The organism is Aliiroseovarius sp. PrR006, assembly GCF_010500215.1.
Lineage (GTDB): Bacteria > Pseudomonadota > Alphaproteobacteria > Rhodobacterales > Rhodobacteraceae > Aliiroseovarius.
Window position 1 is genome coordinate 221,216 of record NZ_JAAGOY010000004.1, and the last position, 57,671, is coordinate 278,886.

General features: G+C 60.6%; 50 protein-coding genes and 1 tRNA gene (2 of these 51 running past the window's edge). 27 read left to right on the top strand and 24 right to left on the bottom strand.

The features are described 5' to 3' along the window. Positions 1-325, top strand: partial view of a DsbA family protein gene (locus G0Q00_RS01170; RefSeq protein WP_239058291.1) — the 3' end only. Its footprint begins 398 nt before the window's first position; 325 of the gene's 723 nt are visible here — the last part of the coding sequence; its start codon lies beyond the left edge, outside the window; the stop codon is at positions 323-325. Positions 326-415: 90 nt separating this feature from the next. After that, a complete protein-coding gene (locus G0Q00_RS01175) occupies positions 416-1,756 on the top strand; it encodes an N-acetylmuramoyl-L-alanine amidase (protein ID WP_239058292.1) in 1,341 nt (446 codons plus the stop codon). A 70-nt stretch (positions 1,757-1,826) separates the two neighbouring features. Here G0Q00_RS01175 and G0Q00_RS01180 read toward each other — a convergent pair whose 3' ends face one another. Then, a complete protein-coding gene (locus G0Q00_RS01180) occupies positions 1,827-3,257 on the bottom strand; it encodes a Glu/Leu/Phe/Val dehydrogenase (RefSeq protein ID WP_163035606.1) in 1,431 nt (476 codons plus the stop codon). Positions 3,258-3,678: 421 nt separating this feature from the next. Between G0Q00_RS01180 and G0Q00_RS01185 the strand changes: the two genes are divergently transcribed. From G0Q00_RS01185 to G0Q00_RS01200, 4 genes are all read left to right on the top strand, one after another. Beyond that, positions 3,679-4,590, top strand: a complete 912-nt coding sequence (locus G0Q00_RS01185; RefSeq protein ID WP_163035608.1) for a pirin family protein — start codon at positions 3,679-3,681, stop codon at positions 4,588-4,590. 208 nt (positions 4,591-4,798) lie between these two features. Next, positions 4,799-5,257, top strand: a complete 459-nt coding sequence (locus tag G0Q00_RS01190) for an isoprenylcysteine carboxylmethyltransferase family protein (protein ID WP_163035609.1) — start codon at positions 4,799-4,801, stop codon at positions 5,255-5,257. A 176-nt stretch (positions 5,258-5,433) separates the two neighbouring features. Then, on the top strand, positions 5,434-7,005 hold the full coding sequence (locus tag G0Q00_RS01195) for a Re/Si-specific NAD(P)(+) transhydrogenase subunit alpha (RefSeq protein ID WP_163035611.1): 1,572 nt from the start codon (positions 5,434-5,436) through the stop codon (positions 7,003-7,005). 13 nt (positions 7,006-7,018) lie between these two features. Beyond that, positions 7,019-8,464, top strand: a complete 1,446-nt coding sequence (locus tag G0Q00_RS01200) for an NAD(P)(+) transhydrogenase (Re/Si-specific) subunit beta (RefSeq protein WP_163035613.1) — start codon at positions 7,019-7,021, stop codon at positions 8,462-8,464. A 55-nt stretch (positions 8,465-8,519) separates the two neighbouring features. On the opposite strand, the gene G0Q00_RS01205 is transcribed toward G0Q00_RS01200, so the two are convergent. Together G0Q00_RS01205 and G0Q00_RS01210 are read right to left on the bottom strand one after the other, a co-directional pair. Then, positions 8,520-9,839: an MFS transporter gene (locus G0Q00_RS01205; RefSeq protein ID WP_163035615.1), complete on the bottom strand. Its 1,320-nt coding sequence runs from the start codon at positions 9,837-9,839 to the stop codon at positions 8,520-8,522. 7 nt (positions 9,840-9,846) lie between these two features. Next, positions 9,847-10,104 carry a metal-sensing transcriptional repressor gene (locus G0Q00_RS01210; RefSeq protein WP_163035622.1) on the bottom strand — a complete coding sequence of 86 codons (258 nt, stop codon included), beginning with the start codon at positions 10,102-10,104 and terminating at the stop codon, positions 9,847-9,849. A 112-nt stretch (positions 10,105-10,216) separates the two neighbouring features. Between G0Q00_RS01210 and G0Q00_RS01215 the strand changes: the two genes are divergently transcribed. The 15 genes from G0Q00_RS01215 to recN all read left to right on the top strand — a co-directional run bounded on the left by G0Q00_RS01215 (position 10,217) and on the right by recN (position 27,186). Beyond that, positions 10,217-11,134, top strand: coding sequence for a DMT family transporter (locus G0Q00_RS01215; protein WP_163035624.1), 918 nt, complete (start codon positions 10,217-10,219; stop codon positions 11,132-11,134). Between the two features lie 171 nt (positions 11,135-11,305). Beyond that, positions 11,306-12,475, top strand: coding sequence for a putative lipid II flippase FtsW (gene ftsW, locus G0Q00_RS01220; protein ID WP_163035626.1), 1,170 nt, complete (start codon positions 11,306-11,308; stop codon positions 12,473-12,475). Continuing rightward, on the top strand, positions 12,472-13,569 hold the full coding sequence (gene murG / locus G0Q00_RS01225; RefSeq protein WP_163035628.1) for an undecaprenyldiphospho-muramoylpentapeptide beta-N-acetylglucosaminyltransferase: 1,098 nt from the start codon (positions 12,472-12,474) through the stop codon (positions 13,567-13,569). Before ftsW ends, murG begins: the two co-directional genes overlap by 4 nt. Before the next feature lie 24 nt (positions 13,570-13,593). Next, positions 13,594-14,991, top strand: a complete 1,398-nt coding sequence (murC, locus tag G0Q00_RS01230) for a UDP-N-acetylmuramate--L-alanine ligase (protein ID WP_163035630.1) — start codon at positions 13,594-13,596, stop codon at positions 14,989-14,991. A 101-nt stretch (positions 14,992-15,092) separates the two neighbouring features. Then, positions 15,093-16,289 (top strand): APC family permease, encoded by a 1,197-nt coding sequence (locus tag G0Q00_RS01235; RefSeq protein WP_163035632.1) that lies wholly within the window; start codon positions 15,093-15,095, stop codon positions 16,287-16,289. Further along, the gene (locus G0Q00_RS01240) at positions 16,286-16,525 is read left to right on the top strand and encodes a DUF2484 family protein (protein ID WP_163035634.1); all 240 of its coding nucleotides are present in this window, start codon (positions 16,286-16,288) and stop codon (positions 16,523-16,525) included. The genes G0Q00_RS01235 and G0Q00_RS01240 overlap by 4 nt, the downstream gene beginning before the upstream one ends. Next, positions 16,522-16,761: a DUF2484 family protein gene (locus tag G0Q00_RS01245; RefSeq protein WP_163035636.1), complete on the top strand. Its 240-nt coding sequence runs from the start codon at positions 16,522-16,524 to the stop codon at positions 16,759-16,761. Before G0Q00_RS01240 ends, G0Q00_RS01245 begins: the two co-directional genes overlap by 4 nt. Before the next feature lie 3 nt (positions 16,762-16,764). Further along, positions 16,765-17,697 carry a UDP-N-acetylmuramate dehydrogenase gene (gene murB, locus G0Q00_RS01250; RefSeq protein WP_163035638.1) on the top strand — a complete coding sequence of 311 codons (933 nt, stop codon included), beginning with the start codon at positions 16,765-16,767 and terminating at the stop codon, positions 17,695-17,697. Positions 17,698-17,909: 212 nt separating this feature from the next. Then, entirely contained in the window at positions 17,910-18,824 is a 915-nt protein-coding gene (locus G0Q00_RS01255; protein WP_163035640.1) for a D-alanine--D-alanine ligase, read from the top strand. Continuing rightward, positions 18,821-19,711, top strand: coding sequence for a cell division protein FtsQ/DivIB (locus tag G0Q00_RS01260; protein WP_203564918.1), 891 nt, complete (start codon positions 18,821-18,823; stop codon positions 19,709-19,711). Before G0Q00_RS01255 ends, G0Q00_RS01260 begins: the two co-directional genes overlap by 4 nt. Then, positions 19,708-21,042 (top strand): cell division protein FtsA, encoded by a 1,335-nt coding sequence (gene ftsA / locus G0Q00_RS01265; RefSeq protein WP_163035644.1) that lies wholly within the window; start codon positions 19,708-19,710, stop codon positions 21,040-21,042. Before G0Q00_RS01260 ends, ftsA begins: the two co-directional genes overlap by 4 nt. A gap of 230 nt (positions 21,043-21,272) precedes the next feature. Beyond that, on the top strand, positions 21,273-22,946 hold the full coding sequence (gene ftsZ / locus G0Q00_RS01270) for a cell division protein FtsZ (protein WP_163035646.1): 1,674 nt from the start codon (positions 21,273-21,275) through the stop codon (positions 22,944-22,946). Between the two features lie 476 nt (positions 22,947-23,422). After that, positions 23,423-24,343: a UDP-3-O-acyl-N-acetylglucosamine deacetylase gene (gene lpxC / locus G0Q00_RS01275; RefSeq protein ID WP_163035648.1), complete on the top strand. Its 921-nt coding sequence runs from the start codon at positions 23,423-23,425 to the stop codon at positions 24,341-24,343. A 209-nt stretch (positions 24,344-24,552) separates the two neighbouring features. Then, the gene (locus tag G0Q00_RS01280) at positions 24,553-25,473 is read left to right on the top strand and encodes an outer membrane protein assembly factor BamD (protein WP_163035649.1); all 921 of its coding nucleotides are present in this window, start codon (positions 24,553-24,555) and stop codon (positions 25,471-25,473) included. Positions 25,474-25,533: 60 nt separating this feature from the next. Beyond that, a complete protein-coding gene (recN, locus tag G0Q00_RS01285; RefSeq protein ID WP_163035651.1) occupies positions 25,534-27,186 on the top strand; it encodes a DNA repair protein RecN in 1,653 nt (550 codons plus the stop codon). Positions 27,187-27,188: 2 nt separating this feature from the next. Here recN and G0Q00_RS01290 read toward each other — a convergent pair whose 3' ends face one another. Next, on the bottom strand, positions 27,189-28,565 hold the full coding sequence (locus G0Q00_RS01290) for an FAD-binding oxidoreductase (protein ID WP_163035653.1): 1,377 nt from the start codon (positions 28,563-28,565) through the stop codon (positions 27,189-27,191). A 133-nt stretch (positions 28,566-28,698) separates the two neighbouring features. Between G0Q00_RS01290 and G0Q00_RS01295 the strand changes: the two genes are divergently transcribed. Continuing rightward, on the top strand, positions 28,699-30,330 hold the full coding sequence (locus G0Q00_RS01295) for a chloride channel protein (protein ID WP_239058293.1): 1,632 nt from the start codon (positions 28,699-28,701) through the stop codon (positions 30,328-30,330). Between the two features lie 103 nt (positions 30,331-30,433). Here G0Q00_RS01295 and rsmA read toward each other — a convergent pair whose 3' ends face one another. From rsmA to lptF, 6 genes are all read right to left on the bottom strand, one after another. Further along, entirely contained in the window at positions 30,434-31,270 is an 837-nt protein-coding gene (gene rsmA / locus G0Q00_RS01300; RefSeq protein WP_163035657.1) for a 16S rRNA (adenine(1518)-N(6)/adenine(1519)-N(6))-dimethyltransferase RsmA, read from the bottom strand. Continuing rightward, positions 31,267-32,271, bottom strand: a complete 1,005-nt coding sequence (pdxA, locus tag G0Q00_RS01305; protein WP_163035659.1) for a 4-hydroxythreonine-4-phosphate dehydrogenase PdxA — start codon at positions 32,269-32,271, stop codon at positions 31,267-31,269. The genes rsmA and pdxA overlap by 4 nt, the downstream gene beginning before the upstream one ends. Beyond that, complete coding sequence (locus G0Q00_RS01310; protein ID WP_163035661.1) at positions 32,268-33,560, bottom strand: peptidylprolyl isomerase; 1,293 nt, start codon at positions 33,558-33,560, stop codon at positions 32,268-32,270. Before G0Q00_RS01310 ends, pdxA begins: the two co-directional genes overlap by 4 nt. A 71-nt stretch (positions 33,561-33,631) precedes the next feature. After that, positions 33,632-35,782, bottom strand: a complete 2,151-nt coding sequence (locus G0Q00_RS01315; protein WP_163035662.1) for an LPS-assembly protein LptD — start codon at positions 35,780-35,782, stop codon at positions 33,632-33,634. Further along, complete coding sequence (gene lptG, locus G0Q00_RS01320; RefSeq protein ID WP_163035664.1) at positions 35,782-36,879, bottom strand: LPS export ABC transporter permease LptG; 1,098 nt, start codon at positions 36,877-36,879, stop codon at positions 35,782-35,784. The genes G0Q00_RS01315 and lptG overlap by 1 nt, the downstream gene beginning before the upstream one ends. Next, on the bottom strand, positions 36,876-38,039 hold the full coding sequence (gene lptF / locus G0Q00_RS01325; RefSeq protein WP_163035666.1) for an LPS export ABC transporter permease LptF: 1,164 nt from the start codon (positions 38,037-38,039) through the stop codon (positions 36,876-36,878). The genes lptG and lptF overlap by 4 nt, the downstream gene beginning before the upstream one ends. A 132-nt stretch (positions 38,040-38,171) precedes the next feature. On the opposite strand from lptF, the gene G0Q00_RS01330 reads away from it, so the two are divergent. Both G0Q00_RS01330 and G0Q00_RS01335 read left to right on the top strand, forming a co-directional pair. Then, positions 38,172-39,644 carry a leucyl aminopeptidase gene (locus tag G0Q00_RS01330; protein WP_163035668.1) on the top strand — a complete coding sequence of 491 codons (1,473 nt, stop codon included), beginning with the start codon at positions 38,172-38,174 and terminating at the stop codon, positions 39,642-39,644. Positions 39,645-39,648: 4 nt separating this feature from the next. Beyond that, positions 39,649-40,170, top strand: coding sequence for a DNA polymerase III subunit chi (locus G0Q00_RS01335; RefSeq protein ID WP_163035669.1), 522 nt, complete (start codon positions 39,649-39,651; stop codon positions 40,168-40,170). 3 nt (positions 40,171-40,173) lie between these two features. On the opposite strand, the gene G0Q00_RS01340 is transcribed toward G0Q00_RS01335, so the two are convergent. From G0Q00_RS01340 to G0Q00_RS01350, 3 genes are read right to left on the bottom strand one after another with little or no spacing between them, the layout of a single operon-like run. Then, on the bottom strand, positions 40,174-40,755 hold the full coding sequence (locus tag G0Q00_RS01340) for a TIGR02281 family clan AA aspartic protease (RefSeq protein ID WP_163035671.1): 582 nt from the start codon (positions 40,753-40,755) through the stop codon (positions 40,174-40,176). 54 nt (positions 40,756-40,809) lie between these two features. After that, positions 40,810-41,430, bottom strand: coding sequence for a MarC family protein (locus G0Q00_RS01345; protein ID WP_163035673.1), 621 nt, complete (start codon positions 41,428-41,430; stop codon positions 40,810-40,812). Positions 41,431-41,432: 2 nt separating this feature from the next. Continuing rightward, positions 41,433-43,289 carry an ABC-F family ATP-binding cassette domain-containing protein gene (locus tag G0Q00_RS01350; RefSeq protein WP_163035675.1) on the bottom strand — a complete coding sequence of 619 codons (1,857 nt, stop codon included), beginning with the start codon at positions 43,287-43,289 and terminating at the stop codon, positions 41,433-41,435. A 132-nt stretch (positions 43,290-43,421) separates the two neighbouring features. Between G0Q00_RS01350 and ndk the strand changes: the two genes are divergently transcribed. After that, entirely contained in the window at positions 43,422-43,844 is a 423-nt protein-coding gene (gene ndk / locus G0Q00_RS01355) for a nucleoside-diphosphate kinase (RefSeq protein WP_108856499.1), read from the top strand. A 58-nt stretch (positions 43,845-43,902) separates the two neighbouring features. Here ndk and G0Q00_RS01360 read toward each other — a convergent pair whose 3' ends face one another. From G0Q00_RS01360 to G0Q00_RS01400, 9 genes are all read right to left on the bottom strand, one after another. Further along, positions 43,903-44,097 (bottom strand): hypothetical protein, encoded by a 195-nt coding sequence (locus G0Q00_RS01360; protein WP_163035677.1) that lies wholly within the window; start codon positions 44,095-44,097, stop codon positions 43,903-43,905. 423 nt (positions 44,098-44,520) lie between these two features. Next, on the bottom strand, positions 44,521-44,856 hold the full coding sequence (locus G0Q00_RS01365; protein ID WP_163035679.1) for a TfoX/Sxy family DNA transformation protein: 336 nt from the start codon (positions 44,854-44,856) through the stop codon (positions 44,521-44,523). A gap of 72 nt (positions 44,857-44,928) precedes the next feature. Beyond that, entirely contained in the window at positions 44,929-45,078 is a 150-nt protein-coding gene (locus tag G0Q00_RS01370) for a hypothetical protein (RefSeq protein ID WP_163035681.1), read from the bottom strand. Positions 45,079-45,327: 249 nt separating this feature from the next. Next, complete coding sequence (locus G0Q00_RS01375; protein ID WP_163035683.1) at positions 45,328-49,119, bottom strand: translocation/assembly module TamB domain-containing protein; 3,792 nt, start codon at positions 49,117-49,119, stop codon at positions 45,328-45,330. Then, positions 49,119-50,927: an autotransporter assembly complex family protein gene (locus G0Q00_RS01380; RefSeq protein WP_239058294.1), complete on the bottom strand. Its 1,809-nt coding sequence runs from the start codon at positions 50,925-50,927 to the stop codon at positions 49,119-49,121. The genes G0Q00_RS01375 and G0Q00_RS01380 overlap by 1 nt, the downstream gene beginning before the upstream one ends. A 119-nt stretch (positions 50,928-51,046) precedes the next feature. Next, positions 51,047-51,817 carry an Asp/Glu racemase gene (locus tag G0Q00_RS01385; RefSeq protein WP_239058295.1) on the bottom strand — a complete coding sequence of 257 codons (771 nt, stop codon included), beginning with the start codon at positions 51,815-51,817 and terminating at the stop codon, positions 51,047-51,049. A 7-nt stretch (positions 51,818-51,824) separates the two neighbouring features. Next, positions 51,825-53,000: a Xaa-Pro peptidase family protein gene (locus G0Q00_RS01390; protein ID WP_163035685.1), complete on the bottom strand. Its 1,176-nt coding sequence runs from the start codon at positions 52,998-53,000 to the stop codon at positions 51,825-51,827. Next, positions 52,993-54,186 carry a diaminopropionate ammonia-lyase gene (locus tag G0Q00_RS01395; RefSeq protein WP_163035687.1) on the bottom strand — a complete coding sequence of 398 codons (1,194 nt, stop codon included), beginning with the start codon at positions 54,184-54,186 and terminating at the stop codon, positions 52,993-52,995. The genes G0Q00_RS01390 and G0Q00_RS01395 overlap by 8 nt, the downstream gene beginning before the upstream one ends. 2 nt (positions 54,187-54,188) lie before the next feature. Beyond that, positions 54,189-55,304: an amidohydrolase gene (locus tag G0Q00_RS01400; RefSeq protein WP_163038223.1), complete on the bottom strand. Its 1,116-nt coding sequence runs from the start codon at positions 55,302-55,304 to the stop codon at positions 54,189-54,191. 140 nt (positions 55,305-55,444) lie between these two features. On the opposite strand from G0Q00_RS01400, the gene G0Q00_RS01405 reads away from it, so the two are divergent. Further along, a complete protein-coding gene (locus G0Q00_RS01405) occupies positions 55,445-55,894 on the top strand; it encodes an Lrp/AsnC family transcriptional regulator (protein WP_163035689.1) in 450 nt (149 codons plus the stop codon). Between the two features lie 123 nt (positions 55,895-56,017). Here the strand turns inward: G0Q00_RS01405 and G0Q00_RS01410 are convergent. Both G0Q00_RS01410 and G0Q00_RS01415 read right to left on the bottom strand, forming a co-directional pair. Next, positions 56,018-56,092 (bottom strand) — tRNA-Asn (locus G0Q00_RS01410). Between the two features lie 48 nt (positions 56,093-56,140). Beyond that, positions 56,141-57,067, bottom strand: coding sequence for an MBL fold metallo-hydrolase (locus tag G0Q00_RS01415; protein ID WP_163035691.1), 927 nt, complete (start codon positions 57,065-57,067; stop codon positions 56,141-56,143). An 84-nt stretch (positions 57,068-57,151) separates the two neighbouring features. Here G0Q00_RS01415 and G0Q00_RS01420 point away from each other — a divergent pair, with 84 nt between their 5' ends. Next, positions 57,152-57,671, top strand: the 5' portion of a protein-coding gene (locus G0Q00_RS01420) for an ATP-binding protein (RefSeq protein ID WP_239058296.1). 833 nt of this gene lie beyond the right edge of the window; the window shows 520 of its 1,353 coding nt (coding positions 1-520); it begins with the start codon at positions 57,152-57,154; its stop codon lies beyond the right edge, outside the window.

Here is a 57,671-nt window from a genome sequence, read left to right on the forward strand (position 1 = left end):
GGCGCAATTCGCCATTTCCGCCCAGCAACAATTCGGTGCCGAGGCCTATGAGGCGCTGCACAACGAACTGATTACCCTGCGCGGCAATGTGACCGAGGAACGCCTGGTCGATCTGGCCGACGATCTGGGACTGGATGGCGCGGCCATCGCGGCGGGTATGTCCTCGGACGAGGTGCAGCGCGTTCTGACCGAGAACCGCGAGCTGGGCAAACGCCTGCAAGTGACCGGCACGCCGGCCTTTGTGATGCAGGACACTATGGCGCGTGGCTTCATGGAACTAGACCAGATGCAACATATCATCTCTGCGGGCCGCGCTGCGCAGTAAGCTGCGTCTAAGGGGCAGGGCAGTAAGAAGTCAGGACAGATGACCGTTCAAACGCTTGGAAGCAAATGTAAGACTTGGCTGGCATGCGCCATGCTGGCTGTGCTCTGCCCTGTGATGGCCGCAGCCAGCGATCTTGCGCCTGAAACCTCGCTACACCCCAAGGCGCGTCCCGGCGCCGCGTCCGTTCAGGAGACAACCGAGGCACGGAGAAGTGACGCACCTGTTCTGACCATTCCCACGCAATCCCCGGCGACGCTGAGCGGCTTGGCCTTCCTAGCAGGCGATGGCGTCACGCTCGAGGACCGGTGGCGCGGTGTTGCCATCGAAGTGCCGATGACGCAGGCGGTGCCGTGGCGCGTGTTCACCTTGGACGCCCCCCGACGTCTGGTGCTGGACTTCTCCGAGCTGAACTGGCAGGGCATTGATATCCCTCTGCTTCTGGCGCAAGGCGACTGGTTTACTGACATTCATGCAGGGCTCTACCGACCCGGCTGGACGCGGATCGTTTTTGGGTTGGCTGCGCCGGTTGAAGTGGTGTCGGCCGGCCTGTCCACGCAGGAACAACCGGTGAGCGTGTCCCAGCGTGTCGAAGGCGCACGCCTGCGCGTTGAATTGGCGGCGGTCTCGGGCGCGGATTTTGCCGCGAAGGCGGGGGCACCCAAGGATGCCTTGTTTGACCGCCCCGCACGTCCCATGCCGTCCCCCAAAACACGCCAGCGCGGAGTGGGTGATGTGACCGTGGTGCTGGACCCCGGGCATGGCGGCATCGACCCGGGTGCCGAGCGGGATGGTGTGGTCGAGGCCCATCTGATGATGCGCTTTGCGCGTGAGTTGAAGGAAGAACTGGTGCGCGCCGGAGGCTTCAACGTGGTCCTGACCCGTGATCGCGACGAGTTTGTGCCACTGGAAGAGCGCGTGTCCATTGCCCGCCGGGCAGGCGCCGATGTCTTCCTGTCGCTGCACGCTGACGCTCTGGCGCAGGGGCGGGCGACCGGCGCAAGCGTGTACACGCTGTCGCAAGAGGCTTCCGACGAGGCATCGCGCAAGCTGGCCGAGCGTCATGATCGCAGCGATATTCTGGCGGGTGTAGACCTGTCGCAGCAGGATGATGCGGTGGCATTGGTGCTAATGGATTTGGCGCGGGCTGACACGGCACCGCGCGCTGAGGATTTGGCAGACAGCCTTGTCGAGGGGATCCACAGCGCCACCGGATCGACCTATAAGACGCCGCGCATGCAGGCCGGGTTCTCGGTCCTGAAAGCGGCGGATATTCCGTCGGTTTTGATCGAGCTGGGCTTCCTGTCCTCTGAACGGGACCGAAAGCTTCTGACCTCGCGTGAGTGGCGCGCCGATGCCGCACGTGGCATTCGCGAAGCGCTGCAATACTGGGTGTTGCAAGACGCCGGGAAAGCTGAGCTTCTACGTCAATAGCGCTTCATATGATATTGTAATTAAAAGAATGCGGCCACCCTTGGGGTGGCCGCTTCTGTATTTATCCAGTCTATAGACCTTTGGCACGATAGCTGGCCGCGATACGGTCGATCGCCACGATAAAGGCCGCCATTCGCAGGTCATCGACGTCCTCGCGTGAATGCCATACCTCGCGCATGGACTGATAGGCCACGCGCATGGTGTCATCCAAACCCGAGCGCACCAGCTCCAGCTCGTCCGCGCCGCGCAGATACTTGTCCTTGAACGCGGGCGACATTGACCAGGCATCGCCCAGATAGCGGTCCAGACGCTCCAGCTCGTCTACGACCAGCTGGTGGCGCGCCTCTTCCTGGCGGCGCTGCATGCGGCCAAAGCGGATGTGGCTTAGGTTCTTGACCCACTCGAAATAGGACACGGTCACACCGCCCGCGTTGGCATAGAGGTCAGGAATGATCACTGTCCCCTTGTCGCGCAACACCTTGTCAGCACCCGAGGTGATCGGGCCGTTTGCGGCCTCGATGATCAGGGGGGCCTGAACACGCTCGGCGTTGGTCAGGTTGATCACGCCCTCAAGCGCGGCCGGGATCAGGATGTCGCACTCGATTTCCAGCAGCTCGGCACCGTTTTCAACGTATTGTGCATCCGCAAAGCCCTTTACGCCACCATGGCCCGCAATCCACTGGTGGACAGCCTCAACATCCAAGCCGTTGGCATCGTACAAGGCGCCATCACGCTCGATGACCCCGATGATCCGCGCGCCGTCTTCGTGCGCCAGAAACTTGGCGGCGTGATAGCCCACATTGCCCAGCCCCTGTACGACGATGCGTTTGTCTTTCAGTTTGCCATCCAGTTTGGCCAGCTTGACGTCTTCGGGATGGCGGAAAAACTCGCGCAGGGCATATTGCACGCCGCGGCCGGTCGCTTCGACCCGGCCCGCGATGCCGCCAGCGTGGGGCGGTTTGCCGGTCACACAAGCGCGCGCGTTGATGTCGGTGGTGTTCATGCGGGCATATTGGTCCGCGATCCATGCCATCTCGCGTTCGCCGGTGCCCATGTCGGGGGCAGGGACGTTTTGCGACGGGTTGATCAGGTCACGCTTGGCCAGCTCATAGGCGAAACGACGGGTGATCAGCTCGAGTTCATGCTCTTCATACTCGCGCGGATCGATGCGTAGCCCGCCTTTCGAGCCGCCAAACGGGGTTTCCACCAACGCGCATTTGAAGGTCATCAGAGAGGCCAACGCCTCGACCTCGTCCTGATCCACAGAAATGGCATAGCGAATACCACCTTTCACAGGTTCCATATGCTCTGAATGGACAGAGCGATAGCCGGTAAAGGTCTTGATCTCGCCCCGCAGACGCACGCCAAAACGGACCGTGTAGGTCGCGTTACAGACCCGGATCTTTTCTTCCAGGCCAGAGGGCAGATTCATCAGGGACGCCGCCCGATTGAACATCAGTTCAACGGACTCTCGAAAACTCGGCTCATTCGTAAGGGACATTTTGTACCTCTGTACAGGTTTTGCATTGCTTTGCTGCGATGCCGCAGAATCGTTTTCTACTGCGACACTACGACACAGAGGTTATGAAGAACTGACCAAAGTACCAGCCCCAACATACCCGACCGAATGGTCGTGAAATGCTGGGTGCTGTTTTCCATTTGCCAAAAACAACCTATAAACGAATGAGTGGAATTAATGCTGCGGGCGAATGTGTGTGCTGCGCGTGTCAATGGGCTGATTTCCCGTGCCGGAAAGTCACGTCGACAGATTGCCCGACCTCGTGGTCGCAAGAGGCGGTCGGGCAGGGCGTGGGTGTGTCTGTGCATTTCTGAACGCATTGCTGTTCAGTCGTGCGTGTTGTGCGATTGGGCGCGGATCACTAGCTTCTAGGCAGACACAATGCCAAGGAAGCGAGGTTCCCATGTCCATTCGTCCAGTCCTCTCTGCGGATCAGTCAAAGCCTACGCTGGAAGGGGCCGGGGTGCATCTGCACCGCGCCTTTGGGTTCCATGATCCCAAGGCCTATGACCCGTTCCTGCTGTTTGACGATTTCCGCAACGACGATCCCCGCCTGTCCGAAAAGGGGTTCCCGTGGCATCCCCATCGCGGCATTGAAACCATCACCTATGTTCTGGCTGGCGAGGTCGAACACGAGGACAGCCTTGGCAACAAGGGTCGGTTGGGGGCGGGCGACATTCAATGGATGACCGCCGGGTCTGGCATCATGCATCAGGAAATGCCTCACGCGAACACGAAGGGGCAGATGCACGGGTTCCAATTGTGGGCCAACCTGCCGCGCGATTTGAAAATGACCGCGCCCAACTATCAGGACGTCCCCTCGGTCGAGATCCCAGTGATCGAAGAAGACGACGGCAGCAAAGTGCGCGTGATCGTCGGCAACTTCTGGGGCCGGTCTGGTCCGGTCGACGGGATCGCGGCCGATCCGCTCTATCTGGATGTCAGCGTGCCTGCGGGCGTCACCAAGACCCTGCCGGTTGATACACGGCGACAGGCTTTTGCCTATGTCTTTGAAGGGGCAGGGGCGTTTGCCGACGCGGCGGCACCTCAGGGTGTTCTGCTGGAAAAAGAGGTGATGGGGCAGGAGGTCAACATTCGTGATCTGTCAGGCAATCGTACCGTGATCCGCTTTGGCGCAGGGGATGACGTGCGGGTGCAGGCTGGTCCCGAGGGCGTGCGCTTCCTTCTTGTCGCTGGCGCGCCGATCCGCGAGCCTGTCGCGTGGCATGGACCTATTGTCATGAACACGAAAGACGAGCTGCGCCAAGCCATGAGTGATCTGCGGAACGGTACATTTATCAGGCCCGCGCATTAAAGTGTTTCGAGATTAAGTTGGGCCGCAACGTGATCTCGAAACACCCGCAAGATCGCAAGCTCTCGGGTGTTTCGCCTCATTGGCGAGGGGCAGTGACGAGGCGAAACGCATTAGACCAATGTCGCAATCAGTTTTGATTGCGTCGGTCATTGCATAAATCTGACGAATTGTTACAAGGGCAGGAACGCTGCCCTTTTTAACTGATATCATGTCCCGACTGCTCCGCCTTGTTGATCTCCCCCCGATCTGGTTGATCGCGATGGCCGCCGCGGCCTTCGGGCTGGATCGCATGGTGCCCGGGCTTGGGTTCGGGCTGGAGTGGACACGCTGGCTGGGCAATGGGCTGGTCGGATTGGGCATTGGCGTGATGGGTTTGGCCATGTGGGAGTTCCTGCGCGCACGCACCACCATTATTCCCCGCCAGACCCCGACGGCGTTCCTGCAGTCCGGCATCTACCGCCTGACCCGCAACCCGATCTATCTGGGCGATGCGCTGGTCTTGGGCGGGCTGGTTCTGCGCTGGGATGTGCTGCCCGCATTGATCCTTGTGCCCATCTTCACAAGAATCATCACAACACGCTTCATCATAGGAGAAGAGGCTGGACTGACCGCTTTATTTGGTGATGAGTTCAAAAACTGGGCCGCGACCGTGCGTCGCTGGCTATAAATTGCTGCAAAGCGGCATTGCGCCGCGACGCGCTGTCGCGTATTGAAATAATATTGTCGCAATGACTGCCGAAACGATAGCTTCTTGCGCAGCGGATGCGTATAGAATGCGCCATGAAACCGCCGGGGCCGAGGGATGACCCCTCGTTCGGCACACGACGGGAGAAGGAAGAGACTGTGAAAATCGGTGTACCCAAGGAAGTATTTGAGGGCGAAAACCGGGTCGCAATGACGCCGGAAAGCGCCAAGATGCTGCAAAAGCTGGGCTATGACTGCGTTATCGAGACCAAGGCCGGTGCGGCTGCAGGGTTCTCGGATGCGGTATATAAAGAAGCAGGTGTCGAGGTCGTAAAGACCGCTGCCGCGCTTTGGAAAGCTGCAGACATCATTGCGAAAGTGCGTCAGCCAAATGATACCGAGCTGAAGCGCCTGAGTGCGGACAAGACGCTGATCAGCTTCTTCAATCCGGGTGGCAATGAGGACGGACTTGAGAAGGCCAAGAAGTCCGGCGCAAGCGTCATCGCGATGGAAATGGTGCCGCGTATTTCGCGCGCGCAGAAAATGGATGCTCTGTCGTCCATGGCAAACATCGCAGGCTATCGTGCCGTGATCGAAGCCGGGAACAACTTTGGCCGTTTCTTCACCGGTCAGGTGACCGCCGCTGGTAAGGTTCCGCCCGCCAAGGTTCTGGTTGTCGGCGCTGGTGTTGCCGGTCTGGCCGCCATTGGTACCTCGACCTCGCTGGGTGCGATCACCTATGCGTTCGACGTGCGCCCCGAAGTGGCCGAGCAGGTTGAATCGATGGGCGCCGAGTTCGTCTATCTGGACTTCGAAGAAGAGCAACAGGATGGTGCCGCCACCGGTGGTTACGCCGCTGTGTCGAGCCCCGAATTCCGCGAAGCTCAGCTGGCCAAGTTCCGCGAACTGGCCCCCGAAGTTGACATCGTCATCACCACCGCGCTGATCCCCAACCGCGAAGCCCCAAAGCTGTGGCTGAAGGATATGATTGACGCGATGAAGCCGGGCTCGGTCATTGTTGACCTTGCGGCCGAAAAAGGCGGCAACGCCGAAGGCACCGTGATGGACGAGAAGGTCGTGACCGAAAATGGCGTGACCATCATCGGCTATACCGACTTCCCGTCGCGCATGGCCGCGCAGTCGTCGTCGCTTTACGCCAACAACATCCGTCACATGATGACCGACCTGACGCCTGAAAAGGACGGCGTGGTCAATCACGACATGGAAGATGACGTGATCCGTGGCGCGACCGTGACCCATGAAGGCGAGATCACGTTCCCGCCGCCGCCCCCGAAGGTGCAGGCCATTGCGGCCAAGCCCAAGGAAGTGGTGCCGGAACTGACACCGGAAGAGATCAAAGCGCAGGAAGCGGCAGCCTTCAAGGCGCAGACCAAACAGCAGGTGACCCTGCTGGGTGTCGGTGGTGCGCTGATGCTGCTGGCCGGCCTTTATGCGCCTGCCAGCTTTATGCAGCACTTCATCGTGTTCGTTCTGGCTGTGTTTGTGGGCTTCCAGGTGATCTGGAACGTAAGCCACTCGCTCCACACGCCGCTGATGGCTGTGACCAACGCCATTTCGTCGATCATCATCCTTGGGGCTCTGATGCAAATCGGCTCGGGATCGTTCCTTGTGATCATCCTTGCCGCCGCATCGGTCTTTATGGCCGGGATCAACATTTTCGGCGGCTTCCTCGTGACACGGCGCATGCTCGCCATGTTCCAGAAATCGTAAGGGGGTAGAGATCATGGAATTTGGTTTCACCACGGCTGCATATGTTGTTGCAGCAGTTCTGTTCATCCTCTCCCTTGGCGGTCTGTCGGGACAGGAAAGCGCGAAACGCGCGGTATGGTATGGCATTGTCGGCATGGCGCTGGCGGTGGCTGCAACCCTGATCGGCCCTGGTGCTGGTCTGTGGTGGCTGTCGATCCCGCTGATCGCCGCGGGTGGCGTCATTGGCTACCAGCTGGCATCGAAGGTCGAGATGACCCAGATGCCGGAACTGGTGGCAGGTATGCACGCGCTGGTCGGTCTGGCCGCTGTCTTTGTAGGCTTCAACGCCCACTTTGAAATCGGCAACGCCGCCGAGGCTCTGGCCATCGGCAAAGATGCCGTGAAAGAGCTGGGCAGCTTCGGTCAGCTGATTGCCAAGAAATCGGCTGTCGAGATCAACATCCTGTTGGTCGAACTGTCGCTGGGCGTCTGGATCGGTGCCGTAACCTTCACCGGGTCGGTTATCGCATATGGCAAACTGTCGGGCAAAGTGACCTCGTCGGCTGAAAAGCTGCCGGGTGGTCACATGCTGAACGCCGGCGCGGCTGCGCTCTCGGTCATCTGCCTGATCTGGTACCTGAACACGGCAGCCTTCCTGCCGCTGATCATCCTGACCATCGCGGCGCTGTTCATCGGCTATCACCTGATCATGGGCATCGGCGGCGCCGACATGCCGGTGGTTGTATCGATGCTGAACAGCTACTCGGGCTGGGCGGCTGCGGCCATCGGCTTCTCGCTGGGCAACGACCTTCTGATCGTTGTGGGCGCGCTGGTTGGTTCGTCGGGTGCGATCCTGTCCTACATCATGTGTAAGGCGATGAACCGTTCGTTCGTCAGCGTTATCCTTGGTGGCTTTGGCGGTGGCGCGGATGGTCCGGCCATGGAAATCGACGGCGAACAGATCGCCATCGACGCCGATGGTGTGGCGGCTGCACTGGATGAAGCCGACAGCGTGGTTATCATCCCCGGTTACGGTATGGCAGTGGCACAAGCCCAGCAGAACGTGGCCGAGCTGACCCGCCGTCTGCGCGCCAAAGGCAAGAACGTTCGCTTTGCAATCCACCCGGTTGCTGGCCGTCTGCCCGGTCACATGAACGTGCTGCTGGCGGAAGCCAAGGTGCCCTACGACATCGTGCTGGAAATGGACGAGATCAACGACGACTTCCCGGAAACGGATGTCGCCATCGTCATCGGCTCGAACGACATCGTGAACCCTGCTGCACAGGAAGACCCCAACAGCCCCATCGCCGGCATGCCGGTTCTGGAATGCTGGAAAGCCAAACAGGTCTTCGTGTCGAAACGTGGTCAGGGTACCGGTTACTCGGGCATCGAGAACCCGCTGTTCTTCAAAGAGAACACGCGCATGTTCTATGGTGACGCGAAGCAGTCGCTGGATACGCTCTTGACGATGATCCAGTAAGACTTACGAACTTATGTGAAGCGCCCCCGATTTCGGGGGCGTTTTGCGTTTGGGCTTAGAAATGCGAGTCCCACTGCGGATGCGCCTCGTCGATGACCAGCGCATGGGTGTGGCGACGATGCCCTTTTAGATGCGGATGATCCAAGGGCAGGTTGTCATGGGTATGGGCAACCTCGACCGGGTCATCTGCGGGCCAGAATCTCAGGGCTGCGATGATTCCAATGAGCGCGAGCGTGGCGAGGATCAGCAAGGCGGGGATGGTTCCAAACGCGGTCATCAGCCAGCCCGACAGCGGATAGGTCAGAAGCCAGCAGGCGTGAGACAGAGCGAACTGGGCGGCAAAGATCGCCGGGCGGTCCTCGGCATGGGCGGATCGCGCCAAGAGGCGGCCCGAGGGCGTCAGTACCGTGGAATAGCCCAATCCGATCACGGCCCATGCGATCAGTAGGGCGGGCCAACTCAGCCCCCAGACCGCGATCACCGTGCTAAGGCCCAGAAGGGTAGCCGCCATCAGGCCCGCGCCGCCAAGCATCAGCGGGCGCTCTGGGGTGACGTGCAGGATGCGGGGCAGGGCGATGGCCGCCAGCATGCTACCCAATCCGAAAGCAAACATGGTCCAGGCGAGGGCGCTTTCCTCCAGCCCCAACTGGCTGCGCACCAACACGACCGAGTTCACCAACACCATCGCACCCGCGCTGGACACCGCAAGATTCAGTCCCAGCAGCCCACGCAGACGCGGGGTGGCCAGATAGATGCGGATGCCAAGTGTGGTGCGCGCGTAAAAGCCCCGCGGTGCGGCAGGTTTCGGGTCGGGCAGGCGTACGGACATCACCATCAGGGCCGAGATCAGGAAGCCCAACGTCGTGCCCAAAAACAGGCTGTTATAGCTGGCAACCGCAAGGATCAGCGCGGCCAGTGTGGGTGACAGGATGTTCTCAAGATCAAAGGCCAGCCGGGACAGCGACAGTGCCTTGGTGTAGTGCTCCTCATCTGGCAACACCTCGGGAATGGTGGCCTGAAAGGTCGGCGTAAACGCGGCCGAGGCCGCTTGCAGCACGAAAATCAGCCCATAGACCTGCCACAGCGTCGTGGCGAAAGGCAGGCAGAGCACCACGGATGCGCGGATCACGTCCAACACGACCAGAAGGGCACGCCGGTTCACCCGGTCCGCCATCGCGCTGGCAATCGGCGCCAGCCCCACATAGGCGATCATCTTGATGGTGAAAATCGTGCCCAGAACCAGCGCCGCATTTTCGCCCGCCAGATCATAGGCCAGAAGCCCTAGCGCGACGGTGGCGAGCCCCGTGCCCATAAGGGCCACGACCTGCGCCAGAAACAGGTTGCGATAGGTGTGGTTGCCAAGGACCTCGAACATCGGCGCCTCACAAATACCGGGTGATGGCTTTCAGCTCGACCACTGCTGCCGACGTCTCGTCCCCCAGACAGTGATCCAGATGGTCGTGAATCAGCGCTTGTTTCGCGTTGCGAATGGCGCTCTCAACCGCTTGTAATTGCTGGGCAAGTTCGACGCATGGGCGGCCTTGGTCGATCATCTCGATCACGGACCTTAGATGTCCATCGGCGCGTTTTAGACGGGCGGCGATTTTCGGGTGACTGGCATGGGTGTGTGGCTGTGTCATGTCGCAAGTCTATCCCCCGGGGGAGGATGCGGCAAGACAACGCGACACCCGTCCGCCAAAACTGGACAACGGTTTCGCTTTCCACCCGCGGATCAAGCGCGTATGCGGGGGTATGACCCCAAATCGCGGCATACTTCTGAAGCTCGGATCGGTAGCGTTCTTCATGTCCATGCAGGCCATGATCAAAGCTGCGTCCGGCCATTTGCCCCCGGGCGAGATCGTCTTCTTCCGCTCGGTCTTTGCACTGCCGGTGATCGCCGCGTGGTTGGCTTACGAGGGGCGGTTGCATTCGGCCCTGCGCACTCAACAGCTTTGGGGGCATGTCAGCCGGGGTACCGTCGGCGTCATGGCGATGGGGCTGAACTTTACCGCCGTGGCGTATCTCACCCTGCCAGACATCACGGCGATCCTTTACGCGTCGCCGATCATCACGGTGATCCTTGCAGCGATTTTTCTGGGCGAGCAAGTGCGCGCGGTGCGGATAGGGGCGGTGCTGGCAGGCCTGCTTGGTGTCTTGATCATCATGTGGCCGCAGCTTCAGGGCTGGGGCGAGGGTGATGACCTGCGGGCCTTCGGGGCAATGTTGGCGTTGTCCGCGGCCTGTTTCATTGCGGTCGCGAAGATCCTAGTACGTAAACTGGTCGGTGTGGATCCGCCCTCGACCGTGGTGATCTATGCATCCTTTACCGCGATTGTCCTGTCGCTGCTGACCTTGCCGTTCGGCTGGGTTTGGCCCACGGGGCCGGAATTCGCGCTCCTGCTGGCCGCAGGGCTCGCGGGTGGTGTCGGGCAGCTGATGCTGACCACCGCCTATACCCATGCCGAGGCATCGACGATTGCCCCCTTCGACTATTCGTCAATGATTTTTGCGCTTGCCTTTGGCTATCTCATCTTCGGAGACTTGCCCACCGCGCAAACCCTACTGGGTGCTGGGATCGTGATTTCTGCCGGTCTGGTGATCATCTGGCGCGAGGCGCATCTCGGCAAAGACCGCTCGAAATCCCGCGCTGCCCAGGCACCAAGCGGGTGATCGCCGACGGGCCGTGCAGCCCATGTAAAATCACTGGAAATATTGGCGAAACTCTCTTATTCTAGCGGCAAGACCTCGCGTAAGACGGGGCCACAGGCACCGGCACCAAAAACCCGCAAAGGGATGGGCCGGATATTATGAGCGGTACAGATAGATAGCAGGCGGTTATTCATGACTGAAATGGTGTATGGCGCGGTTCCCGCACAAAGCGGCGACCCCATTCTTCCCCGTTGGTGGCGTACGATCGACAAGTGGTCGGTCTCGTGCATCCTGATCCTTTTCGGTATCGGCATTCTTCTGGGGCTGGCGGCCTCGCCGCCCTTGGCCGAGCGTAACGGGCTGGATTATTTCCACTATGTTGAACGCCAGATGGTCTTTGGCATGGCCGCCCTGATCACCATGTTTGCCTTCACCTTGATGACCCCGCAGATGGTGCGCCGTCTGGGCGTGCTTGGGTTTCTGGTGGCGATGGTCGCCGTAATGCTTCTTCCCGTGCTGGGCACTGATTTCGGCAAGGGCGCCACGCGCTGGTATTCGCTGGGCTTTGCCTCGGTCCAACCGTCTGAGTTCCTGAAGCCCGGTTTCGTGGTCGTCGCCGCGTGGCTGATGGCCGCGAGCCAAGAGATCAACGGCCCGCCTGGACGCGCAATGTCCGCGGGGCTGGTCACCGTGATTGTGCTGTTCTTGGCGATGCAGCCGGACTTTGGCCAGTCGGCGCTTATCCTGTTTGGCTGGGGTGTGATGTATTTTCTGGCAGGCGCACCGATCCTTCTTCTGGTCGGCGCAGCCGGTCTGGTCGTTTTGGGCGGCACCTTCGCCTATCACAACTCGCAACACTTCGCGCGCCGCATTGACGGCTTCCTGAATCCCGAGGTCGATCCGACAACTCAGCTGGGCTATGCCACCAACGCTATCCGCGAGGGCGGCTTCTTTGGCGTTGGCGTGGGCGAGGGGCAGGTGAAATGGTCGCTGCCTGACGCGCACACAGATTTCATCATCGCCGTCGCCGCCGAGGAATACGGCCTGCTTCTGGTCCTGATCATCATCGCGCTTTACGCCACCATCGTTGTCCGCAGCTTCCTGCGTCTGATCCGCGAGCGGAACACGTTTATCCGTCTGGCGGGCTCGGGCCTTGCCGCCATGTTTGGCGTGCAGGCTTTGATCAACATGGGCGTGGCGGTGCGCCTTCTGCCCGCGAAAGGCATGACCTTGCCGTTTGTCAGCTATGGCGGCTCGTCTTTGATCGCCGGGGGTATTGCACTTGGCATGCTTTTGGCCTTTACCCGCACGCGGCCGCAGGGCCGGATGCAGGACGTATTTGCAAACAGGCAGGGCCGATGACGACTGAACAACCGCTTCTTGTGATTGCTGCCGGGGGAACCGGTGGCCACATGTTTCCCGCGCAGGCCTTAGCCGAAGCGATGCTGCGCAAAGGCTGGCGGGTGAAGCTATCCACTGATGCACGCGGTGCGCGCTATACCGGCGGCTTCCCCCATGTGGTCGAGATCGAGCAAGTCTCGTCCGCGACCTTCCAACGCGGCGGCATCGTGGCGAAAGCGCTGGTGCCCTTCCGCATCGGGGCTGGCGTTCTGGGCGCTGTGATGAAAATGCGTCGGGACCGTCCGAAAGCCGTTGTGGGCTTTGGAGGCTATCCGTCGATCCCTGCCTTGGGCGCGGCCAAACTGCTAAACCTTCCCCGCATGATCCACGAACAAAACGGCGTGTTGGGGCGTGTGAATACGATTTTCTCAACCCGCGTGACCCGTGTGGCCTGTGGCACATGGCCGACCGACCTGCCCGAAGGTGTCGAGGGCGTCTATACCGGCAACCCGGTCCGGGGTGCTGTCATGGCCCGTCAGGGCGCGGGCTATATCGCGCCGGGCGACTATCCCATGTCCATCCTTGTGATCGGCGGCTCGCAGGGCGCGCGGGCTTTGTCTGACCATGTGCCTGCAGCATTGGCCGCCTTGCCGGATCATCTGCGCCGCCATATCTCGGTTAGCCATCAGGCGCGTGATGAGGACATGGAGCGGGTCAGCGCGTTCTACGCTGATCACGGCATCCGAGCCGATGTACAAAGCTTCTTCAATGACATTCCCCGCCGCATGTCCGAAGCCCAGCTGGTGATCAGTCGGGCTGGGGCCTCGTCGGTCGCAGATATCTCGGTCATTGGCCGCCCGTCGATCCTAATCCCGCTACCAACTGCCACGGATGACCACCAGACCGCCAACGCGCGCGGATTGGTGGATGCAGGTGCCGCAATCCTGATGCCTGAAAGCATGTTGACGCCTGACAGTCTGGCCGAACAGGTCGCACTGGTTTTGGAAAACTCCGAGGGCGCTGAACAAATGGCCCGCGCCGCACTGGCCCACGGTCGCCCGGATGCGACGGATGCGCTGGTCGCGCTGGTCGAGGATTTGGCCGCGCAGGCCTAAGTATTGAATTCGAAGGATAAATAGATGAACGCAGCAGCCACCAAGCTTCCCACTGAAATGGGCAAGATCCACTTTGTGGGCATTGGCGGGATTGGTATGTCGGGCATCGCCGAGGTGCTGCTGAACCATGGCTATCAGGTGCAGGGCTCCGACCTGAAGGCCTCGAAAATCACTGATCGTCTGAAGGATCTGGGGGCGGAGATCTTTGTCGGCCAGCGCGCTGAGAACCTTGAACATGCCGAGGTCGTGGTAATTTCGTCCGCGATCAAGCCGGGCAATCCCGAGCTGGACGCCGCCCGCGCCCGTGGCTTGCCTGTGGTGCGCCGGGCTGAGATGCTGGCCGAGCTGATGCGCCTGAAATCGAACATCGCCGTTGCGGGCACCCATGGCAAAACCACCACCACGACAATGGTGGCCGAGCTTCTGGTGCATGGGCATATCGACCCGACCGTGATCAATGGCGGCATCATCCACGCCTATGGCTCGAACGCACGAATGGGGCAGGGCGAATGGATGGTGGTCGAGGCTGACGAAAGCGACGGCACCTTCAACCGTCTGCCCGCCACGATTGCCATCGTGACCAATATCGACCCCGAGCATATGGAGCATTGGGGCGACTTTGACACGCTGCGCCAAGGCTTCCTTGATTTCGTGTCGAACATCCCGTTTTACGGACTTGCCGTTTGCTGCACCGACCACCCCGAAGTGCAGGCGCTGGTCGGCAAAGTCACTGACCGTCGCGTCGTGACCTATGGCTTCAATGCGCAGGCCGACGTGCGCGCGGTGAACCTGACCTATAAGGCGGGTGTCGCGCATTTCGATATCGAGCTGAACCACGAAGGCACCAAGATCGAAGGCTGCACCCTGCCGATGCCGGGGGACCACAACGTCTCGAACGCGCTGTCAGCCGTCGCGGTCTCGCGCCATCTGGGCATGAAACGCGACGAGATCCGCGAAGCCCTTGCCAGCTTTGGCGGCGTGAACCGTCGCTTCACCAAAGTGGGCGAGGTGAACGGCGTTACCATCATCGACGATTACGGCCACCACCCGGTCGAAATCGCCGCCGTCCTGAAAGCCGCCCGTCAGGCGACCGAAGGCCGGGTGATCGCGGTGCACCAACCCCACCGCTATTCGCGTCTGCATGACCTGTTCGAGGACTTCTGCGCCTGCTTCAACGAAGCAGACGTTGTTGGCATCGCCGAGGTTTTCGCAGCTGGCGAGGACCCGATCGAAGGCGCGTCCCGCGATGATCTGGTCGCCGGACTCGTCCGTCACGGCCACCGCCACGCGATGGCGGTCATTGACGAAGATGCGCTGACTGCACTGGTGAAAGAACACGCCGAACCGGGTGACATGGTGGTCTGTCTGGGCGCGGGCACGATCAGCGCATGGGCGAACAATCTGCCCGCGCGATTGGGGTAAGGCCCTCTTTACGCAAGGGTTTGCTTGAACAGGGCTTCGTTTCGTGATGGTTTGAAAACCGCGCGACACCTTAAGATATTGTTTTGCCGACAGGTGACTTGATGAAACCCGCCCCTCTAAAGCGAAATCTCGGCCTTGGTCTTCTGACTATGTATGGCGTCGGCGTCATGGTCGGGGCGGGGATCTATGTGCTGGTCGGCGCAGTGGCGGCCGAGGCTGGGGTCTGGGCGCCTTTGGCGTTTCTGCTGGCGGGGCTGATCGCGGCACCATCGGCGCTCAGCTACGCGGAGCTTAGCTCGCGTATTCCCGAAGCCTCGGGCGAGGCGGCCTATGTCGAGAAAGGCCTGAACAGCCACCTTTTGGCGGTTCTGATCGGTTTGGCGATCGTGCTTGCTGGTACTGTATCCGCCGCGGCGGTTCTGCGAGGCGGTGTTGGTTACCTAACCGCCTTGGTCGATATTCCAAGCGAATGGGCCATTGTCGGGATTGGCGTTGCCTTGACGCTCGTGGCGCTTGTGGGCGTTTTGGAGAGTCTGTCGCTGGCCGCCATCTTCACGGTGATCGAGGTTCTGGGCCTGATCGCGGTGGTCTATGCCGGGTTCACCGCACCTCCGGTCGCTGTGCTGATCGACCTGCCCGAGATCTATTGGCCCGGTGTTGCAGGCGCCGCAGCCTTGGCCTTCTTTGCTTTCATCGGGTTCGAGGACATGGTGAACATGGCCGAAGAGGCCAAAGACCCAACCCACACCGTCCCCCGCGCCATTCTGATTGCCCTCGCCATCACGACCTTGCTCTACGCGCTGGTGTCCTACGCGGCAGTGCGTGCGGTGCCGGTGGACGCTTTGGCAAGCTCGGGTCGTCCCTTGGTGTTGGTGTGGGAAAGCAGCTTCAGCGCCTCGCCTGCCGTTCTTGGGGGCATCGCCGTGATCGCTGCGCTAAACGGTGTGCTCGCGCAGATCGTGATGGCGGCCCGCGTGTTGTTCGGCCTTGGACGGCGGGAAAAGCTTCTGTCGGTCTTCTATCGCGCCCATCCCCGGTTTGGCACGCCCGCTTTGGCGACGGTGCTGTTGGGGGCAGGGGTGATCGGGGCCGCGCTGGCCTTGCCGGTGTCTGAGCTGGCGAATGTCACCTCGACCGTGCTGTTGATCGTGTTCGCGGTGGTGAACATCGCGCTGATCGCTTTGAAACGGATGCAGCCCAACGCCCCGTTCCGAACTGCCGTCTGGGTGCCTTGGTTGGGCCTGATCGGCGCTTTGGCTGCCTTGGCCGCGTCCTTCCTGACAGGCGCCACACATTGAGCCCGTCTTTGATCGCAGGCGCTCTCTGGGCCATTGCCGCAACAATTGTCGCGCTATTGCCAATGCGGATGCAGTTCCCTCCGGGGATCATTCTGCTGATCTCGGCACCGTTCCTGATCCTCTGGATCGGAGCGACCCATGGTTGGGTATGGGCTGCGCTGGGGCTGGCCGCTTTCCTGTCCATGTTCCGCCGTCCGCTCTGGTACCTGGCCCGAAAATGGACGGGACGCCTATGACGCTATCCCTGATCCTCGCCTGCCTTTGGGCGGTCATGGCGCAGGTCATCGCGCTGACGCCCTCGCGCGATCATCACTGGCGGGTGGCTTACGTCTTGATTGCCGTGGGCATTCCGCTATTGGGATACGTGATTTACGAGAACGGCCCGTGGGTGGGGCTGCTGGTTCTGCTGGGCGCGATGTCGATCCTGCGCTGGCCGGTGATCTACCTGACCCGCTGGCTGCGCAAGAGGTGAGATATGGCCCGTCCTGACGAAATCGAGATCCGTGGCAGCCTGATGGCCGATAAAGAGCTGGCCGGGCTGACATGGCTGCGCGTGGGCGGCCCTGCGGACTGGCTGTTCATGCCCGCCGACGAAAACGATCTGGCGCATTTCCTATCGGAACTGGACGCCGACATTCCGGTCTTTCCCATGGGCGTCGGATCGAACCTGATCGTGCGCGATGGTGGCATCCGAGGTGTCGTAATCCGTATGGGGCGCGGCTTCAACGGGGTCGAAATTGACGGCCAGATGGTGACGGCAGGTGTCGCGGCGCTGGATGCGCAGGTTGCCAAGAAGGCCGCGGCCGAGGGCGTTGACCTGACCTTCCTGCGCACCATTCCGGGGGCAATTGGCGGCGCGGTTCGCATGAATGCTGGCTGCTATGGCTCTTATATTGCTGATGTTTTTCAATCTGCCACGGCCGTCACGCGGACCGGCGAACGGGTGATGCTGACCGCCGATGATCTGCAATTCCAATACCGTCAAAGCGAGCTTCCGGACGGGTGGGTTGTGACCAGAGCCGTCCTGAAGGGTCCCGCTGGCGATCCCGAGGAGCTTGCCGCGCGGATGGAGGCTCAGCTGGCCAAACGTGACGAAACTCAGCCCACAAAAGACCGCACGGCTGGATCGACTTTCCGCAATCCGGCGGGCTTCAGCTCAACGGGCCGGGAGGATGACAGCCATGAATTGAAGGCTTGGAAGGTGATCGACGAGGCCGGAATGCGTGGCGCGACGCGGGGTGGGGCGCAGATGAACCAGATGCACTCGAACTTCCTGACAAACACGGGCGACGCCACCGCTGCCGACCTTGAAGGACTGGGCGAAGAGGTCAGAAAAAAGGTTTACGAACACAGTGGCATAGAGCTACAATGGGAAATCAAGCGCGTAGGCGAACCGGCGGCAGAATAATCCGGGCGTAACACGCGGAAATGACGGTCAAAAAGGCCGGAAATTGAGGGGTCGGGCAGGCCCTGATAACCGAAAAACAGACGCAGAAAATTGCGCGATATCTCGGTTCGGGGCGGTACGCCTCATGACAGACACCGTGGTTGCACGGGATTAACGCCGGAAACGGCAGGGCATTTTGGCCGCGTTGCGGCCGGGTACGAGGCATTACAGGCATGTCGGGTTCATCCGTCAGCAAAGTTGTGGTTTTGATGGGCGGTCCATCGGCCGAGCGCGAGGTGTCATTGAGCTCGGGCGAGGAATGCGCCAAAGCTCTGGCGGGCGAGGGCTTTGAGGTCGTGAAGATCGACGCGGGCGCCGATTTGGCCGAGCGCCTGAAGGCCGAAGCCCCTGATGTCGTGTTCAACGCGCTGCATGGACGTTGGGGCGAAGATGGCTGCGTGCAAGGCCTGCTGGAATGGCTGCAGATCCCCTATACCCATTCGGGCGTGCTGGCGTCCTCGCTTGCGATGGACAAAGAACGCGCCAAGGACACCTTCCGCGCCGCAGGTCTTCCCGTGGTTGCCTCTGTTTTGGCCGATAAGGACGAGGTTCAGGTCCGCCACGTGATGGAGCCACCCTACGTGGTGAAGCCCTATAACGAGGGCAGCTCGGTCGGGATTTACATCGTGCAAGAGGGCGCGAACACGCCGCCGAAATTGGCCGAAACCATGCCTGAGACGGTGATGGTGGAAACCTATGCCCCGGGGCGCGAACTGACGACCACCGTGATGGGCGACCGCGCGCTTGGCGTGACCGACATCTTCACAGACGGCTGGTATGACTACGACGCGAAATACGCAGAAGGTGGATCGCGCCACGAGATCCCCGCCAACATTCCCGCCGAGATCGAGGCCGCGTGCCTTGACTATGCCCTGCGCGCACATGCGGCACTGGGTTGTCGGGGTGTCAGCCGCACCGATTTCCGCTGGGACGAAGCGCGCGGGTTGGACGGTCTGATCATTCTGGAAACCAACACGCAGCCCGGCATGACGCCGACCTCTCTGGCACCTGAACAGGGCGCGCATCAGGGGATGAGCTTTGGGCAGTTCTGCGCTTGGATGGTGGAGGACGCATCGTGCAACCGATGACGGCACCTCAGGGCAAACCGGATACGCAACGCCGCGACCCGGCGCCCTCGCGCCTTGCCTATAAGGCCCATCGCTTGTGGCTGACCCCGGTCTTTCGCGCCTTCCTGCGCGTCGGCCTGCCGGTCTTTGCGATCCTGATGGCGACGGGCTGGTATCTGTCCAACCCCACCAACCGTTATGCGATCGGCGAGAAGCTGACCAACGTGAAACGCTCGGTTCAGGAACGGCCCGAGTTCTTGGTCAAGCTCATGGCCGTTGAAGGTGCGACGCCGGTTGTCGACAGTGCCGTGCGTCAGATCCTGCCCATCGACTTCCCGATTTCGAGCTTTGATCTGGATCTGGAACGTATGCGTGCCGAGATCATGAAATTGGACGTGATCGAGGACGCCGATCTACGTATCCGTCCGGGTGGCGTGTTGGAGGTCGCTCTGACCGAACGTCAGCCGGTAATCCTGTGGCGCCACAGTGGCGTGATCGACATGTTGGACGCAGGCGGTCATCGCGTGGCGAGCCTGCTGGACCGCTCGGCCCGGTCTGATCTGCCGCTGATCACCGGAAAGGGCGCGGCCGAGGCTGTCCCCGAAGCGCGCGCCATTCTTGATACTGCCAGTCCCTTGCGCGGCGATCTGCGCGGTCTGATCCGCGTGGGCGAGCGCCGCTGGGATGTCGTCCTGAAAAGCGATCAGCGCATCCAACTGCCTGCCGAAAATCCCGTGGCCGCATTGGAACAAGTGATTGCCCTGCATCAGGCGCAAGACCTGTTTGGCCGCGACCTAAGCGTGATTGATATGAGAAATCCCCAGCGTCCCACGCTGCGTCTTGGCACCACCGCCATGCACGAGCTGCGCCGCCTTAAAGGGGTTCAGATTGAAGAGGTTTCCCAATGACCGATATTTACAGCCAGCAACGTGCCATGCGGGCCATGCGCGAAGCCGCCATGCAACGCGGCGTGATTGCCATTCTGGATATCGGCAGCGCCAAGGTCGGGTGCCTGGTCCTACGCTTTGACGGGCCAGAGCAGTTCCGCGACAGCGACGGGGTAGGGTCGTTGGCTGGGCAAAGTGCCTTTCGTGTGATCGGTGCCGCAACGACCCGCTCGCGCGGGGTACGTTTTGGCGAGATTGATGCCATGGCTGAGACCGAGCGCGCCATTCGCACCGCCGTGCAGGCAGCCCAGAAAATGGCCAACATTCGCGTTGATCACGTGATTGCCTGCTTCTCTGGCGCAAACCCGCGCAGCTATGGTCTGGATGGGGCGGTGGACGTCGATGGGCGCGCGGTAGCAGAAGACGACGTGGCCCGCGTGTTGGCCGCGTGTGACATGCCCGACATCGGTGACGGGCGCGAGGTGCTGCACGCGCAGCCGGTGAACTTCGCGCTGGATCACCGCTCGGGTCTTGGCGATCCGCGCGGGCAGATTGGTAACCGTTTGGCAGTGGACATGCATGTGCTGACGGTGGATAGCGCCGTCATTCAGAACCTGCTTTACTGCATCAAGCGCTGCGATCTTGAGGTCGCGGGACTGGCAAGCTCGGCCTATGTGTCCGGTATTTCCGCGCTGGTCGAGGATGAACAAGAGCTGGGTGCCGCCTGTATTGATTTAGGTGGTGGTTCAACTGGCATCTCTATCTTCATGAAAAAGCACATGATTTATGCCGATAGCGTCCGTTTGGGTGGGGATCACGTAACCTCGGACATCTCAAAAGGGCTTCATGTGCCCCTGTCGACCGCCGAGCGGATCAAGTCCTTCTATGGCGGCGTCATCGCCACCGGAATGGATGATCGCGAGATGATCGAGATTGGCGGCGACACCGGCGATTGGGAGCACGACCGCCGCACCGTCAGCCGCGCTGAGTTGATTGGTATCATGCGTCCGCGCGTGGAAGAAATTCTTGAAGAGGTGCGGATGCGTCTTGATGCCGCCGGGTTTGATCATCTGCCCAGCCAGTCCATCGTTCTGACGGGCGGCGGCAGCCAAATTCCGGGCCTGGACGGGCTCGCCCCGAAAATCCTTGGTCAGAATGTGCGTATCGGACGCCCGCTTCGGGTGCAGGGCCTACCTCAGGCAGCGACGGGGGCGGGGTTCGCCTCGGCCGTGGGGCTGTGCCTGTTTGCGGCCCATCCCCAGGACGAGTGGTGGGATTTTGAAATGCCAGCCGAGACCTATCCGGCGCGCAGTTTCCGCCGGGCGTTCAAGTGGTTCAAGGACAATTGGTGAGACTCACGCCGCACCGCAATATGCTGTGTCTTCGGCGAAATCCTGCTTAAAACCTTCATATTTCCTCAATATTTTGCGGTGAAACACCTGTTTAGGGCGTGACGAACCATGCAGTTTTGAGGTAATATGGAAAAAAAGAGGCAGTCACCGGCGATTCAGTCGGGATAACAACATAGCAGCCGCCTTCGGGGCACATCGAAGCGGCACAGACCTATACAGGCGGAAAAATCATGACTTTGAACCTTACCATGCCCGGTCAGGAAGAGTTGAAACCTCGTATCACGGTGTTTGGCGTAGGCGGTGCTGGTGGCAACGCCGTCAACAACATGATCGAGAAGGAACTCGAGGGCGTAGAATTTGTAGTCGCAAACACCGACGCGCAGGCGCTTCAGCACTCGCGCGCAGCGGACCGCATCCAGATGGGTGTGAAGGTCACCGAAGGCTTGGGCGCAGGTGCCCGTGCCACGGTGGGTGCCGCAGCGGCTGAAGAAAGCATTGAACAGATCGTAGACCATCTGGCGGGCGCACATATGTGCTTCATCACCGCTGGTATGGGCGGCGGCACCGGCACCGGCGCAGCCCCGATCATCGCACAGGCCGCCCGTGAGCTGGGTGTGCTGACCGTAGGTGTTGTCACCAAGCCCTTCCAGTTCGAAGGCGCCAAGCGCATGAAGCAGGCGGAAGACGGTGTCGAAGCCCTGCAGAAAATGGTCGACACGCTGATCATCATTCCGAACCAGAACCTGTTCCGTCTGGCGAACGAGAAGACGACCTTCACCGAGGCGTTCTCGATGGCAGATGACGTTCTGTATCAAGGTGTTAAGGGTGTAACGGACCTGATGGTTCGCCCCGGTCTGATCAACCTCGACTTTGCTGATGTTCGTGCCGTTATGGACGAGATGGGCAAAGCGATGATGGGCACCGGCGAAAGCACCGGCGAAGATCGCGCGGTTCAAGCAGCCGAGAAAGCCATCGCCAACCCGCTTCTGGACGAAATTAGCCTGCGTGGCGCGAAGGGTGTGTTGATCAACATCACCGGCGGCTACGACCTGACCCTGTTCGAACTGGACGAAGCAGCCAACCGTATCCGCGAAGAAGTCGATCCCGAGGCCAACATCATCGTTGGTTCGACGCTGGATGACAGCCTTGAAGGTGGCATGCGCGTGTCCGTTGTGGCCACCGGCATTGATGCGTCGGAAGTTCCGCTGGACATCCCGGTCCCGCGTCGCTCGTTGGCACAACCGCTGCAGTCGCCGATCGAAGTCGAGCAGAAGATGGAAGCGGAAGCACCCGCTGCTGTTGCCGCTGCTGCTGAAATCGACGCCGCTCCGGTCCACGTAGAAGCGCCTGCGCCTGTAACCGAAGAGGTTGCTGAAGCCCCGGCTGAACCGTCGCTTTTTGGTGAAATGGAACAGTCGGTAGAAGCTGCTGCTCCGGTCGAAGCCGAGTATGAAAACAGCTTCCCGGCTGAAACCGCAGGTGGCGATGTGCCGCCGCCGGTCTATCAGCCGCGCGAGGAAGAAGCCGTGGATCCCCGCTTTGTAGAGGAACCTGCTGTGGCGCAGTTCGTGGCGCCCAAACCGGCCGCACCTGGCACCCCGTCGCCCGAAGCGATGGCCCGCCTGCAAGCAGCCGTGCAGAACCAGCCGCGCGCAGGTCAGCCGGCGCAGCCGGCAGCTCCTGCACCCGCGCCGCAGGTCGGAACTGCTGCACCGCAGGAAAAAGCCCGCTTTGGCATCAACTCGCTGATCAACCGCATGACTGGTTCGGGTTCTGCTGATGGCACGGCCCGCTCGCAGCCTCCGGTGCAAAGCGAACAGCCTGTACAGCATCAAGCAACTGCTGCTGACCCTGAGCAAGACAAGGTGGAAATCCCTGCGTTCCTGCGCCGCCAGGCCAACTGAACCGGTTCACACCTCTGAGAAATCAAACCGCTGCGCAGAGATGCGCGGCGGTTTTTTCGTGTTCAAGGGGGCGAGTCGCCTCGGATCGGGCGGTCTGTTAACTTTCGTGTATGGTTCATTTGCGAAATACCGCCGGAATTGGAGGGATGGCTGTTGGCATTGCGTGGAAACTCATGGCTCTTGAAAGGATATACAAAACAATGGGTTATGCGCATGGAATTTGGGATGCGCGGATTTTCGCGCAGGTTACAGGTCATGTTACAATCGGTTACAGAGGTTTGAATTGTTAATAACCTTTGGGGGGATTACCCACTGTGCCACCAGTCACAGATGATTGGTGCGCACTTATTCAAGGGCGAAATCACGCAAAACCATAGTTGTGATTTTCGAACTGCCCCACATGCGCAAGTATTTCCGCGGAACCACCAACAGGGTAGGTCTCCGCATTCGAACCGAGGCTAAGAAAGAGGCGTCACGTGCAAACCACTGTAGCCAGCACAGTCAGTTTCAACGGCACTGGACTTCATTCCGGACGCCCGGTTCGCATGAAGGTGCAACCTGCCTCAGCTGAATATGGCATCTGGTTCAAACGCACTGACGTCGAAGATCGCGACAACCTGATTTCGGTTCATTGGGCCTCGGGTGTGCCGTCGCCGCTCTGCACGGTGATCCGCAACGAGGCGGGCGTTGAAGTCCGCACCATCGAACACATCATGGCAGCCCTTGCAGGCTGTGGTATCCACAATGCCCTGATCGAGATTGACGGCTCCGAAGTGCCCATTATGGACGGTAGCTCGGCCCGGTTCGTGGATGGGCTGATCAAAGCCGGACAGCGCGAACTGGCTGCGCCGGTGCGCGTGATCGAAGTGCTGAAGCCCGTAGAATACCGCGATGGCGATGCGTGGGCGCGTTTGGAGCCGTCGGATGGGTTCCAGATCGATTTCCATATTTCGTTTCCCGACGCCGCCATCGGCACGCAAGAGATGAGCTTGGACATGTCCAACGGCAATTTCGTGCGCGAGCTATCGGATTGCCGTACCTTCTGCCGACAGGCGGATGTAGAGGCAATGCATAAAGCAGGGCTGGCGCTTGGCGGCACCTATGAAAACGCAGTCGTCGTCGATGGCAATCAGGTTCTGTCGCCCGGCGGTCTGCGCCGCGCGGACGAAGCTGTACGTCACAAGATGCTGGATGCCTTGGGTGATCTGGCCCTTGCTGGTGCTCCGCTGCGGGCCCGTTACATCGGTCACCGCGCGGGTCACGCCATGACCAATAAGCTTCTGCGTACCCTGTTCGACACCCCCGGCGCATGGCGTCTGGTAGAATGCGATGGCCAAGATGCGCGCAAGCTACCCGGTGTGGGCGTGTGCCGTTCCGACCTGCCGATGACGGCCTGATCGGACCACTCGGTGACTGCACGATCCTGCGAAGCCTGCGGTGCTGATCATGGAGCACCGGCGAAACGTCGTCGCTTTCGGATAAACTCTTCCAACATCGCTGAATTTTGCTGTGCAAACCATTTTGCCTTGAAAATTTCTGTGCTAGGACTCGCTGGAAGATGTCGGAATTATTCTATCGGCAGAAAACAGTTGGGGTAGCACCGGTTATGATCCGCGTGAAATTGGGCAAATCCGTTAGTATTGCACTGGTATCCGGCTTGGTTTTGACAGGCTGCGGCGGTGGCTCGGGAAGCTTGGGATTCGGAAGTCTGGGCGGAAGCTCGGGATTCGGGGGCGACGGCACCGGGGGCGGTATCTTTGGCTCTCGCGTTGAAAAACGCCCGATTGATCAATGGAGCGCAGAAGAAATCTTCAAGCGCGGCGAATATGATCTTGAGCGTGGCGATCCTGACGACGCAGCCAAATGGTTTGGCGAGGTTGAGCGTCTTTACCCTTATTCCGAGTGGGCCAAGCGCGCGCTGATTATGCAGGCGTTCTCGCACCACAAAGACAAAGAATACGAGTTGGCCCGCTCTACGGCGCAGCGCTATATCGACACCTATCCGGGTGACGAAGATGCGGCTTATGCGCAGTATATTCTGGCGATCAGCTATTACGACCAGATCGATTTGATCGGGCGCGATCAGGGCCTGACCTATCAGGCGCTTCAGGCCTTGCGCACCGTGATCGAGCGGTACCCCGACACTGAATACGCCAAGTCCGCGATCCTGAAATTTGACCTGGCCTTTGACCATCTGGCGGCCAAGGAAATGGAAATTGGGCGCTACTATCTGAAACGCAAGCACTATTCAGCCTCGATCAACCGGTTCCGCGTCGTGGTCGAGCAGTTCCAGACCACCACCCATGTGGCTGAAGCCCTGCATCGTCTGGTCGAAGCGTACCTGTCGCTGGGTCTTGAAAGTGAAGCCCAAACCGCAGCTGCGATTCTGGGGCATAACTTTCAGTCGACCGATTGGTATGAAGACAGCTATCGCCTGTTGACCAGTCGCGGGTTGAAGCCTGAAGCTAAGGGCAACAGCTGGCTGCGCCAGGTGCATCGTCAGATGATCAAGGGCGAATGGCTCTGATCGGGCGGGGCCACATGGCCCGCCTGACGGTTTTCGGGCCAAGCGCTGACGGGGCTTAGGATGCTACGGTCTCTGGACATTCGGGATATGCTGATCATCGACCGGTTGGAGCTTGAGTTCCAGCCGGGTTTGAACGTGCTGACCGGTGAAACCGGCGCGGGTAAATCCATCCTTCTGGACAGTCTGGGTTTCGTGCTGGGCTGGCGTGGCCGCGCAGATTTGGTGCGCGCGGGTGCCGATCAGGGCGAGGTTGTTGCTGCCTTTGATCTGCCTGATGCACACCCAGCGCGCTCGGTATTGGACGAAGCCGGGATCCCCGTAGAAGACGAGCTTGTGCTGCGCCGGGTCAACCGCTCGGACGGGCGCAAGACCGCGTGGGTCAACGACCGCCGCGCCAGTGGCGAGGTGCTGCGCGCCTTGTCAGATACGCTTGTGGAGCTGCACGGACAACAGGATGACAAGGGGCTTCTGAACCCGCGTGTCCACCGACAGCTTCTGGACGAGTTTGCGGGGCTTGGCAGTTCTGTCGACGCGGTGAGAACCGCGTGGCGGGCCGTCGCGCAAGCGTCCAAATCGCTGGACGAGGCGCGGGCACGGATTGAGGCCGCGAAGGCCGAAGAAGAGTTCCTGCGTCATACAGTGGACGAGTTGGACAGCCTGGACCCGCAACCCGGAGAAGACGCCGAATTGGACGCCCGCCGCCGACTGATGCAAGGGGCCGAGCGGATCGGAGAAGACATCTCGCGCGCCCATCAGGCGCTTGGCGTGGGCGAGGGGGCAGAAGCGCGTCTGGGCGATGCGCTGCGCTGGCTGGAAGGGGCAGCTGATCAGGCGGGGGACACGCTAGATGCTCCAATAGCCGCCTTGGGCCGCGCGCTGGATGAGTTGGGCGAGGCCGTGTCGGGCGTGGAAGCCGCGATGGACAGCCTGTCCTTCAACCCGCACGAGCTGGAGCAGGTGGAAGAGCGCCTGTTTGCCATTCGCGCGATGGCCCGCAAACACCACACCACACCAGACGAGCTGGGTGTGTTTGCCGAAGACCTGCGCGGACGACTGGCCGCTTTGGACGCTGGCGCAGATGAAATCGCGGGGCTGGACGCCGCGCTGACCGACGCCCGTGCACAGTACAACCACGCTGCGCAGACGCTGTCCAAAGCGCGACAAGATGCGGCAACCCGGCTGGATCAGGCGATGGGGGCGGAACTTGCACCGCTTAAAATGGAACGCGCTGTTTTCACGACGGACATCACACCGGCAGAACCCGGCCCGGATGGTGTGGATGCGGTCACATTCACCGTAGCCACCAACCCCGGCGCGCCCTCTGGGCCTTTGAACAAGATCGCCTCGGGCGGTGAACTCAGCCGCTTCCTGTTGGCCCTGAAGGTCTGCCTAACGCGCGACGCCACGGGCCTGACCATGATCTTTGACGAGATCGACCGTGGCGTCGGTGGCGCCACCGCCGATGCCGTCGGGCGACGTTTGGCCGATCTTGCCGCCGCCGGGCAGGTTCTGGTCGTGACCCACAGCCCGCAAGTGGCCGCGCTTGGCGGGCATCATTGGCGGGTCAGCAAGGCGGTGACGGATGGAATGACGCTGTCTACCGTGTCGCCCTTGTCGTCCGATCAGCGTGTGGACGAGATCGCTCGCATGATCTCGGGCGATACGATCACCGATGCCGCAAAGGCTGCTGCGAAAGAGCTATTGGCGGGCTGACCCTAGTTGCGCGGCGGAACCAGCTTGCCGGGGTTCAGGATATTCTTGGGATCAAGCGCGGTTTTGATGTCGCCCATCAACGCCCAGCCATCCCCATGTTCCTCTTCCATCAGGTGCAGCTTACCCATACCCACGCCGTGTTCCCCGGTGATGGTGCCCTCGTAACCCAACGCCCGACGGCTCATCCGTTCGGCAAGCGCCTTGGCCTCGGCCATCTCAGACGGGCTGTCCGGGTCGATCAATAGAATGGCGTGAAAGTTGCCGTCGCCCACATGGCCCAGAATGGGGCCAGGGATCGAGGATGCCTCGATATCTGCGCGGGTTTCCTCGACCGCTTGCGCCAGCTTTGAAATCGGCACGCAGATATCGGTAACCAAGGCCCGCGCACCGGGACGCAGGCTTTGCACCGCGTAGAAGGCGTGGTGCCGGATTTTCCACAGCGCATTGCGATCCTCGGTCTTGGTCGCGTGCTCATAGCCTGTCGCGCCAAAATCGCGTGCGATCTCGCGGAAGATCTCGCTGTCTTCGGTCACGGTGTTGGTGCTGCCGTGAAACTCCACCAGCAGATGCGGGCATTCGTCCATTTCGGTCCCGGCATATTGGTTGAACGCCCCGGCGGTGGCCTCGTCCACGAACTCGATCCGCGCCACGGCAAGCCCCATCTGGATCACCTGCTGCACCGCGCCCACGGCCGAGGCCATGTTGGGAAAGGGGCAGATCCCCGCGCGGATTTCCTCGGGCTGGCCATGCAGGCGCAAGGTCAGCTCGGTGATGATCCCAAGGGTGCCCTCGGACCCCAGAAACAGCGCGGTCAGATCATAGCCAGACGCGGATTTTGCCGCGCGCGAGCCCGTTCGGATCACCCGCCCATCGGCCAGCACCACCGTCAGTCCCAACACGTTCTGGCGCATGGATCCATATCGTACCGTCGTGGTGCCAGACGCCCGAGTAGCCGCCATGCCGCCAAGCGAGGCGTTTGCGCCTGGATCGACCGGGAAGAACACGCCGAGCGTGCGCAATTCATGGTTAAGCTCTTCGCGGGTCAACCCCGGCTGAACCACCGCAATCATGTCGCCCGGGTCTTGCGACAGCACCCGGTTCATCCGCGCCATGTCCAGACAGACGCCGCCCTTGGCCGCGCTCGTATGCCCCTCCAAGGACGTTCCCGCGCCAAAGGGAATGACCGGGACGCCAGCGGCCCGGCAGACCTGCAGGATCTGGCTGACTTCATTGGTGTTCTCAGGCCAGACCACAATATCCGGCGGGGCAGGGCGAAAATGAGTCTCTGACCCCCCATGTTGATCCAGAACAGGCTTGGAGCGGCTGATACGATCGCCTAGAAATGACGAAAGCTCGGTGAACGCGGTGTCGATGGCCATCCCATCCTCCCCTGAGAAACCGGAACAACTTATGGTAAATGAAGGACCATTGGAAGGGTTCTACACGCGCAGCGCAATGATAAAACAGATAAAATTCATATTGGGTGAGCGCATCCAAGGTCTCAGCGCCAAAATGCACGACGCCTGGCGTGTGTTGGTTGAAAAGGGACCAAGCCAGGTGCAGTTCTGGCTGATTGCGCTGATCATCGGCGTGGCCTCTGGCACGGCGGCACTTGGGTTCCGAAAAGGGATCGAGATCCTGCAGGCGACGCTTTATGGGACCGACGACCTGACCCGCCTGCATAGCTTTGCTGAAACGCTGCCGTGGTACTGGATTTTGCTGCTGCCCACCTTTGGCGGTCTGGTGGTCGGTCTGATCCTGAACTGGTTCACCCATGATGGCCGTGTGCGTGCGGTGGCAGATGTGATCGAGGGTGCCGCCCTGTGGGAAGGCCGTGTCGAGAAACGCGCAGGTCTTGGATCGGCGCTGGCCTCGCTTGTCACGCTGTCGACAGGCGGGTCATCCGGTCGCGAAGGCCCTGTTGTGCACTTGGCCGCCGTGATCTCCAGCTGGATTTCAGCGCGGATCAACGCCAATGGCATCACTGGGCGGGACCTTTTGGGATGTGCGGTGGCGGGCGCGGTGTCCGCCAGCTTCAATGCGCCCATCGCTGGTGCGCTCTTTGCGCTCGAAGTCGTGCTGCGCCACTTCGCCGTCCACGCATTCGCCCCGATTGCCATTGCCGCCGTGTCGGGCACCGTGATCAACCGCCTTGAATATGGCGGCGTGACCGAGTTCGTGCTGCCCGCAGAGGGTACGCTGGCGTTCTATATCGAGCTGCCCGCCTTCCTGATTCTCGGACTGGTGTCGGGGATTGTCGCGGTGATCCTGATGCGCTCGATTTTCTGGGCCGAAGATCTGGGAGACTCGGTGCAAAATCGTCTGCGTCTTCCACGCATCCTGCGCCCTGCAGTATCGGGCTTCATGCTTGGAGCCATTGCGATCTTCTTTCCACACATCATCGGCGTTGGATACGAAACGACCTCAGCCGCACTGACGGGCAGCCTGACAGCGGGCGTTGCGATCCTGTTCGTTGCGGTGAAGGTCGCAGCCGTGGCCATCACCATGGCGGGGCGCATGGGCGGCGGGGTATTCTCGCCAGCACTGATGGTCGGGGCACTGACCGGATTGGCCTTCGGGATCATCGCCACGGCGATCTTCCCGGATGTCTCGGGGTCTGAAACCCTCTATGCCCTCGCAGGTATGGGGGCAGTTGCAGCGGCTGTGCTGGGAGCGCCGATTTCCACCACAATGATCGTGTTTGAACTGACCGGAGACTGGCAGACCGGGATCGCCGTGATGTCCGCCGTGTCCCTGTCAACCGCTCTGGCAAGCCAACTGGTAGACCGCAGTTTCTTCCTGACCCAACTCGAGCGTCGCAACATTCACCTTGCCGCCGGTCCGCAAGCCTATCTATTATCCACGGTGCGTGTGGCTCAGGTGATGCGCGATCGCGAACACGCGCGCGCGGCGGGCGAAGAACATTGCTGGGAGCTGATCGAAGGCGGCATCTATGTGGATGGGAACACCACGCTAGAAGCGGCGATGCCGATCTTCGAAACCTCAGGCGAGGCATTCATTCCTGTCGTCACACTTGGCGGCGAAGGCGATCCGCCCGAGCTATGGGGCGCAATTTTCCACGTGGATGCGCTAAAGGCCTTTAACCGCGCACTCGCAGACACTGCGGCGGAAGAGCACTCTTAATCGAGAAATCCGCATTTTCTTGTCAGAAATATCCCGGGGTGAATGCGCGTTGCGCAGAGGGGCAGCGCCCCCTCAGGCTCACAACGTGAGCCACCGAAAGCTCTTATCCCAACGCGCGCGACAAGGCGCAGAACGCTTCCACGTCGATCTCTTCCGCGCGTGAGGTGGGCTTGATCCCGACCGAGGTCAACACGTCCTCGATCTCGGGATGCATTCCCTTCAGTGACGCGCGCAGCATCTTGCGTCGCTGCCCGAAAGCTTTGGCTACAACCGCCTGCAACTTGCCTGCATCCGCTTCAAACCGCGGGGCGGGCAGGGCGTCCAGATGCACCACGGCCGAGTGGATTTTCGGTGGTGGCGTGAAGGCTTCAGGCGGCAGTTCCATCACCACACGGGGCGTGGTGCGCCACTGGGCCAGAACCGCCAGACGTCCATATTTCTTCGATCCCGGCTGAGCGACGATGCGCTCGGCCACTTCCTTTTGGAACATCAGGGTCAGGCTGGACCAGGCGGGCGGCCAGCTGGGGGGCGTCAGCCAGCGCACCAGAAGCTCGGTCCCCACGTTATAGGGCAGGTTGGCGACAATGCGGATGGGCGGTGTCAGATGCTCCAGCGGGTCCAGTTCCAGCGCGTCGGCATTCACCACTTCAAGCCGCCCCGGATAGGCGGCGGCAATCTCGGCCAAGGGCGCCATGGCGCGGCTGTCTTTCTCGACCGCCAGCACCTTGCGCGCGCCTTCGACCAGCAGACCACGGGTCAGACCGCCGGGGCCGGGGCCGACTTCCAGCACATCGCAGCCCGATAGATCGCCCGCCATCCGGGCGATTTTCGCCGTCAGGTTCAGGTCCAGAAGAAAGTTCTGACCCAGAGATTTCTTGGCGACCAATCCATGGGTATTGATCACCTCGCGTAGTGGGGGCAGGCCGTCGATCTGGCTCATATGGTGCTCTCCTGTCGGCGGGCAAGACCCATCTGGTGGGCCATGCGCAGCGCGTTGATCAAAGATGTCGCATCCGCTGTGCCGGTGCCCGCGATGTCATAGGCGGTGCCGTGGTCGGGCGAGGTGCGGACGAAGGGCAGGCCCAAAGTGACATTGACGCCGCCTGCGAAATCGATCGTCTTGATCGGGATCAGCGCTTGGTCGTGATACATGCAGACCGCCGCGTCATAGCCCGCACGCGCGCTGGCGTGGAACATTGTGTCTGCGGGCAGGGGACCCAGTAGGTCCAGCCCCTCGGTACGCAGATCATTCAGCAGGGGCGTGATCATGTCGATCTCGTCCATGCCCATCGCGCCGCCTTCGCCCGCATGAGGGTTCAGACCCGCTACGGCGATACGGGGTGTAGCAAAGCCGAAGTCTCGGATCAGGGCCGCGTGGGTGGTGCGGATCACTTGTGCCAGCGTCTCACGCGTCAGTGTGGCGGGCACCTCGGACAGGGCGATATGGATCGTAGCAGGGACAACGCGGAGCTTGTCACAAGCCAGCATCATCACGACATCCGCGTCTCCGGCCAGATGCGACAGGTATTCGGTGTGGCCGGGAAACGGAAATCCCGCCCCGTCCTTCAGAGCTTTCTTGTTGATTGGGTTGGTGCAGACGGCCAGCGCCTCGCCCGTCTGGGTCAACTCCACCGCGCGGGCGATGACGTCGATCACCGCTTGGGCGTGCTCAGGCAATGCCTCACCCGGCACGCGCGGGGTCTGGAAGTCATGCGGCAACACGGGCAGGGACGCGGCGCCATGCGCCTCGGCAGGCGTGTTGATCTGCGTGAATGCAACGCCATCCGGCAGGTGGCGCGGGTCGCCGATCAGAAAGAACGGCACCTGGCCTTGCAGGGCGGAAAAGGCCTTCGCGGCAATCTCGGGACCAATACCAGCAGGTTCGCCCACGGTCAGAGCCACGGGCGGGACAAGGGCTGACGCGCTGTTGTCCGCGGTCATTGCGCGTCAAATTCCTCGATAAACGCGGCGGCGCGCAGCTCTTCCAGATAGGCGGTCGAAAACGCCTGCAAACGCTGGTTCTGTAAACGCAGTTTCAGCTGTTCACGGCTGACATCCTCGGGCAACTCGCGGCTGCGCGAACACAGCATCAGATAGACGAGATTCTGCCCATCGGCCGAGGTCAGCGCGGTCGAAGCCTCGCCCATGTCGAGCTGGGCCAGTTCAACCGCGTAGCGGGTGGGCAGTTCGCCCACAGGGACCGTCTCGCGTTGAATTTGAGCTTCTGTCGATCCGGGGAACATGCCAAACAGATCGTTGCAGCTGTCTGTCGCGGCGTGGATTTCGGCTGCCTTGGTCAAAGCTTCGGCGCTGCGCCCGCCAGGGATCATCAGCGCCGCATAATCGACGTTGACGTCTGAGGGCGTGGGGCGGTCAACCTCTTCAATGGCGCGCAACTGGAAGACGGCGACCCCGTTCTGTACCGGAACAGGATCAGTCACATGGCCGGGTTCCAGCGCGACGACCTGCGCGGCTACAGGTGGGGGTAAATCTGACAGATCCGTCCAGTTCAGCCGTCCTGAGCGCCCACTCGATTGGGACACCGAAGAGCGGCGCGCCTCTGTTGCGAAGGCGCCCAACGTCGTGATTTCCGACAGCTGAGCGGCACGCGCGTTAGCGTCCTGCATGGCCTCGGGGTTTTCGGCGGGCAACACGATTTCGGACAGCAAGACGCGGACGTTTTGCCCCGGAGCGGTCAGTGACAATTGGCGGTCAATTTCGTTATCGGTGACGCTGATGCGCCCCTGCCAGCGTTTGCGCACAAAGGCGCGCCATGCCAAGCCGTTGGCAACAAAATCGCGGAAGGTTTCCGGCGCGACGTCGGCCTGAGCGATGATCTTGTTGAAATCCTCGACCTTCAGATTGAAGCGTCCGGTGAACTCGGACATGCCAGCCAGAACCTCTTCGGCTGTAACAGATACGCCAGCGGCATCCGCAGCCTGACGTTGCAGGGCTTCGTCAGTCAGCTGCTGCAGCGCCAGTTCACGCAGGTTTCCCGGCGCGCGCAGCACGGTCAGAAACGCCATGCGCTGCGACAGTTGGTACGAGGTGATCACGCTGTCATTGATCTTGGCCACGGGGGCGAACAGATTTTGTGCCTGTGCAGGCGCCGGGTCTAACCCGGCCAGAGACACGAGACCGAAGACCAGACCCGAGGCAGCGCAGGTCCATGCCGACGCGGTTGCTTTGCGCTGTGTCTGATGCGCTTTAGATTGGCTAAGAAATCCCATCGGTATTTTCCTGTATCGCTTAACGCTCGTAATTTCTGAACTTGATCTCTGGCGTTTCATTCGCGCGGGCCTCAGCCGTTGCATTTATTCACCGCTGCTCCGCGGCCGCTTCCAAATCCGATCAATTCGAATTGCAGACCAAAATCAGTTGTTGGCTCTACATTAATAGAGGTTGTGAAGCGACGCGAGAGGGAAAGATCAACCGAAAGACATTCATTTCGGTATTCCACACCAAAACTGGCGCGGGTGGCCTGTTTTTCCTCGACGTCAAAGCTGCCATCAGCGGTGATTGTCCAGAAATCCCCGACTTTCCAAGAGCTGTCCAGCCGTAGTTCGTGGGTCGGTGTAGTGCGGTTCTCAGCAGCATCTTCGATCACCCAAATATGCGCGGCACCAAGTTGGAATTGATCGGTCAGCCACGCTGCACGGGTTTCTGATTTGGTCAATCCGAAATCGTCATCCAGAAGCGCACGCCCCTGTACCGAGATATGTCCGCCATTGTTGACCGCGACCCCCAAAAGCCAGTCCGAGTTCTGACCTGAGAGACCAGACGCATCGGTGAACTGGCCCAGATCCACTTCGCGGAAAACACGGCCCGCGGCCAAGGTGAAGTCCCACCCCGACGGCGCGTGACGAGTCCAGCTCAGCCCAACGGCAGCGCGCAGCCCTTCTTCGCGCCGGTCACTGCCCGGGAAACGGTTCAGGTCAAACAGGTTGCCCTGATCGAACTCGACGAACTGGCTGTCTTCATTGGGAATATCCGCGCCAACCTGTTCGGACCACGCCAACGCGGCAACGGGTTCCAACACATCTACTGCACCGCCAGCAGTGACACGCGACAGCGGCCAGCGCAGGGTCACACCAGCAGACGGCGCGGCGAAGCTTTGCTCGGTCTGATAATTGCTGTCCTCTTCGATCCCATAGACATCCGCGTCCAATCCGGCCTGACCTTCGATCACCAGACCCGCCGGGCCGATCCAGTCGCGACGCCAATTCAGGCCCGCCCCAATGCGCGCTACGTCCCGCCCCAGAATATCAAGTTGGCTTTCACGGAAATGAGCCTGCCATGACAGGTTGGTGCGCAGCTCGCCCCCGATAAATCCACCAGGATGGAACCGGCGTTCATAAAAGGTGTCAATCTGCGCAAAAGGCAGTTGGCCCGAGATCGGAAGCTCGGATTCGCGCAGGGTGTCATAACGGGTGATGCTGGCAAAGACGAACTCGTCGCGGCGCGCGCGCATGATTTCGATCGCGTTGCGCAAGCGGTCCTGATCGGAATAGCCGTAATCCAACAAATAGCCGGGGTCCGAGACCTCTTGCAATTGGAAGGATAGGGTGAAGTCGTAAGGCAGTTGGAATTCGCCTTCACCGAACACATAGAACCGCGTCTCGTCTTCCAGGATGCTGTCTTGGCTTACTGCGCCGTTGACCAGAATATCCCCCGCGCGGAAGGCCTGACGATAGCGCAGCTCGAGCGTGCGGGTTTTGTCTGCGATATAGGGCGACACTGTAAGGTCCGCATGATCGCCAAGTTTGATGAAATAGGGAACGGACAGGCCGAACCCAAGCGTCGTGTTGGTGCGGATTTTCGGCGTCAGAAACCCGGTTGCGCGATCCAGCGTGGGATCGGGCAGGCGTAGGCGCGGCAGGTAAAAGATCGGCACATCCGCCACGCGCAGTTGGGCGTGGTGGAAGTAAAGCTGGCGCTCATTTTCATCGTGGACCACACGTTCCGCGCGGATCTGCCACAGCGGCACCGGGTTCTTCGCGCAGACGTGACACGAGGACGCCGCGACGCGTGACAGCTGGGTATAGCGGTCCTGCACCCGATTGATCTGGGCGGCGGCAATCTGCAATTGCTGATCCAGCACCAGACGTGCGCTTTTCAGGATGCCATTGCGCAGATCTGCCGACAGGGTCGCTTCTTCGGCCACAAGAACAGTGCCGTCGGGACGCGTGATGGTGATTGGACCGGTGATGGACAGCGTGTTGGTGGCCTTGTCATAACTGACCCGCGATGCGGTCAGGCGCGTGCCTTCGAACAGCACCACGACATTGCCATCAGCCACCAGCCCACCATTGCCCACAACGCGAACGTGATCCGCGATTAAGCTCGCGGTCTGGGCTGCCACCGGAGCCGCCGTCAGGGCGAGCGAGCTGACCGAACCTGCAAGCAGGGCAAGCGCCAATCGTCCGGCGCGCAGGTGCTGTGACAGGCCCATCAGCCGTCCTCCAGATGTAAAAGAATGCCCAGTGGCAAAAGGATCGCGGCAATCGGCGGTGCCCACGCAGCCAGAACGATCGGGATCTGGCCGTTCTCTCCGAGAATCTGTGCGAAGTTGCGGATGAAATAGACCCCGAACCCCATCATCAGGGCAAACAGGACCATGATTCCGGTGCGGCCAAACCGGGTGTGGCGCATGGTAAAGCCCGCGCCAATCAGGACCATCGCAACCAGGAAGACCGGCAGGGCCAATTCCATTTGCAGCCAGACGCGGTGCGCGCGGGCGGAAAAGCCTGCGGCCTCGAGCTGCCCAATGAAGCGCGGCAGATCCCAGATCGAGATCGAGCTGGGTTTACCGAAACTGTCGCGGATCTGTTCCTGCGTCAGGTTCGAGGCCAGTGTGAACATCGGGTACTGAATGGCGGTGCTTTCGGGATTGGCATCGCTGATCAGGTCCCAGACCTTCGCGCCACGAATGGCCCAGTGGCCGGGTTCTAACTTGGCGCTTGCCGCTTCGATGCGCAGCGTCGGCGGACCTTCCGGTGCGAAGGAAAAGAAGGTGACGTCGAAAAGCTCGGTCCCTTCCAGGTTCGAACGGTCTGCCCGGATCACGGTCTGGCCGGATTCGTTGCCCTGACGTAGCCATACCCCGTCCGAGGCGATCGACAGGACGGATGCCCCGCCACCTTTGTACTGCGCCGAGATGCGTTCGTATTTCTTGTTCGTTCCCGCGGTGATCGGGTTGCCAACGGCCACCGCCAGGATGCCGAACAGCAACACGGTTACGACCGGCGAAATCAGCGTCATCAACGCGGATCGTCCCGCCGCACGGGTCACCACCATTTCGGAACTGCGCGCAAGGCTCAGGAACATCCACAGCGTGGACAGGATCACGACCAGCGGCAGGATGCGATACATCCAGACTGGTGCGTTCAGAAGTGTCAGGCCAAGCACATTCATGAACCCAACCGAGGCCGCATCGAATTTGCGCATGCTTTCAACCATGTCCAGCAGCACGAAGATGATCGCCAACACGACCATCATGCTGAGGAAGGTGCGCAGGAAGCGGCGGGCGATATACAGATGTAGCCTCATGCGTTGGCCTCGGATGCTTGACGGCCGCGCTCGCGCATTGTGCGACGGCGGCGGCGTAGATCGGACATAGAAGGGCGCGTGGCCATATAAAGGACCACTGCATTGAATGCCGCCCCCACAAGGGTCGCCACATAGACCAGTGCGACTCCGCCTTCGGTGCGGCGCGCCAGATCAAGCATGGAGTTGTCGAGCGACTGCAACACCGCCACCACGGCAAGCGCGATGACCACCTGTCGCCACAGCCCAAATCGGCTGAAGCCCGCCACGATCAGCATGGAAAAACCGGCCATAGCGGTCACGATGGAATAGAGTGCCTGGGCGTTCCGGAAATGCCCTTCGGCCCGCAGGGCAGCGCGGGTTTCGCCGGTTTCGACCATTGTTGCGATAGGCGGATTCAACAACTCGGGCGTATAAATCTGCGTGACCGTGCGCACACCTTCGTCGACCCCGCTCAGAAGCGTGGCGATGTTATAGGTGAAATCCTCGAACCCGGTGGTGGTCAGCCGTTGGCTTTCGATATTGATCACCTGCGCCAGCCCATCAAACATCACAAGACGCGGACCAAGATCGGTTTTCACGATCAGGGCGCGGCGGGCGGTATAGGTATAGTGCTGCTCGTCATCCCGTTCGTCGGACAGGAAAATGTCGAACAGCTCGCCCGCAGGGCTGATTTCGCGGATGTAGAGCGTGATGCCGTCTGTGGGGTGCACAAAGCTTCCCTCGGTCAGGAAACGCGCAGTGACGTTTTCGGCGATTTCCGCTTGACGCTCGGCAAATCGCAGCTGGCTCATCGGCACAAGAATATGGGTCAAAAGCAACATGAACAGCGCGGTGAGTACGCCAAAGACAAGTACAGGACGCGCAAGACGGAACGGGCCATAGCCAGCCGCCTGCGCCACTACCAACTCGCTTTCCGAATTCAGTCGGTTGGTGACAGACACCGCCGCTGCGAAAGACGCAATCGGGATGATGAACACGATAACGCCGGGCAGGATCATCGCCGAGAACTCAAGAAATACCAGTGCGGTCTGGCCGTTGGCGATCAACTGATCAAACAGCCGAACCGCCCGATTTACCCAAAAGAGCAACACCAGGACAAGCCCGTAGAAGCCGAACAGCACCACAAGCTGCGACAGCATATACCGGTCGAATCTGGCCACGTTCCCCCCTGTGAGCGCAACATCTTGTGGTCTGGTTTCTAAACCATCAGACCCGCGGGGAAAACTGCTATCTGGTCAAACCTGCGACGGGGGGCTACCAATGGCAGAAACCTGCCAAATAAAGGACCCGCCATGACCGCTCCGATCCTTCCGAGTTTTACCGAGATTAACCTTGATACGATCGGTGCCCATAAGGGCCGCGTCACTGTGGTTTTGTCCGAACCCGGCAAGCTGCATCCGGCCGCGCGCCGTGTGAATAAGCTGATGCGCGGGGCGCTTGCGCGGTTCACCCAAAGCGACGCCTTCGGGAAAATGAAGGACGGCGACGCACAGGATTTGGCGTGGCCCGTCGGGATGGAGGCCGAGGCCGTTCAGGTCATTCGCCTGTCTCCGCGTGCAGATGAAAACACCGCACGGAAGGCGGGTGGAAAAATTGGGAAAGCCCTTTTGGGCAAGGATGTTCTGGTTCTGGCAGGCGCGTTGAAATATGCCGACGAACTGGCACTTGGGGCCAGCCTTCGCGCCTACGCGTTTGACGATCACCAGACCAATGACGATGCGCCCGAGGGTGGCAGCCTGTCGGTCATGGTCTCGAAGCCCGAAATCTTCGCGGCGGCGGCTGATACCGTCAAAGCCTTGGCCGAAGGTGTCTTCTTCACTCGCGATCTGGTGAACGAGCCCGCCAACGTCCTGACCACCACCGAATTTGCAGCCCGTCTGGATGCCCTGAAAGATCTGGGTGTCACTGTGAAGGTGCTGGACGAACCCGAGCTGGAAGCCCTTGGAATGCGCGCGCTTCTGGGTGTGGGGCAGGGGTCGGAAAGCCCGTCGAAGATCGTCATCATGGAATGGCTGAAGGGCGAAAAGGGCGCAGCCCCACTGGCGCTGGTCGGCAAGGGCGTTGTCTTTGATACCGGCGGTATCAGCCTGAAACCCGGCGCGGGCATGGAAGACATGACGATGGATATGGGCGGAGCTGGTACCGTTTCGGGCGTCATGAAAACGCTGGCGCTGCGCGGCGCGAAGGCCAATGTGGTCGGGCTTGTCGGGCTGGTTGAAAACATGCCAGACGGACGGGCGCAACGCCCCGGCGACATCGTGACCTCGATGAAAGGCACCACGATTGAGGTGATCAACACTGACGCGGAAGGCCGCTTGGTTCTGTGCGACGTGATGTGGCATGCGCAGGAAGAATACAAACCCGCCGCGATGGTCGATCTGGCCACCTTGACCGGCGCGGTCATCATCGGCTTGGGTCATGAAAACACGGGCGTTTTCTCGAATGACGATGCGTTCTGCAACAAGTTCCTGAAGGCTGCCGACGACGAGGGTGAGGGTGCGTGGCGGATGCCGATGGGACCGGGTTATGACAAGCTGATCAAGTCGCATAAGGCCGACATCAAGAACGTGGGCGGGCGGGCAGCGGGTTCCGTCACCGCAGCGCAGTTTCTGGGCCGTTTTGTGAAAGAGGATCAGCCTTGGATCCATCTGGACATCGCGGGCACCGCCCAGCTGTCCGGCGAAAGCCCGTTGGCACCCAAAGGTGCCACCGGTTGGGGCGTTTTGGCCCTGAACCGCCTGGTGAAAGACCAGTTCGAAGGCTAAGCGCATGACCGAGACTGCAGGGACCGGCGACAATGGAACAGAAGGCACCGCGCAAGGCGAGGTCTTCTTCTATCACCTGACCCGGTCCCCGCTGGAAGCCGCTCTGCCCATGTTGCTTGAGCGCAGCTTGCAAGCGGGCTGGCGCGTCTGTGTGCGCGGCCCCAATGCTGCACGGCTGAACTGGCTGGACGAGCGGCTGTGGCAGCACCCGGAAGATGGATTTCTACCGCACGGGCAGGCGGGCGGTCCGCAGGATGCACACCAACCGATCCTGTTAACGACTGCTCCCGACAGCCCAAATGGTGCGCAGGCGTTGATGGCCATCGATGGCGCCGAGATTTCCGAGGAGGACATGCGCGGACACACGCGGGTCTTCGTCGTGTTCGACGGGAATGACCCCGACGCGGTGGCGCACGCGCGTACGCAGTGGATGGCGGTGAAAAATGCTGGCGTCACGGCGAAATACTGGAGCCAAGAGAGCGGCCGGTGGGAGATGAAAGCCTCGACCGCGCCCGAAGACGCCTAACCCCTAGCGCGTCAGGACCAGTTGGTTGCGGCTAATCTCGATCTTTTCAAACCGTTGCAGATAGTCATTGCCCAGAAGCGAACGGGGCATCTCGCCTTCGTTCACCCAGACCTCGACCCCGAAATCCTGAACGCCCAGAAGCTCGACCTTGGCGATGCGGGCAGGGGCCGTGCGGACCTCGCCATTGGCGCTCATCGCGCGGCCATAGAAGCGCAAGGCGTTCATTTCGATCCCAATACGGGCCGCATCTTCTTTGGTCAGAACGATGTTACTTGCGCCAGTATCCACAATGAAATCAACCGGTTGTCCGTTCATCTTCAAGGTCACATAGAAGTGTCCGTCGAAGGCGCGCGGTAACACGATTTCGCCCGTGTCCTGAATAACGCCTTGGCGCGGAGAGATGTCGTCGCGAATGTCATTCCACAATCCGACCCCGGCTAGCACGCCCACGAATATCAGCGCCCAGATCAGAGCGTGTCGTAGGTTCTGCCCCAGATTGGCGCGGCTTTCCGCCACGAAATAGCCGCCCACGGCTGTCAACAGCAGGGCGAGATAGGCAAGTCTGGCGATGTCGTCTCCGGTCATAGTTCCGATATAGGAACGCTGGGGTGGAATGTCACCGGGTCAGCATGCCGCGCGTTATCCCATAAGCCCGAAATCGCGCAGTCCTTCCAGAACGAACTGTACTGCCAGTGCAGCCAACAACATGCCCAGAAGGCGGGTGACCACCTTAATGCCGGTCTCGCGCAACAGGCGTTCCAGCAGAGGGGCCGCGTTGAACAGGACAAAGGCAATAACAAGAACCAGCGACATCACAACCAGCGCCAACCCGACACCTGCCAGCCCGTCTCCTTGGCCTGCCAGCAGGATCACCGTGGCGATCGAACCGGGGCCGGCGATGAGTGGCATGGCCAGAGGAAAGACGGACGGGTCATCGTCGCTTTCAGTCTCTTCTGACTGATCCTTACGCCGCTGGGTGCGCCGCTCAAAGAGCATGTCCAATGCGGTCAGAAGCAAGAGGATCCCGCCCGCAATCCGGAAGGCGGGCATTGAAATGCCAAGGAACCCCAAGACGCTTTCGCCAAGGAAGGCAAACAACGTCAGTAATACGCCCGCAATGATACAGGCGCGAATGGCGACGGCCCGGCGTTTGGCCGCGCTCATCCCCTGTGTCAGCGCCATGAACAAGGGCGAGATTCCGATGGGGTCCATCACCACGAATAGGGTCACAAAGGACGGGACGAATAGATCAAGATCCATCTTTAAGCCTCTGCTTTTTCAAGCTTATCTTGCGCGCTCATCCAAAGGTCTTCGGCCTTGTCCATGGCCTCCATCACCTCGGCATATTTCTTTTGCCACACCCCAAGATCCCCGGCACGCGTGTCCTCATAAAGTTCCGGGTCGGCGAGTTTGGTGGCAAGCTTGTCGCGCATTTCCTCAATCTTTGCCATACGCGCTTCGCATTTGCGCACCTCGGCCCGCAGGGCCAATATCTGATCGCGACTTGGCCGTTTTGGCTTAGGTTTTGCGGCAGCTTTCTTGTCGGTCTTCTTGGCCGTGTCCGGCGCCAACAACATCTTGCGATAGGCCTGCAGGTCTTCCTCGTACGGCGCGACGTGACCGTTTTTCACCAGCCAAAGGCGATCCGCGACCATCGACAGCAAGTGCATGTCGTGGCTGACCAGAATGACCGCGCCGCTATAGGCGGTCAGCGCTTCGACCAGCGCCTCACGGCTTTCAATGTCCAAGTGGTTGGTGGGTTCGTCGAGGATCAGCAGATGCGGAGCGGGCAGAGTGGCCAAGAGCAGAGACAAACGCGCTTTCTGACCGCCAGACAGGCGCCCAACTTCAGTGTCCGCCTGATCCGGGCCAAGGCCGAACCCCGCCAGACGAGCCCGCAGCTTTGCTTGCCCTTCCGAAGCGCGTTCGCGCATCAGGTGCTGCAGAGGTGTTTCATCGACGTAAAGCTCGTCCACCTGATGCTGCGCAAAGAACCCGATGCGCAGCTTGCTTGAGGACACCATGTTGCCTTCCATCAGGTCCAAACGACCCGACAGCAGTTTCGACAGCGTGGATTTCCCTTCGCCGTTGCGTCCAAGCAGCGCGATGCGGTCGTCTTGGTCAATGCGCAGGTTCAGATTGCGCAGAACGACGGTTTCGCCATAGCCCACCGCCGCCTTTTCCGTGGCGATAATTGGGGGCGAAAGCTCTTCGGGCTTGGGGAAGGTAAAGACGGTGCGCGCGGCATCTTCGGGCGCGCGGATGGTTTCCATCCGCTCCAGCGCTTTCACGCGCGACTGCGCCTGTTTCGCCTTCGACGCCTTGGCCTTAAAGCGGTCCACAAAGGCCTGCAAATGCGCCCGTTGTGCGTCTTGTTTCTTGGCTGCCGATGCCTGCAAAGCCCGCTTCTGCGCGCGCTGTTTGGCAAACATGTCATAGGTGCCGGTGTAGTAAATCAGCCCCTTGTCTTCGAGGTGCAGAATGCCCCCGACCGAGCGGTTCAACAGCTCGCGGTCGTGCGAGACGATCAGCACCGTATGGGGATATTTGACCAGATAGGCCTCGAGCCACAACGCGCCTTCCAGATCCAGATAGTTGGTCGGTTCGTCCAGCAGCAACAAGTCTGGTTCGGAAAACAGCACGGCTGCAAGCGCCACGCGCATCCGCCACCCGCCCGAGAACGCCGAGCAGGGCATTTGCTGTTCGTCATGTGTAAACCCAAGACCTTTCAGGATCGACGCCGCCCGCGCCTCGGCCGACCATGCGTCGATGTCAGACAGGCGGGTCTGGACCTCGGCGATGCGGGTCGGGTCGGTGGCGGTCTCGGCTTCGGCCATCAAGGCCTCGCGTTCCGTATCCGCGCGCAAGACCGTGTCGATCAAAGACACCTCGTTACCGGGCACTTCTTGGCTGACCCCACCGATCTTCCAGCCTTTTGGAAGCGAGACCGTTCCGGTGTCCAACACCATCTCGCCGCGAATGATCTTGAACAACGTCGTTTTGCCCGAGCCATTGCGCCCAACAAGGCCCACTTTGTGACCCGTCGGAATGGTCACCGAGGCGTTTTCGACCAAGGTGCGACCAGAGATGGAATATGTGATGTCTGATATTTTAAGCATGACCCCATGTGCCTGACCCGCGCCAGCCCGTCAATCGCCGCTTTTCAAAATGACGATCCCATGTTACGGGGGCGCAAATCACATACGCATCGGGGCAGGGGTCCCGTTGCCTTAAACGTAAAAGGGACCATCATGGCTATCCAACGCACATTCTCGATCATCAAACCCGATGCAACCAAACGTAACCTGACCGGCCAAATCGCCGCCAAGTTCGAAGAAGCTGGCCTGCGCATCGTTGCGTCCAAGCGCATCCAACTGACTCTGGCCCAAGCTCAGCAGTTCTACGGTGTACACGCTGAACGCCCCTTCTTTGGCGAACTGTGTGAGTTCATGATCTCCGAGCCGATCGTTGTTCAGGTTCTGGAAGGCGAAGACGCCATCGCGAAAAACCGCGAAGTAATGGGCGCAACCAACCCGGCAGAAGCCGCAGAAGGCACCATCCGTAAAGAGTTCGCCCTGTCGATCGGCGAAAACTCGGTCCACGGTTCGGACGCTCCGGAAACCGCCGCAGAAGAAATCGCATTCTTCTTCTCGGGTCTGGAACTGGTTGGCTAAGCCACTTTTCTAGAAAACGAAAAGGCCGCTCGGGGAAACCCGGGCGGCTTTTTTTGATTCATTTCCGAAGGGCCGCGACATCCTCTGGGGTCGGATGACTCCAAAGGCCCCATGCCATGACGATATCGACCTTGTCTCCGTTGATATCCGTCGCGGTAATCTGAGCACTTGAGCGTGTGTAGTTATAGTCCTCTTCGGGCACATCAACGTCGCCGCGAAACAGCGGCGCGCCATCCTTTGTCACGCATTCCATGTTACCTTTTCCCGATTTGTCAGGCTGTGCAAACATGGTGGCCCGGCAACTCCATCCAAGCCGAGAGTTGGTCATAACGATATCGGAGCGCCCGTTTTCTCGGCTAAAGGCGTAACCGGACACGGCAATTTTTCGTGCATCTGGCAGAAACACCACGGCGGTGGCCAAGAACTGATAGCGTATCTCCCCTGGGGCGTGGGCCACCAGATTTCGGGCCTCTTCGACGCTAAGGGTAGGCGCTTGATGATAGGGGGACGTGCAGGCGGTAAGCGTTGCGACTGCAGCGAGGGTCAGAGCCAATCGGCGCATTATTGAAATCCAGATTCTAATTATGATTGAAATGTGTTCTGTTTTCGTGATGGGTGCAAGTTCGATCTGTGCACCACCATCAGTCCGCGTCTGTACGACCATGTAGAGCAGAACCTATCTGGCAGCACGGATACCAATCTCATCCAAAATAGCTTCCATCTTGTCTTTCGGAGGCTTGTTCGCAGTGGCCTCGGCTTTCAACGCATCAAACCGTGTGCGCAAGACGTCTTTTTCCTTGCCCTTGCAGTCGTTCCACGGGCGGCCCTGAAGGCCCATGACCATGGCGTAATAGGCGATGAAATGGGGGCGGGAGCCTGTGGCCAGAAGGCGGCGATAGGCTTCGTCCGGGCCGAGGGTGCGCAGCTCTTCGGCCGTATGGATGCCTGCGCGGGCATAGACCGCGTCTGAGGCCTCTCCGAGATTGCGAATGGATGATACAGGATCGCTCATGTGCCGAGGCTACTCGGTGCAGTCAAAATCTTAAACCCGTATCACGCGCGGATCTGTGTCACTCCTGACAATTCAGATACTCGCCCAATCGGTAAATAGAATCGTCGGTTCTTTCGGCTCGTCCGTGCGGGTGCGATCCCGCTTGGGCGGTGCCTTGACATGCACGTAACGCGTGCCGCCAGACGGTGGTTTATGCTTTTCTTCGGTTTTTTCCCTAGCCATATCCTTGCTCCGCTACTCATTAGACGCGCCACGAATTGGACGCTCAAGTTTCCCCACAGGAGCCTTTCGGCCTTCACATGTTAACATATCGCCGCGCAATAATCGTAAAAATTTGAACACAAATTGTTTCCAAAGTGAAAAGGTGTGGCCGCGGTGCGACATCTGCGCGGCGGGCGAAAAACACGGCGCAGCCATGGGGTGGAGTACTGGGAGGCTCCGCAACTCTCAGATAAAGCGGCAAAATATAAGTTAGTAGTCGCGTTCGAAGTAAACGCCCACACCCGTTTCACCATCAGACCCCAAACTGCCGCGTGCGGTCAGGGATGGGGATAGGGTCAGGTTCAAATTGACTTCGGCTTTTCCATCTGCGCCGACCGTGACGTCAGTATAGATGTTTTCCGAGATGTATTTGCCCGCCCGAACCGAGGCTGCCCCCGTTTCATCCGTGGTCACGTCCAGATCGTCCAGCGCGAAGCTGCCGCGTAGACGTCCCAGCACACCTTCGCCCCCTTTGCCGGCCAATGTGCGCACTGCCGCGGCCAGTCGCAGCGCCTGAATGGCTGAAATCTGGGTGATGTCTTTCCCGAACAGAAGCCGGGCGAGCACCTCGTCTTCAGGCAATTCGGGGGAAGAGGTGAAGCTGATCTCTGGTTCAGAGACCGGGCCTGTCACGCCAATCCTGATGTTTGTATCTTCGGCTTGGGCCTCTGCCAGAAATTGTAGGTAAGCATTGAAGTCGCCTTGCAGGCTGACGTCGCCTTCGGTCAGGGTCAGGCGCTTACCCAGCATGTCCAAACGTCCGCGGATCAGGGTGAACTCGCCTTGAGGAATGACCTCCGCGCTGGTGCCTGTCACACGCAGGGAACCGCCCAGTTCCGCGTCCAGACCCCGCCCACGGACAAAGACCTGCCCCGGCGCGTTCAGTGTGATGTCCAGAGGATAGGGACTCCCGGTGGTCGTGGTGCTTGGTTCCACGATAAGCCCCGCGAACTGCCGCGTCTGACGCACCGCTGCCGGTTCCCCCACATGTTTCAGACCCTCCATCACGGGCAGGGCGCCCGGGGTGGTTTCGGGCACGCGTAACTCGGTGCGTCCCAAGTCGATCTCGGCGCGCAGTGTGGCGCCACCTTGCAGAGGTCCACGCAGATCTGCGTTGCCGTTTACCGTGGTCTCAAACAGAGCACCGTCCGTCAGGCGTAGTTGATCCAGAAGGATTGACAGATCCGCTTGCAACGGCGCTGCCAGCCCGATCGTTCCGCGTGTGATAATCTGACCGCCCGCTGCGACCGAGCTTTGGATGTCCAGCGTGGCGGTCCCGCCCGCCAGGCTGACGCGCCCTGTGGTGATGTCGACGGCTTGTTTCAGGCGCGGCAGAGCCACACGCGCGTCTTGCGTGGTGAGCGTGCCAGTGAGCGTGCCAGTGAGCGAGGCTAGGTCCAGTGGGCCACGAAGGGCAAGGTTATAGTTGACGATGCCCGTGGCCAGACGGGGGCGGATCATCGGATTGGCCAATGCCAGAGGCGCGGCACCGGACAGGGTCAGGTCGGCGCGTGCGCCATCTGCGCTGACCGTGCCGTCGATGTGACCGTTTACACCTGCAGGTCCAGTAGCATTCATCGCGACGCGCCAGCTATCTCCTGTCAGTTCCGCACTGCCCCGTGCTTCGGCAGGGCCCGAGATGCCGTCTGCGATTAGGCCAAGGTCAGCAAGACGCGATTGGAACGTGATGTGTGTCCCGCCATCTCTCGGCGCTCCTTCCGCGGTCAAAGACAGCGCGTCGCTGCGTAGGGTTAGATAATCCAGAAGCACGGGGGCATCGCCCGCCCGCCGGGCGGCAATTGTCAGGGTGCTGGCACCACGCAAGAGCGCATCTACCTGTGCAATTCCGGTGCCAAGGGATACTGCGGTGGCGTCCAGAGTCAGGGTGAAGTCACCGTTTTCGGGACGCATCATGCCGTCCGCGTCAAAACGCAGACCGCCAGACAGGGGGCGCTGTGCCAGTCCGCTATAGGGGGCCAGCTGCGCGATATCTCCGCGCAACGTGCCGTCGATCTGATCCGCGACACCGTCGATAAAGCGAACAAGGGTCGTGCCGTTCAGCGTCGCCTCACCCGGACCGGTGAAATCCGTCTGAACCCGCCAATCCGTACCTATTTGTAGCAAGGATGCCGTCATATGGGCAGGGCCGCTGAGCTTCGGATCGACGCCGCTGGCATCGGGTAGGAACAGCGAGATGTCCGCAGTCGATTCACGGGTCTTCAGATCCGCTGAGGCTGTTAGCTGCACCTTCTCAGTTTGCAACTCCAAGGCATCGATCCGGGTGCCAGATGTGTCACGTACAGCGCGCACTGCCAGAGTGCTTTCCCCGCCGATGACTGCGTCCAGTTGCGGTTGATTTACGCCCAGGTCCATACCACGCCCATTCAGGTGCAGATCAAACGCACCGCCCAGAAGGTTGCTTTCTCCGGTCAGTTTAAGCGTCACGCGCCCTGAAAAGGGCGTGCTTGCAAGGCCTGAAAAACGTGAAAGATCTGCAGCGGTCAGGTGCAACATATCGCTGCGCGCGACGATGCCGTCAGCAAAGTCCGACAGGGTCAGGCCGCCCGTCAGGTCATAATCTTCACCCGCCAGTTTCAGGTTCGAGATCGCCAGAACGTTATCGCTTTGCCAGTTGAGCTGCAGCGCGCCGTTCAGATCTGCCCCGATAGCTGCGGCCAACTCCGGGCTTTTCGGCTGAATGGAATTGGCGACGAGCCGCACAGCGCCGTCGATGAGCGGGGCAGTTCCGTTCCCGCCTGCGCGCATCTGCCCCGATCCGGTCAAGGTGGCAGCGTCAATTCTCAGGTCGTCTTGCGAAAAGTCCGCTAGGTCGGCGCGCGCGGTCCAGAGGTCTCCGGTGGTGACGTCATAGGCGACGATTATATTGGCGGAGGACACCAGTGTGCGCGGGCCGGACAGGGGTAGGCGGACGTGCGTGCCGTTAGGTGACGCGATGCGCCCGGTTAAAGCGATGCGCTCGGGCCACCCATCCGGGGCAAGTTTCAAATTGCCCGTAACCTCCAATGAGTTGGATTGCATCGACAGCGTGTCAATGCGGGTCGATCCATCTGATAGCTGAGACGCGCGCGCGCTGACATCAACCGCATCTCCGAAAAAACCTTTGAAATCGGGATGGAGCAGGGGCGAGATGTCGCCGGACAGATCCAAGGCATATTGGCGGTCGAATGCGGGTGTAACGTCCTGCGCCGAGGCAACTGGGCTTTCGGTTAGGCGGACATTGCCGGTTAGCCTGTTCTGGCCTTCTGTCGCCAGCGCGATCTGGGCGTCGAAATCCGACAGAGGGCCCGCGCCATCTACGTTCAAATCAAGGGCAGGCTGGCCGGGAATGCCCAGCAAAGTTGCCGCCATCCCGCCCGCACTCTCCTGAAGTGACACAAGCAGCGACAGGATGCGGTTGGTGTTGTCATAGCTGCCTTTCAGCGCCAACGCACCTGTCGGTCCGTCCAGCCGGGTGATGGTCAGATCGGCATTTCCGGCGCCCGCTTCCAACGCGGCAGAGCCCTGAAGCGAGATTTCGGCGGCTTGCCCAATCACCTCTTCCCCAAGATGGACCCGCGCGGCCCGGATCGAGCCGATGTTCAGCGAGACGGGCAGCTCGGGCAAGGCAAAGCCCGTCGCTTCGGGGGCGGGCAGGCTGGGGTCCGGGATCGGACGGCGAGACAGCGTGATTTCTTCTGCCTCAAGCGCGTCGATCTTCACGTTTCCGGTCAACAGCGCGCTTCGGGTCCATGTCAAGGTCAGGTCGCGCAGGCTGAGCCAGATCCCTTCGCTATCCGCGACGGTGATCTCGTCCACCGTGGCTTCCGAGCTGAAGGCACCTTGAAATCCGATGATTTTGATCTCGCGCCCGGTGTCGGACAGAGTGTCTTCCAGCAAGGCCTGAAGATAGCCGCGATCATCTTGAGACGCTGTCTGTGACAGGGCCGCAAGGGGTAGAGTAAGCACCGCGATCATCGGCAGAAGAAAATGAAGGATCCGCATCAGAACGCCTGCCCTATCCCAAGATAGACTTGCACGCCGTCGCCGGTATCTCCGGAAATCGGTCCGGCCACGTCCAGACGCAGCGGCCCGATCGGCGTCTTATAGCGCAGCCCAAGCCCGGCGCCCGCGTGCCAATCGCCGTCGCCGCCGAACAGGCTGTCATCGCTGACGTGACCTGCATCGGCAAAGGCCACCACGCCGATGGTGTCAGTGATGGACGCGCGCAGCTCGGTCGACAGGGCCAGATAGGATCGCCCACCGCGCAGTCCGCTCATGCCTTCAGGAATGCCTAAGGATTGATAGGGCTGTCCGCGGACCGAGTTACCACCGCCCGAGAAAAACAAGTACTCCGGCGGGATGTCTTGCACATCGTCGGAATAGACCGTGCCCGCCTGCACCCGGCCCGCCAGCACAAAGCGGTCGCCCGCACCCAACCCGCGATAGGCACGGGCATCAGCGAATGCACGCGCCCCGCTGCCGCCGCCATTGAGGGAAAGGAACGGTGCCACCTCGGCGCGCAGGAAGGTGCCGGATGTGGCATCCAGAAGGTCATTGCGGCGATCCCAGGTTAGGCCGATTGGGAGGGTCAATTGGAAAAAGTCACGATCTCCGAAAACGTCGGTGATGTCGGAGTAATGCAGCCCGACGGCAATCTCGCCGGACAAAGTGTCCGAGAAGATCCGCGTCATCCCGGCACCCAGATCAATGCTGCGCGAGATATAAGCGGGCTCATCCTCGTAGGCGGCATTGACATAGCCGAAGGCGGTTGTGTCGGGACCGAACGTCGCGGGCTGTTCCAGCCGCGCGCCGAGGCGATAGTCCGTGCCGCTGTTCTGACCCGCGATACCGGTGATTTCACCCTCGACGCGGAAGCGTTCCGCGCCGCCAAAGAGGTTCCGGTGCATCCAATAGGCGGACAGGCCGATGCCCTCGAGCGACGACAGTTCCGCGCCAAATCCGAAGCGACGCGGCTTTTCGTCGGCCAAGGCAAGCCCCACGTCCAAGGTGTCATCCGAGTTCAGGCGTTCAGCCTCGGTCACAGAGACTGATGAAAATGCGCCGGTGCGGCGCAGACGATTGACCACCTTGTCCAGCGCTTCTGGCGAATAGGTTTGGCCGGTTGGAAACCCGGCAATTCGGGCGATCCGTTCGGCCCGCACGGCGCTGTCCGTCGTCTGGGTCATACGGCCGAACCGGGCCTTCGGGCCGGGCGAGAACTGCAGATCCGCCGACAGGGTGTGGTCTCGGTGATCTGCCGTGAGGCTCTGACGGGTCAGATCGGCCTTGGGGTGGCCTGCTTGTCGCCACGCCAGATGGGCCGCATCCGCAGCAGCTTGGATTTGCGTGCTTTCTGCACGTTCGCCAGAGCGAAACCCGTCTGGTAGCTTGGTGCCGGGGGGCACGGGAGCCACCCGTGCCGTGCCAAAGGTGAACGGGGCACCGGGATCCACGGTGATTTCAATCGCACTGATCTGGGCTGGCAGGTTGAACACGGGAATGCGCCCGGCCTCGCGCCCGTCCACGCGGATGCGAATGACGCCGCCATAATACCCGTTGGCATAAAGCACTTCCGTCAGGCGCCCATATTCGGCCAGTGCGGCGGCCATCACGTCGCGGGGGTCGGCCTCGCCATCGTCTTTGGCGGTTTGCACAAGAGAGGCGGCTTTGAGGGTCCGTTCCAGGTCACTATCGCCGCCAAGAACCGTGATCTGGACCGTGTCGAGCGCCAATGCAGATTGCCCCAAAATCGTCAGCGCGACGGGAAGGCAGATCCGTCGCCACAGCGGCGCGAAAGTCAACGTTCTCAAACCCAGTTCCCTTGTGAGCAGCACAATATCCCCAATGGCCAAAGCCTAGCCCGTCGCAGGGCGAAGCACCACCGGAAACACGGGGTCGGCAGCTTTTCGCTGTGCACGCGGTGGGGGGCTCAGGTGGATAGCTGCGTACCGAACAGGCGGCAGATATCGGGCAGCTCGTCTGTGATCCCGGCAAGACGCAGCATGTGCCACACAAGCGCCGTGTTGCTGGACAGGACCGGGATGCCAAGCTCGGCTTCGAGGCGCGGGATGATGTTCAGGCAGCGCAGATTAGTGCAGGAAATCACCAAGGCGTCGCAGGGGGTGTCCGCGGGTGCGGACGCAAAAACCTGATGTGCAGCATGATGAATGGCGTCTTCGGTGATCCGCGCGACCACGCGATCATCACCTTCTTCGAATGATCCACCGGCAGTAATGTGAAAGCCTGCATCCTCGAGCTTTTCACGCATCTTCAGGGACACATCCGGGATGTAAGGCGTTATGAAGCCAAGATTTTTTGCGCCCAAGGATGTGCTTGCAGCGATCAGTGCGGCAAGAGGGTCCGTCACTTTCGCCCCGGGGCGCACACTTTGGATCGCTGCCGCGACCTTGTCTGACCCAATCACGGTCGAGGCCGAGGTGCAGCCATACCCGATCACGTCGAAGTCTAATGACGATGGAAACAATGTTGCCGAGGCCGGCATGTCATCCAGCATCCGCGCCAGTGTGTCTGCGCGTATCTCGCTGACCATCGGGATCCGGCTGTGATAGCGCGCGACGCCCTCAAAATCCGCCATGCGGGCGAACTCGGCCTCTAGCGTTTCGTCGGTTTCCAGAACGATCATGCCCAGATTGGCGCGCGTTCCGATCCCGTCGTCCGTGTCAAACTCAAGCTTCAGCATAGGGTCCTCAGATCACCGGCAATTCGGGTGCGGCGCGGGTGGTCAACAGCTTCGCGCCCTCCGCCCGCACCACGATGTTTTCCTCGTGTACCATGATGCGCCCATCGCCATAGGAAAGCGAGGGTTCCAGCGTTAGCACCATGTTTTCCTCGATCACCGTGTCATCAAATGCGGCGTGCGAGGGCCATTCGGTCAACTGCATACCCAGCCCGTGTCCAAGTCGCCCGACATCACCGCCTTGATCGTCCAGCTCGGCAATCACGGATTGCATGGTTTGGAACAGCTCGCGGCAGGTGGTGCCGGGGCGGGCGGCTGCGATCCCGGCTTCGGTCGCGCGCCAGAGCACATCATAGGCGCGGCGCGAGGCATCGTCCGCTTGTCCAACGGCCCAGTTTCGGTCGAAGTCACAGTAATACCCGTCCCACGTGGCACCGGTGTCCAGCATGAAGATGTCCCCGCGCCGCAATGGCCGGGGTGAGGGCGGCGAAATCACGTCGTGATAGCCACCTTGATCAGCACCGCCGACCAGATAAGGCACATCATCGGCACCCTGCGCCAGCGCCTCGCGGCGGAATTGGCGGAACAGGTTTTCGAAGGGCATGCCTTCCTGCGCGATTTTCGGCACCGCATCGAATGTGCGCGAGCCGATGGCGCAGATATGCGCGAGCTTCTCGATCTCGGCGTCGGATTTGACCATGCGTAGGGCGCGGACAAGACCAGTGGCATCCTCGACCTTCAGGCCGGGCAAGGCGGTCATCAGCCGCTCATAGTCGCCCAGTGGCATGCGCAGGCTGGTTTCATGTCCCTTCAGCACTCCTAAACGGGCACCAGATGCGGACAACGGGGACAGAAGCTCAATCAGCAGGCTGATCCCGTCATCTTCCGGGGCAGGGGCGCTCCACGTGCGGATATCGTCGATCCATGTCTGACGCATCAGTTCCGCGCCGATTTCCGGGATGATCGCGATGGGTTTGCCTTGGGCCGGAACGTACAGAAACCACGGGCGTGTGGGACTTTGCCAGAACAGCGTGTGAAAGCCACTGAAATAGCGGACTTCGGGTTCGGTCAGCAAAAGCAGCCCGTCCAGACCCTGCTGTGCCATCAGGGCCTGCACTTTTTCGCTGCGTGTGGCGAACTCGGCCTCGGGAAAGCCCCGCGCGGGGGCGTGTTGTGCCTTAGACATGGTCAGCCCCGGCCATGATCGCGTCAAAGATCGCCGGATCGGTCACACCTTCGGATCCGATCAGCAACACGCGCGAGGTTGCGTCCAGCCCCAGTGTGTTGGACAGCGCCGAACTCTGACGGGCCGCAATCACCGCGGCCAGCCCGGCCACGGCGCTTTCCCCAGCCTCGACCACTTCGTCCCCGGTTTCTGCATTGGCCAACAGGCGCACGGTGGGGGCCACGATGCTGTCGGGAATGGTCAGAAAGTCTGCTGCCTCTTCCGACAGGATTTCCCATGCCATTTCCGAGGGTTCGCCGCAGGACAGCCCTGCCATGATGGTTTCTTCTTCGATCGCGAAGGTGGTGGCTTTGCCCGCTTTTGCGCTGTCAAACAGACACGCCGCCAAATCGGGTTCGACGATGACCACACGGGGCGAGGCGTCCTTATAGAACTGCCGCAAGCCCGCCGCGACCGAAGCCGCAAGCCCGCCCACGCCGCCTTGCAGGAACACATGGGTGGGCGCGTCTGCTAGGGTTTCGCAGACCTCTCGGGTCATCACGCCATAGCCGGCCATCACGTCGCGGGGTGGCTCGGTATAGCCCTCCCACGAGGTGTCGGAGACGACGAACCAGCCGTTTTCATCGGCTTCGGTTTTCGCCAAAAGGACGGACGCATCGTAATCACCGTCGATGCGGATCACCTCGGCGCCCAGATCGCGCATGGCTTCCGCGCGGCCCTCGCTGACTTCGGCATGGATGTAGATGCGGCAAGGCGCGCCGAACCGTTGACAACCCCACGCCAAAGACCGCCCGTGGTTGCCATCGGTGGCCGACACCAGCGTGATCTGGCCACACGCGTCACGGTGCTCGCCATTGCGGATTTCTTCCAAGCTCACGTCTCGGCCCAATTGTGCGCTCAACTCGCGCTGCAACACACGTAGCGCCGCGTAGGAACCACCAAGCGCCTTGAAGCTGCCCAGCCCGAACCGCGGGCCTTCGTGTTTATAGTCGATCCGCGCCACGCCCAGCGCATCAGCCAACCCGGCCAGAGACACCAGCGGCGTGGCGTCATAGCCGTCCCATGCCATGATCTCATTACAGGCGTTTGCGAAATCCTGTTCGGACAGAACGCGAAACGCAGCTTTAGATGGGCCAGGGGAACCTGCCGTGTGGTGCAGGGTCGCCGTGCTGAAAATATCCTTCATGATCAGTCCTTTCGAGGGGGCAGGCGGTCCTGCACAAGTTGGGTCCAGAACGCGGCCCCGATGGGCAACAGCGCGTCGTTGAAGTCATAGTCCGAGGCATGCAGGGGTTGGCCATGCGCACCTTCAGTGCCGTTGCCTAGAAGCAGGAAGCAGCCCGGAACAGCCGCTGCGAAATGGGCGAAATCTTCCGAGAAGCTCATTGGTTGACGGTCAGGGATGACGTCGCACCCGGCGGCTTTGGCCGCGCGACACACGGCCTCTGTCGGGCCGTCGGCATTGATGGTTTCGATGAACTCGGTCTGGAACTGGACTGTCGCCGTCACCCCATGTGCAGCCGCCACACCATCAGTGATCTGGCGCATGAAGCGCTCGACGGCCAGACGATCCGCGGGCGCGCGGGCGCGGACATCGCCTTTCAACACCGCCTGACCCGGCAATACATTACGCTGCCCGTCAGTCACGAATTCCGTTACCGAGACCACGACGCCCGCCCCCGGTGCCAGCTTGCGCGCCACGATGGTTTGCAGGGCCGTGACCAGTTCGGCCCCGACTGTGATCGCATCCACACCGACCTGAGGCATCGAGGCATGGCCGCCCTGACCGTGGATGGTGATCTCGAACAAGCTTTCGCTGCTACAGATCAAACCGGGCCGGGTCGAGATCTGACCCACCGGCGCACCGGGCAGGTTGTGAATGGCAAAGACCTCATCCACCGGGAACTGCTTCAGAACACCCTCGTCAATCATCGCCTGCGCACCCAGCCCGTGTTCCTCGTTCGGTTGGAACAGGAAGACGACGGTGCCGTCGAACTCGGCATCTTTCGTCAGCCGCTCAGCCGCCCCCAACAGCATGGTCATGTGCCCGTCATGTCCGCAGGCATGCATTACGCCAGCCGTCTCGGACGGGTAGTCATGAGTGCTGGTTTCCAAGATCGGAAGCGCATCCATATCGGCGCGTAGCCCGATGGCGCGGTTGCCCGTGCCCTTGCGCAAGACACCGACAACACCAACACCTTCATGCACCTCGATCCCGAGGCTGCGCAGATGCTCTGCCACCCGCGCCTTGGTGTGTTCTTCCTGAAAGCCCAATTCCGGTCGGCGGTGAAACTGTCGCCGCATCTGGGTCAAATGATCCACGCAATCCTCCCATTTGTCTTGAGGGTATCCTAGCGGGTCTGGAAGGGCTGTATACGTCTTAGTTTTTCGAAAGCTGTCTGAAATTGATTGCATAAAACGCCAATTACGATGATTTTCAGATCATGGATGACAAGGACCTTCATATTCTGCGGCTGGTGCAAGAGAATGCTCGCCTGACCGCCGAAACCCTCAGCGAACGCGTCGGCCTGTCCCCAGCTGCCGTCCAGAAGCGTTTGAAAAAGCTGAAAGAAACCGGTGTGATCGAGCGCGAAATCGCTGTGCTTTCGCCAAAAAAACTTGATCGGGATCTGACCGTAATCGTCGAGGTCATACTAGAACGCGAGAATCGCCAGCAGCTTGAGGAATTCAAGAAGAGGATGCGCACCGCACCGTCGGTGCAGCAATGCTATTACACCACGGGCGAGGCGGATTTCCTGCTGATCCTGTCGGTGCGCGATATCAAGGAATACGAGGCCTTTACCCAAGAGCATTTCTTTGACGCGTCCAATATCAGCCGGTTCAAAACCTCAATTGTCATGGACCGGGTGAAAACATCTTTGGATGTGCTTTAGAGGATACGGGCACATAATTCCCGCAATAACGGGGGACCGATCAACTTCCCGGTATAAGCTCTTATTTCTTACTGTCCTAGAAACCAAAAAAGCCCTTAAGGCTTTGACCTTAAGGGCTTTCTATGGCTCCGGCGGTAGGGATCGAACCTACGACCAATTGATTAACAGTCAACTGCTCTACCGCTGAGCTACGCCGGAACATGGGGGGCTTATAGCCAGCGCGATTCAGGGCCGCAAGAGGCGAAATTACTTTTTTTCGCCCTTCATTCGAAAAATTGCGTTGGCCTCTAATTGGGGGGTGGCGGTGACGATTTCGCGGGTGGCCAGATCGATCAAGTGGGCAAAGACATTACGCTCGGCGGCGGGGATCAGGGCGTTGGGTGTTTCGGTATAGATTTCGCGGGTCAGGGCGGGGACGGTGGCGTCTTTCAGGCGGGTCAGGGTGGCCATAATCTCGGCCTCGCGGGTCAGGCGGTGGTTGATCAACCAGTTTAGACGCTCGGCGGGGGTGTCGATTCTGTCGCCATGTGCGGGATAGTAAACGCGGTCCTGGCGGGCGGCGAGCTTGCGGCAGGAGGCCATGAACGCGGTCAGGTCGCCATCGGGGGGGGAGACCAGTGAGCTGGCCCAAGCCATGATGTGATCCCCCGTGAAAACAACGTCTTGGGTTGCAAAGCTGATATGATTGGCAAAATGGCCGGGGGTCCAGATCGTTTCGACTTGCAGCCCGCCTGCCGAGAACACCTCGCCATCCGACAGGGCTATGTCACAGGTAAAGCTGGCATCCACACCTTCGCCTCCGGACGACAATCCACGGGCCACAAGGTCGTGCATGACCGCGCTTCGGCCAGCCATGGCGTCGCCGAATGCAATGACTGGGGCACCGGTGGCATCAGACAGGGGCCGGGCGAGCGGAGAGTGGTCCAGATGGGCATGGGTCACAAGGATCTGCGCGATCCGTTCGCCGGGCTTTAAGCCATCCAGAATGGCCTGCATATGTGTGGCGTCCGCGGGGCCCGGATCGATCAACGCAACGTCGCCTTCGCCCAGAACAAAAGTGTTGGTGCCCCAATATGTCATGGGCGATGGATTGGGCGCGATGATCCGGCGGATACCGGGCTCCATCTGCTGCATGATACCTGCGGCTGGGCGCGTTTCGGGATCGGATACCATCAGCTGTCCTTTCTCTGTGTTTTCACCTTCCTGACGTTGCACCCTTCGCTTGGCAAGCGCGTCGCCGCGTCATAGGGTCGGGCCATGTCGCAGACGAACCGCACCCAAGGCGCCAATTGGCGTGATTTCGCATGGCTGAAGCAGTTCATGCCACGCGGGCTGTATGGGCGGGCAGCGTTGATTCTGATCGTGCCGATCGTCGCGCTGCAATTGGTGGTGTCGGTCGTGTTCATTCAGCGTCATTTTAATCGGATTACCGTCCAGATGACCGAGGCAGTGGTGGCCGAGGTGTCGTTGATTGTCAGTCAGGTCAACGCGTCCGAAACCGTTGATCAGGCGCTTTCAGAAGCCAATAAAATAGCCGGACCGCTGAATACACGGGTCGCGCTGCCTGCCGATCCCATAGATACACAGCGGCGGTTTTCCGATTTTACCGGGTTGCGGGTTGAACGCACGTTGGAACAAGGATTGCTGGGTCTGGTCGGAGTGGACCTGATCAGCGACCGTTCGGTGGTGACACTGGCGACTGACACGAATTTTGGCATTTTGCGAGTTGTGCTGGACCGGGACCGTGTCTCGGCGACGAACCCGCATCAATTGCTGG

Coding starts and splice junctions, on each gene's coding strand:
- G0Q00_RS01175 (WP_239058292.1), top strand. CDS start 416: ATGCTGGCTGTGCTCTGCCCTGTGATGGCCGCAGCCAGCGATCTTGCG.
- G0Q00_RS01180 (WP_163035606.1), bottom strand. CDS start 3,257: ATGTCCCTTACGAATGAGCCGAGTTTTCGAGAGTCCGTTGAACTGATG.
- G0Q00_RS01185 (WP_163035608.1), top strand. CDS start 3,679: ATGTCCATTCGTCCAGTCCTCTCTGCGGATCAGTCAAAGCCTACGCTG.
- G0Q00_RS01190 (WP_163035609.1), top strand. CDS start 4,799: ATGTCCCGACTGCTCCGCCTTGTTGATCTCCCCCCGATCTGGTTGATC.
- G0Q00_RS01200 (WP_163035613.1), top strand. CDS start 7,019: ATGGAATTTGGTTTCACCACGGCTGCATATGTTGTTGCAGCAGTTCTG.
- G0Q00_RS01205 (WP_163035615.1), bottom strand. CDS start 9,839: ATGTTCGAGGTCCTTGGCAACCACACCTATCGCAACCTGTTTCTGGCG.
- G0Q00_RS01210 (WP_163035622.1), bottom strand. CDS start 10,104: ATGACACAGCCACACACCCATGCCAGTCACCCGAAAATCGCCGCCCGT.
- G0Q00_RS01215 (WP_163035624.1), top strand. CDS start 10,217: ATGACCCCAAATCGCGGCATACTTCTGAAGCTCGGATCGGTAGCGTTC.
- ftsW (WP_163035626.1), top strand. CDS start 11,306: ATGACTGAAATGGTGTATGGCGCGGTTCCCGCACAAAGCGGCGACCCC.
- murG (WP_163035628.1), top strand. CDS start 12,472: ATGACGACTGAACAACCGCTTCTTGTGATTGCTGCCGGGGGAACCGGT.
- murC (WP_163035630.1), top strand. CDS start 13,594: ATGAACGCAGCAGCCACCAAGCTTCCCACTGAAATGGGCAAGATCCAC.
- G0Q00_RS01235 (WP_163035632.1), top strand. CDS start 15,093: ATGAAACCCGCCCCTCTAAAGCGAAATCTCGGCCTTGGTCTTCTGACT.
- G0Q00_RS01245 (WP_163035636.1), top strand. CDS start 16,522: ATGACGCTATCCCTGATCCTCGCCTGCCTTTGGGCGGTCATGGCGCAG.
- murB (WP_163035638.1), top strand. CDS start 16,765: ATGGCCCGTCCTGACGAAATCGAGATCCGTGGCAGCCTGATGGCCGAT.
- G0Q00_RS01255 (WP_163035640.1), top strand. CDS start 17,910: ATGTCGGGTTCATCCGTCAGCAAAGTTGTGGTTTTGATGGGCGGTCCA.
- G0Q00_RS01260 (WP_203564918.1), top strand. CDS start 18,821: ATGACGGCACCTCAGGGCAAACCGGATACGCAACGCCGCGACCCGGCG.
- ftsA (WP_163035644.1), top strand. CDS start 19,708: ATGACCGATATTTACAGCCAGCAACGTGCCATGCGGGCCATGCGCGAA.
- ftsZ (WP_163035646.1), top strand. CDS start 21,273: ATGACTTTGAACCTTACCATGCCCGGTCAGGAAGAGTTGAAACCTCGT.
- G0Q00_RS01280 (WP_163035649.1), top strand. CDS start 24,553: ATGATCCGCGTGAAATTGGGCAAATCCGTTAGTATTGCACTGGTATCC.
- recN (WP_163035651.1), top strand. CDS start 25,534: ATGCTACGGTCTCTGGACATTCGGGATATGCTGATCATCGACCGGTTG.
- G0Q00_RS01290 (WP_163035653.1), bottom strand. CDS start 28,565: ATGGCCATCGACACCGCGTTCACCGAGCTTTCGTCATTTCTAGGCGAT.
- G0Q00_RS01295 (WP_239058293.1), top strand. CDS start 28,699: ATGCACGACGCCTGGCGTGTGTTGGTTGAAAAGGGACCAAGCCAGGTG.
- rsmA (WP_163035657.1), bottom strand. CDS start 31,270: ATGAGCCAGATCGACGGCCTGCCCCCACTACGCGAGGTGATCAATACC.
- pdxA (WP_163035659.1), bottom strand. CDS start 32,271: ATGACCGCGGACAACAGCGCGTCAGCCCTTGTCCCGCCCGTGGCTCTG.
- G0Q00_RS01310 (WP_163035661.1), bottom strand. CDS start 33,560: ATGGGATTTCTTAGCCAATCTAAAGCGCATCAGACACAGCGCAAAGCA.
- G0Q00_RS01315 (WP_163035662.1), bottom strand. CDS start 35,782: ATGGGCCTGTCACAGCACCTGCGCGCCGGACGATTGGCGCTTGCCCTG.
- lptG (WP_163035664.1), bottom strand. CDS start 36,879: ATGAGGCTACATCTGTATATCGCCCGCCGCTTCCTGCGCACCTTCCTC.
- G0Q00_RS01330 (WP_163035668.1), top strand. CDS start 38,172: ATGACCGCTCCGATCCTTCCGAGTTTTACCGAGATTAACCTTGATACG.
- G0Q00_RS01335 (WP_163035669.1), top strand. CDS start 39,649: ATGACCGAGACTGCAGGGACCGGCGACAATGGAACAGAAGGCACCGCG.
- G0Q00_RS01340 (WP_163035671.1), bottom strand. CDS start 40,755: ATGACCGGAGACGACATCGCCAGACTTGCCTATCTCGCCCTGCTGTTG.
- G0Q00_RS01345 (WP_163035673.1), bottom strand. CDS start 41,430: ATGGATCTTGATCTATTCGTCCCGTCCTTTGTGACCCTATTCGTGGTG.
- G0Q00_RS01350 (WP_163035675.1), bottom strand. CDS start 43,289: ATGCTTAAAATATCAGACATCACATATTCCATCTCTGGTCGCACCTTG.
- ndk (WP_108856499.1), top strand. CDS start 43,422: ATGGCTATCCAACGCACATTCTCGATCATCAAACCCGATGCAACCAAA.
- G0Q00_RS01360 (WP_163035677.1), bottom strand. CDS start 44,097: ATGGAATGCGTGACAAAGGATGGCGCGCCGCTGTTTCGCGGCGACGTT.
- G0Q00_RS01365 (WP_163035679.1), bottom strand. CDS start 44,856: ATGAGCGATCCTGTATCATCCATTCGCAATCTCGGAGAGGCCTCAGAC.
- G0Q00_RS01370 (WP_163035681.1), bottom strand. CDS start 45,078: ATGGCTAGGGAAAAAACCGAAGAAAAGCATAAACCACCGTCTGGCGGC.
- G0Q00_RS01375 (WP_163035683.1), bottom strand. CDS start 49,119: ATGCGGATCCTTCATTTTCTTCTGCCGATGATCGCGGTGCTTACTCTA.
- G0Q00_RS01385 (WP_239058295.1), bottom strand. CDS start 51,817: ATGCTGAAGCTTGAGTTTGACACGGACGACGGGATCGGAACGCGCGCC.
- G0Q00_RS01390 (WP_163035685.1), bottom strand. CDS start 53,000: ATGTCTAAGGCACAACACGCCCCCGCGCGGGGCTTTCCCGAGGCCGAG.
- G0Q00_RS01395 (WP_163035687.1), bottom strand. CDS start 54,186: ATGAAGGATATTTTCAGCACGGCGACCCTGCACCACACGGCAGGTTCC.
- G0Q00_RS01400 (WP_163038223.1), bottom strand. CDS start 55,304: ATGCGGCGACAGTTTCACCGCCGACCGGAATTGGGCTTTCAGGAAGAA.
- G0Q00_RS01405 (WP_163035689.1), top strand. CDS start 55,445: ATGGATGACAAGGACCTTCATATTCTGCGGCTGGTGCAAGAGAATGCT.
- G0Q00_RS01415 (WP_163035691.1), bottom strand. CDS start 57,067: ATGGTATCCGATCCCGAAACGCGCCCAGCCGCAGGTATCATGCAGCAG.